The organism is Hoskinsella mucinilytica (assembly GCF_045223415.1).
Taxonomy (GTDB): Bacteria; Bacillota_I; Bacilli_A; order Erysipelotrichales; family Erysipelotrichaceae; genus Hoskinsella; species Hoskinsella mucinilytica.
In genome coordinates this window covers 57,672-115,342 of sequence record NZ_JBEQZJ010000002.1, presented here as the reverse complement: position 1 = coordinate 115,342, position 57,671 = coordinate 57,672, and the positions used below count along the sequence as shown (strand labels likewise).

General features: G+C 35.2%; 49 protein-coding genes and 1 tRNA gene (2 of these 50 cut by a window edge). 35 read left to right on the top strand and 15 right to left on the bottom strand.

The genetic code is table 11. The features are described 5' to 3' along the window. Positions 1–488, bottom strand: partial view of a S1C family serine protease gene (locus tag UGRO018_RS01260; protein ID WP_416324628.1) — the beginning only. 928 nt of this gene lie to the left of the window's left edge; 488 of the gene's 1,416 nt are visible here — the first part of the coding sequence; it begins with the start codon at positions 486–488; its stop codon lies beyond the left edge, outside the window. Positions 489–763: 275 nt separating this feature from the next. On the opposite strand from UGRO018_RS01260, the gene UGRO018_RS01255 reads away from it, so the two are divergent. Continuing rightward, positions 764–2,110, top strand: coding sequence for a neurofilament protein (locus UGRO018_RS01255; RefSeq protein ID WP_416324627.1), 1,347 nt, complete (start codon positions 764–766; stop codon positions 2,108–2,110). Positions 2,111–2,202: 92 nt separating this feature from the next. Continuing rightward, positions 2,203–3,414: a CapA family protein gene (locus UGRO018_RS01250; protein ID WP_416324626.1), complete on the top strand. Its 1,212-nt coding sequence runs from the start codon at positions 2,203–2,205 to the stop codon at positions 3,412–3,414. Between the two features lie 182 nt (positions 3,415–3,596). On the opposite strand, the gene UGRO018_RS01245 is transcribed toward UGRO018_RS01250, so the two are convergent. From UGRO018_RS01245 to UGRO018_RS01235, 3 genes are all read right to left on the bottom strand, one after another. Next, entirely contained in the window at positions 3,597–4,799 is a 1,203-nt protein-coding gene (locus UGRO018_RS01245) for a class I SAM-dependent rRNA methyltransferase (RefSeq protein WP_416324625.1), read from the bottom strand. 35 nt (positions 4,800–4,834) lie between these two features. After that, positions 4,835–5,323 carry a GNAT family N-acetyltransferase gene (locus tag UGRO018_RS01240; protein WP_416324624.1) on the bottom strand — a complete coding sequence of 163 codons (489 nt, stop codon included), beginning with the start codon at positions 5,321–5,323 and terminating at the stop codon, positions 4,835–4,837. 141 nt (positions 5,324–5,464) lie between these two features. After that, positions 5,465–5,540, bottom strand: a tRNA-Glu gene (locus tag UGRO018_RS01235). Positions 5,541–5,680: 140 nt separating this feature from the next. Between UGRO018_RS01235 and UGRO018_RS01230 the strand changes: the two genes are divergently transcribed. The 4 genes from UGRO018_RS01230 to UGRO018_RS01215 are packed head-to-tail and all read left to right on the top strand — an operon-like array spanning position 5,681 to position 8,612. Then, on the top strand, positions 5,681–6,010 hold the full coding sequence (locus tag UGRO018_RS01230; protein WP_416324623.1) for a PadR family transcriptional regulator: 330 nt from the start codon (positions 5,681–5,683) through the stop codon (positions 6,008–6,010). Further along, on the top strand, positions 5,994–6,632 hold the full coding sequence (locus UGRO018_RS01225; RefSeq protein ID WP_416324622.1) for a DUF1700 domain-containing protein: 639 nt from the start codon (positions 5,994–5,996) through the stop codon (positions 6,630–6,632). The genes UGRO018_RS01230 and UGRO018_RS01225 overlap by 17 nt, the downstream gene beginning before the upstream one ends. After that, positions 6,629–7,480: a DUF4097 family beta strand repeat-containing protein gene (locus tag UGRO018_RS01220; RefSeq protein ID WP_416324621.1), complete on the top strand. Its 852-nt coding sequence runs from the start codon at positions 6,629–6,631 to the stop codon at positions 7,478–7,480. The genes UGRO018_RS01225 and UGRO018_RS01220 overlap by 4 nt, the downstream gene beginning before the upstream one ends. A 4-nt stretch (positions 7,481–7,484) precedes the next feature. After that, positions 7,485–8,612 carry a hypothetical protein gene (locus UGRO018_RS01215; RefSeq protein WP_416324620.1) on the top strand — a complete coding sequence of 376 codons (1,128 nt, stop codon included), beginning with the start codon at positions 7,485–7,487 and terminating at the stop codon, positions 8,610–8,612. A 34-nt stretch (positions 8,613–8,646) separates the two neighbouring features. Here UGRO018_RS01215 and UGRO018_RS01210 read toward each other — a convergent pair whose 3' ends face one another. Continuing rightward, positions 8,647–10,302, bottom strand: a complete 1,656-nt coding sequence (locus UGRO018_RS01210; RefSeq protein ID WP_416324619.1) for a DUF1653 domain-containing protein — start codon at positions 10,300–10,302, stop codon at positions 8,647–8,649. A 220-nt stretch (positions 10,303–10,522) separates the two neighbouring features. Between UGRO018_RS01210 and UGRO018_RS01205 the strand changes: the two genes are divergently transcribed. From UGRO018_RS01205 to UGRO018_RS01195, 3 genes are all read left to right on the top strand, one after another. Beyond that, the gene (locus tag UGRO018_RS01205) at positions 10,523–11,530 is read left to right on the top strand and encodes an AAA family ATPase (RefSeq protein WP_416324618.1); all 1,008 of its coding nucleotides are present in this window, start codon (positions 10,523–10,525) and stop codon (positions 11,528–11,530) included. A gap of 174 nt (positions 11,531–11,704) precedes the next feature. Continuing rightward, complete coding sequence (locus UGRO018_RS01200) at positions 11,705–11,860, top strand: hypothetical protein (RefSeq protein ID WP_416324617.1); 156 nt, start codon at positions 11,705–11,707, stop codon at positions 11,858–11,860. Between the two features lie 540 nt (positions 11,861–12,400). Continuing rightward, positions 12,401–12,817 carry a YjdF family protein gene (locus UGRO018_RS01195; RefSeq protein WP_416324616.1) on the top strand — a complete coding sequence of 139 codons (417 nt, stop codon included), beginning with the start codon at positions 12,401–12,403 and terminating at the stop codon, positions 12,815–12,817. Positions 12,818–12,915: 98 nt separating this feature from the next. On the opposite strand, the gene UGRO018_RS01190 is transcribed toward UGRO018_RS01195, so the two are convergent. The 4 genes from UGRO018_RS01190 to UGRO018_RS01175 all read right to left on the bottom strand — a co-directional run bounded on the left by UGRO018_RS01190 (position 12,916) and on the right by UGRO018_RS01175 (position 18,351). Beyond that, the gene (locus UGRO018_RS01190) at positions 12,916–13,326 is read right to left on the bottom strand and encodes an Hsp20/alpha crystallin family protein (RefSeq protein ID WP_416324615.1); all 411 of its coding nucleotides are present in this window, start codon (positions 13,324–13,326) and stop codon (positions 12,916–12,918) included. 52 nt (positions 13,327–13,378) lie between these two features. Next, positions 13,379–13,771, bottom strand: coding sequence for an Hsp20/alpha crystallin family protein (locus tag UGRO018_RS01185; protein WP_463667541.1), 393 nt, complete (start codon positions 13,769–13,771; stop codon positions 13,379–13,381). A gap of 174 nt (positions 13,772–13,945) precedes the next feature. Continuing rightward, complete coding sequence (locus UGRO018_RS01180; protein ID WP_416324613.1) at positions 13,946–16,912, bottom strand: bifunctional diguanylate cyclase/phosphodiesterase; 2,967 nt, start codon at positions 16,910–16,912, stop codon at positions 13,946–13,948. Positions 16,913–16,914: 2 nt separating this feature from the next. After that, positions 16,915–18,351 carry an ABC transporter substrate-binding protein gene (locus UGRO018_RS01175; protein WP_416324612.1) on the bottom strand — a complete coding sequence of 479 codons (1,437 nt, stop codon included), beginning with the start codon at positions 18,349–18,351 and terminating at the stop codon, positions 16,915–16,917. A gap of 396 nt (positions 18,352–18,747) precedes the next feature. Between UGRO018_RS01175 and UGRO018_RS01170 the strand changes: the two genes are divergently transcribed. Together UGRO018_RS01170 and UGRO018_RS01165 are read left to right on the top strand one after the other, a co-directional pair. Then, on the top strand, positions 18,748–19,440 hold the full coding sequence (locus tag UGRO018_RS01170) for a response regulator transcription factor (protein ID WP_416324611.1): 693 nt from the start codon (positions 18,748–18,750) through the stop codon (positions 19,438–19,440). After that, the gene (locus UGRO018_RS01165) at positions 19,427–21,412 is read left to right on the top strand and encodes a sensor histidine kinase (protein WP_416324610.1); all 1,986 of its coding nucleotides are present in this window, start codon (positions 19,427–19,429) and stop codon (positions 21,410–21,412) included. Before UGRO018_RS01170 ends, UGRO018_RS01165 begins: the two co-directional genes overlap by 14 nt. Position 21,413: 1 nt before the next feature. Here UGRO018_RS01165 and UGRO018_RS01160 read toward each other — a convergent pair whose 3' ends face one another. From UGRO018_RS01160 to UGRO018_RS01145, 4 genes are all read right to left on the bottom strand, one after another. Beyond that, positions 21,414–23,024, bottom strand: coding sequence for a hypothetical protein (locus UGRO018_RS01160; protein WP_416324609.1), 1,611 nt, complete (start codon positions 23,022–23,024; stop codon positions 21,414–21,416). 159 nt (positions 23,025–23,183) lie between these two features. Further along, the gene (locus UGRO018_RS01155) at positions 23,184–23,843 is read right to left on the bottom strand and encodes a hypothetical protein (RefSeq protein WP_416324608.1); all 660 of its coding nucleotides are present in this window, start codon (positions 23,841–23,843) and stop codon (positions 23,184–23,186) included. A gap of 82 nt (positions 23,844–23,925) precedes the next feature. Beyond that, positions 23,926–24,318 carry an SRPBCC family protein gene (locus tag UGRO018_RS01150; protein WP_416324607.1) on the bottom strand — a complete coding sequence of 131 codons (393 nt, stop codon included), beginning with the start codon at positions 24,316–24,318 and terminating at the stop codon, positions 23,926–23,928. After that, the gene (locus UGRO018_RS01145; protein ID WP_416324606.1) at positions 24,305–25,177 is read right to left on the bottom strand and encodes an AraC family transcriptional regulator; all 873 of its coding nucleotides are present in this window, start codon (positions 25,175–25,177) and stop codon (positions 24,305–24,307) included. The genes UGRO018_RS01150 and UGRO018_RS01145 overlap by 14 nt, the downstream gene beginning before the upstream one ends. Before the next feature lie 399 nt (positions 25,178–25,576). On the opposite strand from UGRO018_RS01145, the gene UGRO018_RS01140 reads away from it, so the two are divergent. Genes UGRO018_RS01140 through UGRO018_RS01125 form a run of 4 tightly spaced genes read left to right on the top strand, consistent with a single transcriptional unit; the run spans position 25,577 to position 29,232 of the window. After that, complete coding sequence (locus UGRO018_RS01140; RefSeq protein WP_416324605.1) at positions 25,577–26,197, top strand: GDSL-type esterase/lipase family protein; 621 nt, start codon at positions 25,577–25,579, stop codon at positions 26,195–26,197. A 9-nt stretch (positions 26,198–26,206) separates the two neighbouring features. After that, entirely contained in the window at positions 26,207–26,668 is a 462-nt protein-coding gene (locus UGRO018_RS01135) for a DUF4358 domain-containing protein (protein ID WP_416324604.1), read from the top strand. Between the two features lie 14 nt (positions 26,669–26,682). Beyond that, on the top strand, positions 26,683–28,071 hold the full coding sequence (locus tag UGRO018_RS01130; protein ID WP_416324603.1) for an MBOAT family O-acyltransferase: 1,389 nt from the start codon (positions 26,683–26,685) through the stop codon (positions 28,069–28,071). Positions 28,072–28,086: 15 nt separating this feature from the next. After that, entirely contained in the window at positions 28,087–29,232 is a 1,146-nt protein-coding gene (locus tag UGRO018_RS01125; RefSeq protein WP_416324602.1) for a DHHW family protein, read from the top strand. A gap of 87 nt (positions 29,233–29,319) precedes the next feature. Here the strand turns inward: UGRO018_RS01125 and UGRO018_RS01120 are convergent, their stop codons facing one another. After that, positions 29,320–29,757, bottom strand: a complete 438-nt coding sequence (locus tag UGRO018_RS01120; RefSeq protein WP_416324601.1) for a potassium channel family protein — start codon at positions 29,755–29,757, stop codon at positions 29,320–29,322. Between the two features lie 298 nt (positions 29,758–30,055). On the opposite strand from UGRO018_RS01120, the gene UGRO018_RS01115 reads away from it, so the two are divergent. The 6 genes from UGRO018_RS01115 (at position 30,056) to UGRO018_RS01090 (ending at position 37,328) form a co-directional block, all read left to right on the top strand. Then, complete coding sequence (locus UGRO018_RS01115) at positions 30,056–30,505, top strand: potassium channel family protein (protein WP_416324600.1); 450 nt, start codon at positions 30,056–30,058, stop codon at positions 30,503–30,505. Beyond that, on the top strand, positions 30,502–31,170 hold the full coding sequence (locus UGRO018_RS01110; RefSeq protein ID WP_416324599.1) for a potassium channel family protein: 669 nt from the start codon (positions 30,502–30,504) through the stop codon (positions 31,168–31,170). Before UGRO018_RS01115 ends, UGRO018_RS01110 begins: the two co-directional genes overlap by 4 nt. Then, entirely contained in the window at positions 31,170–32,672 is a 1,503-nt protein-coding gene (locus UGRO018_RS01105; RefSeq protein ID WP_416324598.1) for a TrkH family potassium uptake protein, read from the top strand. Before UGRO018_RS01110 ends, UGRO018_RS01105 begins: the two co-directional genes overlap by 1 nt. Before the next feature lie 35 nt (positions 32,673–32,707). Beyond that, positions 32,708–34,216, top strand: a complete 1,509-nt coding sequence (locus UGRO018_RS01100; RefSeq protein ID WP_416324597.1) for a DUF4118 domain-containing protein — start codon at positions 32,708–32,710, stop codon at positions 34,214–34,216. Further along, on the top strand, positions 34,209–34,892 hold the full coding sequence (locus tag UGRO018_RS01095) for a response regulator (protein WP_416324596.1): 684 nt from the start codon (positions 34,209–34,211) through the stop codon (positions 34,890–34,892). Before UGRO018_RS01100 ends, UGRO018_RS01095 begins: the two co-directional genes overlap by 8 nt. A gap of 519 nt (positions 34,893–35,411) precedes the next feature. Continuing rightward, on the top strand, positions 35,412–37,328 hold the full coding sequence (locus UGRO018_RS01090; RefSeq protein WP_416324595.1) for a DUF4118 domain-containing protein: 1,917 nt from the start codon (positions 35,412–35,414) through the stop codon (positions 37,326–37,328). Between the two features lie 121 nt (positions 37,329–37,449). Here UGRO018_RS01090 and UGRO018_RS01085 read toward each other — a convergent pair whose 3' ends face one another. Then, positions 37,450–38,223 carry a hypothetical protein gene (locus UGRO018_RS01085; protein WP_416324594.1) on the bottom strand — a complete coding sequence of 258 codons (774 nt, stop codon included), beginning with the start codon at positions 38,221–38,223 and terminating at the stop codon, positions 37,450–37,452. 375 nt (positions 38,224–38,598) lie between these two features. Here UGRO018_RS01085 and kdpF point away from each other — a divergent pair, with 375 nt between their 5' ends. The 14 genes from kdpF to UGRO018_RS01015 all read left to right on the top strand — a co-directional run. Then, a complete protein-coding gene (gene kdpF, locus UGRO018_RS01080) occupies positions 38,599–38,676 on the top strand; it encodes a K(+)-transporting ATPase subunit F (RefSeq protein ID WP_416324642.1) in 78 nt (25 codons plus the stop codon). A gap of 33 nt (positions 38,677–38,709) precedes the next feature. After that, positions 38,710–40,422: a potassium-transporting ATPase subunit KdpA gene (gene kdpA, locus UGRO018_RS01075; protein WP_416324593.1), complete on the top strand. Its 1,713-nt coding sequence runs from the start codon at positions 38,710–38,712 to the stop codon at positions 40,420–40,422. A 19-nt stretch (positions 40,423–40,441) separates the two neighbouring features. Then, positions 40,442–42,505: a potassium-transporting ATPase subunit KdpB gene (gene kdpB, locus UGRO018_RS01070; RefSeq protein ID WP_416324592.1), complete on the top strand. Its 2,064-nt coding sequence runs from the start codon at positions 40,442–40,444 to the stop codon at positions 42,503–42,505. A 9-nt stretch (positions 42,506–42,514) separates the two neighbouring features. Next, on the top strand, positions 42,515–43,138 hold the full coding sequence (locus UGRO018_RS01065) for a K(+)-transporting ATPase subunit C (RefSeq protein WP_416324591.1): 624 nt from the start codon (positions 42,515–42,517) through the stop codon (positions 43,136–43,138). 356 nt (positions 43,139–43,494) lie between these two features. Then, on the top strand, positions 43,495–44,367 hold the full coding sequence (locus tag UGRO018_RS01060; protein ID WP_416324590.1) for a tyrosine-type recombinase/integrase: 873 nt from the start codon (positions 43,495–43,497) through the stop codon (positions 44,365–44,367). A gap of 458 nt (positions 44,368–44,825) precedes the next feature. After that, positions 44,826–45,635, top strand: coding sequence for a LytR/AlgR family response regulator transcription factor (locus UGRO018_RS01055; RefSeq protein ID WP_416324589.1), 810 nt, complete (start codon positions 44,826–44,828; stop codon positions 45,633–45,635). 15 nt (positions 45,636–45,650) lie between these two features. Beyond that, a complete protein-coding gene (locus UGRO018_RS01050) occupies positions 45,651–45,839 on the top strand; it encodes a hypothetical protein (RefSeq protein ID WP_416324588.1) in 189 nt (62 codons plus the stop codon). A gap of 34 nt (positions 45,840–45,873) precedes the next feature. Then, on the top strand, positions 45,874–47,661 hold the full coding sequence (locus tag UGRO018_RS01045) for an EAL domain-containing protein (RefSeq protein ID WP_416324587.1): 1,788 nt from the start codon (positions 45,874–45,876) through the stop codon (positions 47,659–47,661). A gap of 21 nt (positions 47,662–47,682) precedes the next feature. Further along, positions 47,683–48,312 (top strand): signal peptidase I, encoded by a 630-nt coding sequence (locus UGRO018_RS01040; protein ID WP_416324586.1) that lies wholly within the window; start codon positions 47,683–47,685, stop codon positions 48,310–48,312. 89 nt (positions 48,313–48,401) lie between these two features. After that, positions 48,402–49,052, top strand: coding sequence for a hypothetical protein (locus UGRO018_RS01035; RefSeq protein ID WP_416324585.1), 651 nt, complete (start codon positions 48,402–48,404; stop codon positions 49,050–49,052). 134 nt (positions 49,053–49,186) lie between these two features. Next, positions 49,187–50,668, top strand: coding sequence for a carboxypeptidase-like regulatory domain-containing protein (locus UGRO018_RS01030; protein ID WP_416324584.1), 1,482 nt, complete (start codon positions 49,187–49,189; stop codon positions 50,666–50,668). A gap of 44 nt (positions 50,669–50,712) precedes the next feature. Then, entirely contained in the window at positions 50,713–51,237 is a 525-nt protein-coding gene (locus tag UGRO018_RS01025; protein ID WP_416324583.1) for a hypothetical protein, read from the top strand. 15 nt (positions 51,238–51,252) lie between these two features. Further along, positions 51,253–52,083: a hypothetical protein gene (locus UGRO018_RS01020; protein WP_416324582.1), complete on the top strand. Its 831-nt coding sequence runs from the start codon at positions 51,253–51,255 to the stop codon at positions 52,081–52,083. 18 nt (positions 52,084–52,101) lie between these two features. After that, positions 52,102–57,671: the 5' portion of a leucine-rich repeat protein gene (locus tag UGRO018_RS01015; protein ID WP_416324581.1), read on the top strand. 2,062 nt of this gene lie beyond the right edge of the window; only the first 5,570 of its 7,632 coding nucleotides appear in the window; the start codon lies at positions 52,102–52,104; its stop codon lies off the right edge, out of view.

Genomic DNA, 57,671 nt, shown 5'->3' with positions numbered 1-57,671 from the left:
TCTACCACACTATCCATGGTTTGATTTGCGATATCCTTAACAGACATGGTAGATGTATTCGCACTATTGTTATCAGAATTAGATGAATTCTTATTCACAGATTGATACATGACCACTTTACCATTACCACTGAATTGATTAGCTGCCAATGTTCCCCCAAAACCACCGATCCCAGCTAATAGGAAACAACTTGTGATGGTTACTCCGGTTTTATGTTGTTTGATAAAGGAACCATGAACCTTTTTTTGTTTCTTCTTAGTTTTTGGTTGCTCCGTTTGTTCTTGTTTTGCATCCTCACTCATTTGTTTTGATTGAATCAACGCTTCTTCATCTTCCAAATGCTGATCTTTCATCTCAATAGATTCTGTAGCATCATGGGTATCCTTTTGTTCTTCTTGAGAAACCTGTTGTACTTCTTGCTCCTCGACCTTTGCTTCCTGTGGGGTTTCATTTGTATCTTCTAGGTGATTGTTTTCAAATTCCTGCATCATAGGACCTCCTTTAGATTACTCTTTTTACGATATTAGTATAAGAAAAAAATATAGCAAAATAATTAAGATAATGTGTGAAAATATTTTCTTTTACGACAAAAATTCATAAAAATATGTGAAAAAATTGCAGAAAATCATGAAAATAGTATAAAATCAAACAAATTTATGGTGATAAGTATTAATTATAAGTATGCATCGTGCTATAATAAAAGAGTATATAGAAAACGACGAGCATATTCTAACGAAATCGAAAGAATGCGGAGGATGATAACATGGCAAAGACAACAAAGAAAATGAAATTAACGGCAAAAGCCGATCAAACAATCAAAAAGAGTACAGCAAAAAAAGCTGTAGAAACTAAGAAAATTACAGTTGCGAAAGAACCGGAAAAGATCACTGCAGCAAAGGAACCTGAAAAAATAACTGCAGCAAAAGAACCTGAAAAAATTAGTGCAGCGAAGGAGCCTGAAAAAATCGAAGAAAAGAAAGTAGAAAAACTTGCGATGAAAGAGGCAAGTACTGTAGAAAAAACAGAAGAAAAGAAACCGCTAGCAAAAAAAGCAACAGCGAAAAAAGCTCCTGCGAAAAAAACTGCAGAAAAGAAAGAACCTGCGAAGAAAGCTACAACGAAAAAGAGCGTTGCTGCAGATAAGAAAGCAGAACCAGTTGTTGTTGAAGAAGTAAAAGAAGAAAAGAAACCGGTAGCAAAGAAAACAACAGCGAAAAAAGCTCCAACAAAAAAAGCAACGGAAAAGAAAGAACCAGCAAAGAAGGCTTCAGCAAAAAAAGCAACGAAGGCTGCATATATCAAAGAATATGAAGCATATAGTTTAGAAGAATGTATTGCTAAAATGCAAGCAATGGGTGTTCAATATGGTTATGATGATTATACTAGAATCTTATTGAATGAGGCAGATGATAAGGTTCTTATCAAAAACATTATAGAAGGTAATCAAATCAAAGAAAAAGGCTTTACCTTTGAAAAAGATGGATTTGATGAGGAATTAATTCCTGTTACCTTAAAGAAGGTGAAAGAAACAATGGATATCAAAGCAGCAGATTTTAAAGATATCAAAAAAGATGTCAACGCTTCTATGAAGACAAAATTAGGTGAAGATGCAGAAGAAAATGCAGCAGAATATTTGAAGGAATTCAAAATCTGTGAAAAATTATTGATGATCGGTCAGCGTAAAAATATTACAACAGGTGAAGAGATCAATCAATTACTAGATATTGATTTTGATGCATTCCTTGCACACTTCCTTGATGTAGCATATCAGATTCTACCAAGCTGGCAATATGATGATGTGAAATTCTATGAGGATTTCATTTATGCGGTATTATCTCAATTCTCTGATTTATATGAAAAATATCAATTAAGAGTATTGATTGATGTTGCGGACTTATATATCAAACATGGTGATTTCTATCATGGTGATGTATGCTATGGCTATATTTTAAGAGATAATCAAATCAAAGATTATATCTATTATCGCTTTGCACATGTTTATGAAGATATCGACTTCAATAAGGCAAAAGCACTTGCTTATGAGTCTTTACAGTTCGTTGATGGAAGATATACCTATTATCAAAACATCATGGATATCATCAATAAATAAGTGATGGGTATAGACTGTATGATGTTTCATCATGCAGTCTTTTATTACGTATAAATATAAATATGAGGATCAATGAAATATGAGGGAGTAGTATGAAGAAAAAGAAAATACATAGGATAGGGAACCAATGGATGATCTGTGGATTATTAGTTTTATTAACTGCTTGCGTAGGGAAAGAACCTGAAAATAAAATCATACAGGAATCTAAAGAACTAATGGAAAAGCGCTCTGCGACTTTAGCATTTACCGGGGATATCTTATTAGAAGAAGGAATTCTAACATGGATGAGTGATTTTTATACGAATGATGAATACCGGTTCAAACATTATTTTGATGAGATCAAGCCCTTATTACAGGCAGATCTTCTGATTGGAAATCAAGAGGTACCGATTGCAGGTCGATCTTATGGTATAACTGGCATTAATTTTCGCTTTAATGCTCCTGAAGAAGTGGCTCCTCAACTTGCGGATTTAGGTTTTGATGTTTTGACATTTGCCAATAACCATAGTTATGATCAAGGAAAGACTGGTTTGGATGCGACCATTCAGGCTTTAAATCAGGAAAAGATTGCTACAACAGGTGCATTTCGTCAAAAAGAGGATCGAGGTCCTTTGATCATAGAAAAGAACGGTATACGCTTTGCAATCCTTGCATATACCTATGATACCAATCAACCAATAGAGGATCAAAATGATTTTTCAGTGAATCGATTTTTGAATGCTACACATGAATTCGATGATGAACATAAGGAAGCATTGAAACAAGATGTGATGGAGGCAAAAGATCAAAGTGATGTTGTGATTGCAGCAATGCATTGGGGAACGGAATTTACTTATGACATTTCACAGACGCAAAAGGAAGTGGCAAAGTTTTTGAATGAATGTGGGGTTCATATCGTGATAGGCAATCATCCACATACTCTTCAGACTGTGGAAACCATGGTAAATACAAAAGGTGAGGAAACCTTCGTTATCTATTCTTTAGGTAATTTTGTTTCTTCCGCAGCTGCAGTATCTCGAGCAAGTGAACAATTCACGAATATGTATGAATTAGGAGGAATTGTACATTGTGATGTTACCTATGATCCTAACACAAAGAAAGTGGAGCTTTCACATCAAAAGATGGATGTTATCGTAAATCATTTCACCTATGGTTATGATAACTTTCAATTATTACCCTTTGAAACTTATACAGATGAACTTGCTTCTCAACATTATCAAAGGTGGATGTCTTTAAATTTTCATAAAGAATATTTAAATGAAAATCTCAAAGCACTATTTGATAATAAAATTGAATGGAAATAAAAAAAGAGTCAATCATAATTGGCTCTTTTTCATGGAAAAGGTGATTTGAAAAGCAAATAGAGAAATATCAAAGTAGTTTCTAATCATTATGTAAATATCTTAATCAAAAAAGAAGGTCATTCTCATTTCGAATGTACCTTCTATCATTGAGCTATGATGTATATGATCGATCTGCATGATGATTAGATAATTTGAAAAATATAAAATTTTAGATAAGAAGTTTCTTCCATGGTCCAAAGAATAGGATGATCATGGTTTTGTTGAGTAACAGATACCTGTTTTAAGGTAACACCTGTTTCTTTTGCACTTTCTCTTAACATTTTTTCAAAAAGGTCGATTTCCATGAAACGAGAGCAACTACAAGTGATCAAATAGCCACCACGCCCCAACAACTCCATCGCTCTTTTATTGATTTTTTTATATCCATGATATGCATGATCGACCGTTCTTCTTGATTTTGTAAAAGCAGGTGGATCTAGTACGATAATGTCAAACTGTCCTTGTTTACATTCATCTAGATATTTAAATACATCCGCCTTTACAAATGATATGCGATCTTCTAAATGATTCAATTTGGCATTTTCGTAACCCTGTTGTAATGCAGTTTGAGATACATCTACTGCTACGACCTGTTTGGCATGACCATAAGCAGCATTTAATGCAAATCCTCCAGTATGAGAAAAGCAATCCATCACTCTTTTATCATGAGCCATTTGACGTAATAGCCTACGATTCTCTTTTTGATCTAAGAAATATCCTGTTTTCTGTCCGTTTTCTATATCAACGTGTAGTTTAATACCATTTTCATTGATAATGGTTGTGGTTGGCAGTTTTGCCTGTTTCCAAAACCCTTTTTCTAAAGGTAAGCCTTCTTTTTCTCTAACCTTGATGTCATTTCTTTCGTAGATTCCTTTGACATCCTGTCCGTCCTCTTGTAATACCTCCAACAAAAGCTCATACAGCATATCCTTGATTTGTTCCATTCCAAAGGAACTGATCTGGCAGACCAATACATCTTCATAACGATCTACAGTTAATCCGGGAAGCTCATCTGCTTCGCCAAAAATAAGCCGACAATTTGTGATGTTGTCTATTTCTAATGTTTTTCTAAATTCATATGCAAATAAAATTCTTTGTTTGAAAAAAGAACGATCAAAGACATCACTTTTATCTTTAGATAAAATTCTGACCGTGATGTGGCTCTGTTTCGATAAAAAGCCTGTACCTAAATAAGTACCTTTGGTTGTAACGATATCAACCAAAGAGCCGTTTGGAATGGTCTCATCTAACGCAACAACATTATTTTTATACATCCACATTTGTCCACGTTGTAACCACTTTTCTCCTTCTTCGCAGATGGTAACACTAGGGTGATTTCTTTTCATATTACTTTACCTCATATAACTTTCTTTATGGTATATCATAAGCATTTGACCATGACATCATAACATAGAACATCTTTATTAGATGTTATGATGGTATGATACTCTATTTCTTTATAACCTAAATGCAAATAAATGCCTTTAGCTGATAAGGATGCGTCTAGTCTACATTCTGTATAGGTTTGAGCAATCTGTTTTTCAGCAAAATCCATCAATATTCTTCCTAAGCCTAGTCCTTGATATTGAGGCAATACAAACAAACGATTGATGTTATTGTCTTTTATCGTAATGGTACCAAGGGCTTGGTGTTCATGATTGTATATCAAATAGACGATTCCTAGTTGTATATCTGATGATATATGATCATCATCATGATGGGAAAGAAAAAAATCAACAGCACCTTTTGGATAGTAGTGTGGATAAATTTCATTGATCGTTAAAGTAGTAATATCCTTCACTAAGGAAAAGTCGCTTAATTCAGCCCGATGAATGATATATTCTTCGATATCTTTATTTTTAGTTTCCATAATCATACCCCTTCATTCTAAATTCCACATCATTATAGCATAAGCGAAAATATTTTACATAACCTTTCAGACTGAAAGAGCTATAAAAGTTAAATAAACATAAAAAAAGCCTTTATTTCAAAGGCTTTATCACTTTTATCATGGTGACGCGTACGGGATTCGAACCCGTGAATGCTTGCGTGAAAGGCAAGTGAGTTAACCGTTTCTCCAACGCGCCATTTGCTTTGACTGCTATGATAGTATAACAAAAAGTTAATCTAGCGTCAAGGATAAAATATTAAAAATTGTAAAATTTCTCTATTTGCATTGATTTATAATATTATATATCATATAATATTGTTGAAGAAAGGTGATAATATGGTATTTCAACTAGGCTCTGCATTATTAGATGCCTGTGTACTGGCAATCCTCCATAAAGAAGATACTTATGGATATAAGCTAACACAGGAAGTCAAAGAAATCGTAACAGTAAGTGAATCAACATTGTATCCTGTATTGAGAAGATTAACAAAAGATGGTTATCTATGTACATATGATAAAGAATATATGGGCAGGAATCGCAGGTATTATCAATTAACATCAGAGGGTAAAGCAAAGTATATGGAGTATGTAAGTGAATGGAAAGATTTTTCTGAGAAAATAGATGGAATTTTGCAGGGAGGATATGAAGATGAATCAAATGGATAAGGAAACGTATTTACGAATTCTTAGTCGTAAATTAAATGGTATTGATGAAGAGGAAAAAGAAGATGCTTTATGTTATGTTAGGGAATATTTTGAGGAAGCAGGGGTAGAGAATGAAAAAACGGTAATTGAAGAGCTTGGATCTCCTTCTAAATTTGCGGCAACAATCAAAGCGAATACCGCATCTAAAGATTTAAAGGAAGATCATGAAAAGATAAGTAGATATCCTCATTCCAATATGAAAAAAATCATAACTGTCTTTTTAGGAATCTGTGCGATGCCTATTGCATTACCGCTATTGATGGCATTGATTCTTGTTGGATTCGCCTTTTTCCTTGTGATATTTGCATTTGGACTTGTTGTATTAAGTGGTATAGGTGCACTCTTTATAGCAGGAATACCAATGTTGATCAAAGGCTTTACTACATTTGAAACTCCGGCCAATGCATTGATCAGTGCAGGTGGAGGTTTGATTGTTATCGGATTAGGTATTTTTCTTGCTATGGGAGGATATCAGCTTATTCGTGTCAGCATTCCATTCGCTGCCGGACTTGTAACAAAGCTATATGAAAAAATCAAACCAAATCGAGGGATGCAAAACAATAAGGAGGAAAGGGAAGTATGAAAAAGAAAAGAATTGGCAAAGTACTTGTTGTAATTGCTTCTATTTGTGTTATCATTGGCGCAATGCTTGTAGGTGCGGGATTTGCACGAGGTGGGAATATTGATGCTCTTCATGTTGGAAAAGATAACACAGAATGGTGGCCTTTCTCCGCTAATGTAGGATTATATTATCGAGGTAGTGCTGGTATGATCATGATAGATGATGAAAATATCAATCCTTCCAAAGGTAATCACATATGGGAACAAGAATTAGACGCAAATGATAAATGGGATATCAAAGTTGATATGGGAGATATTGTTGTGAAAAAAGGCTCTAAGACTTCAATTAAGGTTCAAAGTATTGATAAATCATATGTTTCCTTAAAAAAAGATGATGGGGCACAAGTGATTCAAGTAAAACATCCAAACAATAAGCTTCATAATAAGGAAGCGAAGATTGAATTGACTCTACCTGATAATGAATACACCATAGAAATTGAAAACAAATTAGGGGATATCACAATATCGAATCTAACCTTTCGTAAGATGGAAATAGAAGATGATCTTGGTGATATTCAATTATCAAATATTGAAAGCAAAGCGACAGAGATTGATGAGAAATCAGGAGATATTTCTTTGAAGGGAAGTTTTACAGGAAAAACCTCCATAGAAAATAATTTAGGCGATATTCATATTGAAATGACGGGTAAGCGTGATGAGTATTATTTAAAGATTTCAAACGATTTAGGTGATACTACCATCAATGAGGATGTTTATGAGCTTCATTGTAAATTAAAACAAAACCAGGGAGGGAAACATTTATTGGAAGTGGATAATAACCTGGGAGATATCAACATTCAGTTTAGGTGATTCTATGAGAAGAAAAAAGCAAGCAATTCAACAGTGCAAACAAAGCTATGAACAAATTGTACCAAAAGAAATTGTCTTTTCTCCAGTAGATACCTCTCAACGTCAAAAAAATCAAGAATATATTGATCATCTACGCCAAAGTGATAAAACTGAAGTCATCAAACAATTACAAAAGAAAAATCCGGTTTTTGATCTATCTTGGATGAAGGAAGAAGAACAGGAAATCTTTCAAAACTTCAGTGAACGTTTTGTATCAGATGCAAAATCTTTTGATGCTGATTTAAAGGATGAAGATATATTTCAAGCAATGCGAAATATGTGGATCATCTGGATGTTAGAATTACTATTTAACAAAGAATTGGTCTATCATGAAGCGATGTTTGGCTATAGTATGCTTTATCCATATTCAGATAATTTTCTAGATGATGTCACCATTACCAAAAAGGAAAAACAAGAATTCAATGATTGGTTCACAAAAAGATTACATGGGAAAGAAGTTATTTGTGAAACAGCGTTACAGAAAAAGATCGATGCTTTGGTAGGTTTTATCGAGCATCATTATCCTCGTGAACAATACGCTAGTGTGTATGATGGGCTATATATGATACAAGATGCACAAATTTTATCATTATCACAAAGTCAAGAACAGTGCAAAGATATTCTCTATGACATCTCTGTTGAAAAGGGAGGAACCTCTGTTATCGCAGATGGATATTTGATCGATGGCACATTAAAGGATGATGAGTATCAGTTCTGTGTTGATTTTGGATTTGCTCTTCAGATCGTAGATGATATTCAAGACCAGATAGAAGATAAACGAATGTCTCATAATACGTTGGCAACCATCTGTCAAACAAAGAAAGAACGATATGCGCTCTTTCTGAAAAATTGGTGTTTCTTTGATGAGATTTTAAATCATCATAAATGTAAAAGAAAAGAAATCAAACAGTTTGTGATAGAAAGCTGTCATGAATTATTAGCGCAAAGTGTTTTGGAATCTCAAGATCTCTATCCTAAATCCTTTTGTCAAAAACTAAAACAAGCGATGCCTCTAGAAGAAAATTACATGCAAGAAGTAATGGAAGAAACCAAAAAGAAAATGGATTCTTCTTCTATTCCTCAACCTATATAAAATAACGACCATCCATGTGGTCGTTTTCAATATCTTATCTTCCTAGATAGCGAAATCGTGGAACTTCTTTACCATCAACAATCACAGATTCTTGGAACATGGATAGTGGACGGATCCACACATCGCCTTTACCATATAATTGTCTGTATACAACATATTTTTCAAGTGTTTCACTATGCGTAGCAACATATAAAACTGCATAATGCCTTCCTTTATAATGTTCATAACGTCCAGGTTTAAGCTCCATATCAATGATTGGAATCAATGGTTCATCCGTCTTGGGAATTGGTTTGATCTCTTCTTCATCTTCTTTTATGAGCTTCTTTGGCTTTCTTTTAACCAAAGTCTTAATGTCAGATTGAGATGGTATCAATATATAGGATGTCTTCGGAGCCATTTCTAATTCGATTTTCCCATTTTCTGCGATATATAGAACGTTTTCCAAAGCATCCTTCATCGCTTCATATTGACATGATAATTCCATGGTATAAGGTTCCTCGCTGACATTGAACGCTACCAAAACCTCATGTTCCTGATAAACACGTCGAAATGCGTATTGTTCATTGCGAATGATAACTTGCTCATAATTTCCTCTTCTTAATGCAACCTGTTGTTCATAAACACTTCCCAATAAAGTCAAATGCTCATTTAAAGCTTCATCACGATTATTTTCATCAAGGGAAAGGCAAGGGCGAATATCGGCATCACTTCCATCGTGTTTTTTACCTTGGATTGCCCACTCACTTCCATAGTAAATGCTGGGAATCCCGGGCATGGTATACAATAATGTATAAACGTTTTTTAAATCCAATGGATTTTTCAATGTACTTGCCAAACGATTGACATCATGATTATCCACAAAGTTGTATAAAACGAGGTCTTTATATATGCCTCCATTGCCAAATTGACGATTCAAAGAATAGGCGATTTCAAAATAATTCTTTTCATTATGAGAAGAGTACAATCCTTTGTAGCATTCATAATTGGTCACACTATCTAACATTTCTTCATTTGCCCATCGAGTATAATCACCATGAATAATTTCACCCATCAACCAAAAATCAGGGTTTTTCTGAGCACAAAAACATTTTAAACGCTTAAAGAAATCTTGATCGATACAATCTGCCGCATCTAAGCGTAGCCCATCGATTCCAAAGGTATCCATCCACATAGCGATGCTTTCCAAGAGGTAATGAACTACCTCTTCGTTTTTCAAATTCAGCTTAACCAGATTGTAATGTCCTTCCCAAGCTTCATAAGTAAAAGGATCTTGATAGGGGCTTTGTCCATAGAAATTCAGGTTATGGAACCACCCACAATAAGGGGATTGTTGGTGATGATCAATGATATCCTTAAAAGCCCAAAATTCACGGCCTACATGATTAAATACACCATCCAGGACGATACGAATACCGGCCTCATGTAACGCATCACAAACCTCTTTGAAATCTTCATTATCACCCAGTCTATGATCTATCATACGATAATCACTTGTATCATATCCATGTTCATAACTTTCAAATACAGGTCCCAAGTATACCGCATTGATATGAAGCTCTTTTAAGTGTGGAATCCAATCCTTGATCTTGCTTATTCGATGATGAATGCTGTCTTGATGAAATTGTTCACAACCACAAAAACCCAGTGGATAAATATGATAAAAAACAGCATCTTTTGTCCATTCTTTCATTTGTTTCACCTCGATATTAGTATACCATATTTTTGCGTGTTACTGCTTTCAATAGACAAATTTTATGTTTCCTTTTTTCGAAGAGGAAATACTTCTTTCATCTTAGATATGATGAACATTTCTATGTAAAAAAACAAAGATAATAGATCAATCTTTTGTGTTATCCTAGATGATTTATGGCCATGGTAATGGTATAATGTAAAAACAGGAGGTATTGTTTATGGGAAACTATCTAAATCCAGATCATAGAGCATTTAAACAAATATTAAAAAACAAGATTTATGTTGATAAATCTTTATTAATTGAAAAAACAAATGAAATTGTGGGTAGTAATGAATCTAAATTATGTGTTTCTAGACCTAGACGCTTCGGAAAGTCCACAGATGCAAACATGTTAGTGGCATATTATTCCAAAGGTGCAGATTCATCTGATTTATTCGATTCTTTAAAAATCGGTTCAGTTAATTCTTATCACAAGCATCTAAATAAACATAATGTGATTTATTTAAACATACAAGAATTTTTAAGTGAATCAAAGGATGTTGCATCTCTTATTCATGATGTAACTGATGCAGTTTTGTTTGAAATTTTAAAAGTATATAATAATATTGATTATCAAAGAAAAGATATCCTTTCTAGAGTATTAAAAACAATATTTACTGAGTGTAACGAATCATTTGTTTTTATCATTGATGAATGGGATTGTATTTTGCGAAACACCATTAAAGGAGATTATGAAACGTATTTAGATTTTTTAAGAACCTTGTTAAAAGATCAGCCATATGTGGATTTAGTTTATATGACCGGTATCCTTCCGATAAAAAAATATGGTACACATAGTGCATTAAATATGTTTGATGAAATATCAATGATACTTCCTACACCTTATGAGCAATTTATGGGATTTACAGAAGAAGAAGTTAGAACATTATGTAATAAACATGGTATGGAATTTGGTGAAATGCAAAGATGGTATAATGGATATCATTTTAAAAATAATATCTCTATTTATTCTCCTCGCTCTGTTATCTTGGCACTGAATAAAAAAGAATATAGTAATTATTGGACGAATAGTGAAACTTATGAATCATTGGCTAAATATATAGCAATGAATTTTGATGGTTTAAAAGAGGCAATCATCCGATTATTATCAGGTGAATATATCGATGTCAATGTGAATAAGTTCCAAAATGATATGACAACGTTTAAATCTAAAGATGATTTTTGACATTACTTGTGCACCTAGGATACTTAGGTTATTCCTTTAAAGATGGAAAAGTTTATATACCGAATTATGATGTAGAATCTACTTTTATTACGTCGATTGAATAAGAGAGCTACCGTCAGGAAGAGGATTTGCGGATATTGCATTCATACCTTTTGCGATAAACCAGCAATTCTTGTGGAGTTAGAATGGAATAAAGATGCTGATAGTGCTATAAATCAAATAAAGGATAAAAAATATCCTACTTCTTTAGAAATATATAAAGAAGATTTGATTATGGTCGGTATCAATTACGATAAAGAAACGAAGAAACATACATGTAAGATTGAATAGGTAGTCAATTAGTTTAGCTAAGTTATTGATTGCTTATCTATTTTGGATATATGGAATTGTCATTTATTAGAATAGTAGAGAAGCATTGAGATGAGATATGATATTTTGTCTGAATTTAAAATAGTAAATTTTATGATGCCTTTCAAAAAGAAAATGTTTCTTTTGTTATGTAAGAATTATCAGGTAAATGGTTTACAGCACATGGGATAGGGAGCAATTTGGGGTGGTTTTACAAGATAGAGATTGTTTGTATTGCTGATAAGATGAAAATTTTATTTGCAGAGGTGATAAACATACTTGTATCTTACAGATTGAGCTAACAGAATGTAACAATGTACCATATTGATTTAGAAGAATATTAAAAATTGGAAATCATGCCATATGGCTTGATGATAAATGCAAAGATAAAAACGCAATGTGCATCTACCATGATGTACTAGAGCCGGTAGGTAGCCCGGCCGTCATAGGATCCTATGGTAAGTAACCTGCCCCTCCGGGTTGTCCATTCTTTGTTTAGCAATAAACTAAGGAGGGTTCATTATGAACAAAGTAAATGGAAAACTTACAGTATTTTTTGAAGACCCATTTTGGGTAGGTGTTTTTGAGAACATAGAAAATGAAACATTATCTGTTGCGAAAGTAACATTTGGCGCAGAGCCTAAAGAGCATGAAATAATGGAGTTTATGCTGAAACATTATGATCGTCTGCAATTTAGTCCGACTGTGGTAACGGTTTTGAAGGAGTCAAAAAGAAATCCGAAAAGTTTACAACGCAAGGTAAGAAAGCAGATGCAGAAGGTTGGAATCGCTACAAAGTCTCAACAAGCTTTGAAATTGCAACAGGAACAAAACCAATTAGAACGTGTACAAAGATATCAAAAGAAGAAAAAGGAAGATCAAATGCGTATGTTTGAATTAAAACAGCAAAAGAAAAGAAAAAAACACAAGGGGCATTAGGAATCGATATCATGATAAAATCATCTAACATTATCGATAAAATCAAGGTAATATCGTTGAAAAAGATAAAAGGTGCTTTCGCACCTTTTTGATTTGTTTTATTCGATTGGAATAAATTTTTTCTCTTCAACTTCTTTATGATCAATTTTCGGAATTACAACTTTTAATTCACCGTTTTCAAAACTAGCTTTGATATCAGCTTGTGTTACACCTTCACCAACATAGAAGTTACGAGAACAGCTTCCACTGAAACGTTCTTGGTGAATGATATTTCCTTTTTCATCTTTTTCCTCTTTGTTGGTGTTTCTAACAGCTCGGATATTCAGATAGCCGTTTTTTAACTCCATCTGAATATCTTCTTTTTGATAACCAGGTAATTCCATATCTAATAAATAGTTTCCGTCTTTCTCTTTGATATCAGTTTTCATATAGCTGCTTGTCTTAGAGAAGAATGGATCATAGAATAGATCCTCCATGTTATCATTAAAAATATCTGGTAGAAATTTCATATCCATCGCCTCCATTTTCTATATGTGTGAAAACCTACCTTGAATCTTAATACTAATCGATTGGGATAAAACGCTTTTCTTCTACTTTTTTAGGCGCTTCTTTTGGTACAATGATCTTTAATTCACCATTGCCGAAACTTGCCTTGATATCCTCGTGTGTGATATCTTCACCTACGTAGAAGCTTCTTGAACAACTACCGGAAAAACGCTCTTGACGAATGATGTTACCATCTTGATCTTTTTCTTCATTGTTGGATTGACGGCTTGCATTGATTGTCAAATAGCCTTCTTTCAATTCCATTTGAATGTCTTCTTTCTTGAATCCAGGCAACTCCATATCTAAGATGAAGTTTCCATCCTTTTCACGAATGTCTGTTTTCATCATACTGTGATCATGCATCATATCATCGAATGCGTCGTTAAATAAACCAGGAAATAATCTCATCATAATTGCCTCCTTTTATCAGATTGGATCTTATCCAATGAGTATCTTGAATCTACTTGGTAAGTCCTATTTCAACTTACATCTATATTATAACTCACTTTTTAGCACTGTCAATAGGAGAGTGCTAAAAAGTTGAAAAATTTATGATAGAAAAAAGAACCGAGGATGTCATCCTCAGTTCTCGTGATAAGTGTGATAGATTTCCTGAATTTCTTGTTTGATTTTTGAATCAATGTCTTTGATGATGAAATCAGGTTTTCCAGTATAATAGCCTTGTAAATAATCAACATGGAAGCTAATTAAGGTTTCCATTTCTTCTTTTGTTTCCACACCTTCTGCTATGACATAGGTATGCTTTTGGTGTGCAAAGCCTATGATATTCTTAACCATGAGCTGCCTATCATCATCATGATCAATATTATGAATCAATTCGATATCGATCTTGATGTAGTCTGCATTGATATTTAACAGAGTGGTATCGGAATTATAGCCACTACCAAAGTCATCAATTGCCATTTTACCGTTCCATCGTGCCATAAAATCTTGTTTTACTTGTAAATACTTATGTTCAATTTCATCCGTTTCGATTAATTCCACTACAAGATGAGGTAATTGTTTTGCATAGTTTGATTCTAATTCTTTGATCAGATCATCAAGCATCGGAATACTAGGAATAGAGTTGATAAATAGTTTTGCTTCCGAGAAAGGATGTTGTAGTGCTAAGTATTGCTTAATGGATTGTGTCCATGTCATATATTCCACACGATATAGTTGTGATTGAGCACGTGCTAATAACATCACATCCTGAGGTGAGGTTAGAATGTCACTTTGAGGTCGCATAAGTGCTTCAAAACCTAAGATACTACCGTCTTTTGCGCTGATGATCGGTTGAAATGCATAACGAACAAGGTTATCATCTAAAATGGTATTCAATTCCATACGACCACTCATCAGCATTTTATTATGCTGATACATTTCTTCATTGAAACAGCGTACGCTTCCTTTTTGGAAGTTTTTAGCATCATACATCGCAAAGTCCGCAAAATGTAGAAGATCATCATATGTCGAAGCATCTTTAGGATAATAAGCAATACCAACGGAAACTTTGATGTTACCTGTATCATGATTTGTAAACTTGATTTGTGTAGACATCATCTTTTTGTGGAGATTTTGTATGCTAGATAATAAAGCATCTTCATTTTTGAAATGATGATAGAATACAAGGAATTCATCACCTGCCATTCTAGCAGGAATACAATACTTTGTGTCTACTTGTTTCAATTGACTGGCAATGGCTTTGATCAATAAATCTCCACCATCATGTCCATAGGTATCATTCACGAATTTCAAGTTATCCAAATCCCATAAGACCATTCCACAAGTGCCAAGATTTTTTTGCGTAAGCAAATCATTGACTTCTTCACTGAAAGCACGACGATTTAACAATCCTGTTAAACTATCATGATTTCGTTCATATGTCAGGCGTTCTTTTTCCTCAAATTCTTTTGTGACATCCATAACGATGATAATTTGACTTTTCGCTTGAATCGTACGTGTGAAACGAAGCCATTTTCGATCATTTACGCCAGCATCGATATAACAAACATAAACTTGAATACGTTTTCCGTCTATGACTTCTTCATGTTCTTCATAAAGGGAAGCGTGTTGCTTAAATATTTCAAATTGTTCATCAAATACCTGCTTTTCAAAATTAGTTATCGTTTGATAACGTTGTTCAAATGCTAATAATTCCACAAGTTTCTCCGTACAATACACATCACCGTTTTCTACAATTTCCATTGCGGCAATGGGAATATCAAGAGAGTAAATAATCTGAGAAAGTCTGGATTCAGCACCAATGAGTCCTTGAGAAAAGATTTCGATAGAGGTACTTAGTTCATCGATTTCATCAATATTCACACGAGGCAAATGGACACTTTGTTTTGGTTTGCTTTTCTTCAATTGTTGCACCAAAGCATAGATCGGATTGGTAAATTTATAGGAAATCAAAATAGCGGCACCAATACCTACGATCAATGCAATGACAATAGAAATGCGGGCATTTCTTGCTAAAGCGTGAGAGCTTCTTAGCAATTCCGATTCATTGCTGATTCCAATTAGATACCATCCTTCCTCTTGAAAAGGGGAGTTCCTTCCATAAAGATTTAATTCAATGGCATGTCCTAATACACGATCATCTAAAGTATTGATCTCCATGCGATATGTTTCATCTTTTTCTTTATCCTCTAATCGAATAGGGGTGTGATGTTTAAATACATATTCATACGCAGGTCCACTGCTTAAAATACTTTGATATGTGTGATCTTCTTTTGTTGTCAACACATAAGTGTTACGTTCTTCATTATTGATTTCTTTATAAGGCAACAATGTCTTAAAATAATCGGTAGAAATATCCACACCAAGTACACCATACACAGTCCCATCTTGTGCAATCAATGGTATAGAATATGTAAAGACATCGATAAGATCATGATTCAAAGAGATGGGCTCTCCCCAATATCCTAATTCCATGCTTGATAAATCAGGATGATCTTTTGCTGTCTGTAGTGTTTTAAAATAAAATTCATAGGTAGGATCATTCTCGTCTAGCCGAATGGACGGCATCCATGTGCTTTCCAGGGAAAGGTTATGTTGTTTCAACAATTCAGCATTTCCATATTTTCCACTTATATCGCTGTTATCGGTATAAGAAGCATTTGGGGCAGAGTCTCTTAGATAGATCGTTGGATAATAATCGGTTTGAAATACTTCACGATCCAGGATCAAATAAGTTCCTGTAATAGATCGATAATGTAGAAATGTAATCATATCCTCTAATATCACATCATCAAATACCAAATCGTCTGTTTTCTTTGATTGATGTGCCGTATAATACGACTCACTGTGTTGAAATAGCTGTTCATAGTTTTTTTCATCATAAAGGTCATTGACAAGTGTCTTACGTAAATTTTCAGCACGATAATTGATTCTTTGTTCAAATAGGGAAATAGAATTCTCTTTGATTTGATCAAAAGAACCACTGAAGTATAAAGAACTTACGAAGACAACGCCATCCAGCAGAGTAGCAAAAAATAGAATCAAAAGAACTTTCCTAAATAAAGATTTAGAGCTCTTTTTCATTACTATCCCTCCTGTAAAAGTTGGTCGATATCTTTCTGCATAGCGTTATACCATGCTTCAAAGTATGCATCACTTGTATATTTTGCCAAAGCTTCTTTTTTGCTTGTGCCCTTTGAAATTGCATCATTCACTGCTTTTTGATCAGAAACTGCAACATTTAAGAATGCTTCCTCCAACTTATTTCGTACAAGATAGCTGTTATTGAAATTTTCTTGTGTTGATAGAGTACTTTCATTGATTTGTTTCATGCTAACTTGAATACAATCACTGACAATATCCCTCATTTCTATGCCTTCTTGTTGTGTCTTTTCTTTCCACATATCGATATCGGTAGCTTCTTTTGTAACCGGTAAATAGGAACTTGCAGCCGTAAAAGCAATGTTTTGATCAGGCTCGCTTAGCCATTTCAAGAAAACGATACTGGCATATTCCTTTTGTTCCGTAGATTTAGAAATCGCCATTCCAGCTCCCTGTGATACTGCATAAGGCTTACATCCTTCAAAGTTAGGAATAGGCAATACCAAATAATCAATTTCTTTTGTCTTGTTACCTTCTAATGCAATTTCTTTTGGAAAGAAGGTAGCTCCTGCACTACTTGAAACGCTGGCGATGATGTCGTTTGTTTTGATGTCATCACTGGCAAACTTACCGATCTTGGTATAATATCCACTAACATATGGAATATAGTAATTGTCCCAAAGCTTTTTGAATACAGCTTTATCTGGTGTAAACTTGGCATTTTTTGTTTTCGCATCTACCTCAAACATAGCACTACCTAACTGTGTACTACCAGTATTTAGATAATTCATCAAGGCATCTCTACCGAAAAAGGCCTTACCACTATAGTCATAATATTTTTTCGCAACTTGATTCAAACCTTCCCATGTTGAGAGTTCATCAATCTTTGTATTGGTTGCTTTCGCAAAGGCTTCCCAATCTACCTTATTAAGGACAAGAACTTCACTTGCTTTCGCAATAGGGAAAATCTTGATATCTTCATCGGAATAGATCCTTCCTTCCTCTAAATAAGAAGGTACAAAAGTATCTAATTCTTCCTCGCTCATATAATCTTTTATGGATACCAGCATATCTGCTTCATTCATTTCCTGTGCGGTATCGGCATATGTAGAGAAAATATCCGGCATTTCCTCAGCATTTACTTTTTTCTGTAAAATGTCACTCAATGAGGATTGAATATTGCTGATACTTCCTTTTGCGGAAGCTTCTACGATAATTCCTTTTTCTTTTCCTTTGGTTTCATTGAAAGTTTCTACAAGCTTATCAAAAGAGACTTTTTGTGCTCCGCTGTAGTAATTCCATAAATGAATCGTGATGGGCTTATCAGGATCCAAACCATGCTCATTGTTGTTGCTACATCCTTGCATACTGAAACCTGTGGCTAACAGCATGGTAATAGCCAGTAATTTTAAACGTTTCATAAATTGCCTCCCTCATAATACTTGTTTCTCTCATTATACTCCAATCTTAAGTATTCGTCAGTTAATCTGCGAAAAAAATTACATAATTTGTAAGTTTTAAGAAGTCTATGAAGCTTTTTAACAACTTCATCCATTTTGTTACCATATCCAACTAAGATTGAATGCTTCACTATATCATTTTAAATACAAAAAGTTTCTTGAAATTTCTTGAACATTTTTTTATTTATCACTAACATAAGAAATCAACAACTTCATGTATAATAAATAACGAAAAATGTTGCTATATCACTTTTTGATTCATCTTTTTTAAGACAACTTGCTTATTATCATGACTTGAGTGATAATGAACTTAAGGTTTTGTATTGGTGATATCTGCATTTTAATTAGGAGGAAGCCATGAATACAATTTTGATGATAGATGATGATGTAAAATATATGAAGGTGATTTATGATTTTTTAACAAAACGTAATTTTATCGTTTATTGTGCAACCAGCTTTGCGAATGCATTTCCATATAGGAAAGAAGTGATTGATTGCGTTATATTGGATATTAAAATTTCTGAAGATGAGAATGGATATGATATTTGTAAAAAAATCAAAAGTGAATTAAATATTCCTATCATATTTCTTTCCAACTATGATGAAGATGATGATCGTATCCAAGGATTTTTATCAGGTGCAGATGACTTTATTGGGAAACCTTGTAATCTAGAAGAGCTGAACATGAGAATTTTAAAAAGGATGAACCCTACCATAAGAGCAAAAAATGGTAAGAACATCCGATCTGGTAAGTTGTTGATCGATATGTTTCAACATAGAGCATATTATCAAGATGAAGTAATTCCCTTAACGGATGCGGAGTTTAATATCTTATATTTTCTAGCTGCACATGAACATCTTGTGTTTTCACAATATGAGATTTTCGATCAGATATGGAAGGAACCTATTGTCAATAGTGCACATACCGTACAAGTGCATATCAGTAGTACAAGGAAGAAATTGAATACCATATGTCCAGACCATGAATATATCCAAACAGTGTGGGGCAAAGGATATCAATTTGTTGGAATCAAAGATGAAACAGTATAAAGCGATAGGCATCATCTTAGTTGTACTTTTCCTATCCTATCTATCCATGCAGATACTTTTTCGATATGATAATAAGTATTACCATTCACAAGCACCTATACAACAAGGCGTTTTAGATATCGATACTTTACAACTTGATAAAGATCAGCTTTATTCGCTTGTGGATGATTGGGATTTCTATCCCCATGCATATCTTCAAAAGGAACAAGAGGACGTCGATAAAACATCCATTTATTTAGGTCAATTTCCTGATTACTCTATGCGTGATAAACTTCTATCTCCTTATGGTATTTCCACCTATCATATAAAATTAACGAGCACAAAACAAACAACGATTGCTATCTTTATTCCTGAAGTCGATAGCGCATATGAGCTATGGGTCGATCAAGATCTGGTGTTGATGCGTGGAGATATTCATACCGATCCAATCGAAGATTATGTAAAAAACAGTACCATCACACTAGAAGTTCAGGGAAGCTGTGATTTATATATTAACATAGGAAATGACACCCATTATTATAGTGGATTATATTTTCCACCTATCATATCTAGTATAGATGGTATCCAATCTATGATATTGAAAAAGGTGATCTTCTATTCGTTTTTATGTTTTTCTACTTTATCTATCGCATGCTTTTCCATGGGGTTATGGTTAAAAAATAAAAGGAATGCCATTCATTTGACATATGGTATTGCTGCAATGAGCTTTGCTTGTTATATCTCAATGGAACTATGGCGATTTCTTGGCTTTTCCCATATCCGCTTTGCCTATGCATGGAATGATTTTTTCTATTTTCTTATGTTAGCTTGTATCGTATCTATCAATGCCAATCTCTCTAAGGTACAAAAAAAGCGATGGTATCGTTTGGGAATGCTTCCCTTAGCCATCCTTATTTGCTTTATTACATTATTGGTGCCAATATGTTTTCCTCATATGGATGCAACTTCATTATATTGGTATGGAATGTTGATAGATGGTTATAAATATATCTCGGTTGTATTTATTCTTTATACAAGTGTGCTAGGTTTTCAGATACAATCATCTATTTACTTATGGATATTGGCCGCAAATTGTTTTGATGTGCTTGGTATCCTGTATACCTTATATCATAGAAATGCCTTTGAACCAATGGTCTATGGATGGCCAAACGAATATGTTTCTTTTATGATCATCTTACTATTTACGTTGTTTATGATTCGTAAAAATCATCATATGATGATAGAAAATGAAACTTTAACGCTACATTTACAGGAAACGGTAGCAAAACGCACTCTGCAATTAGAAACCTTGTTGAATGAGCGAAAGGCCCTTCTTTGTGAATTGACACATGATGTAAAGGCTCCTTTATCAAGTATACATTCTTTGGTAGAAGTCATTCAAAAAGGCGATATTCAAATTGATCAAGAGGTACAGAATTATCTGAATATCATCAAACAGAAATCAGACGAGGTTCATGTAAGAATGAAAGAACTTCAGCATTTTTCAAAAGCAGATATGATCGTCATACAACGGGATCGTTTTTGTATACAAGATTTTTTACAACGCTTTTATGAATGGAATAAACCGGATTGTGATGCCTGCGCTATTCATTTTATATTAGATATGGAAGCTACACCATGGTATCTTTATGGAAATGAAGAACAGCTACAACGTGTATTTGAAAACCTACTCTTCAATGCCTTAGATTTTACACCACCCAATGGTCATATATGGGTGCAACAGACTAGTAAAGAAGATGAAATTGAAATCAAGTTTATAGATGATGGTTTAGGTATATCACAAGAGCATATAGATGATATTTTCGAACAAGGAATTAGCTTTTGTAGAAATCAAAAGGAAGAACATGGCTTAGGTTTATATATCGCAAGATCCATTATTTTTCAACATGGTGGGCAGATTCATGTTGAGAGTGAGAAAGGAAAGGGGACTTGTTTTATCATTCATTTACCAAAGCAAAAACGAAAGGAATAATTTAGTTTTTCTTTTTACGTAGGAAAATGCCAAATAACATGATGGGAATTGCTAATATCCATAAAGCATCCGCTTGTTTTCCGGTATCGGTAATGATAGGCTGTCTTTGAACTTGATTATGATCATTCTCTTGTTGATTTTGATCTTTATGTGCAGTGTTTGATGGTTGCTCCTGTTGGATGATCGGAGGTGTATAATGCCCCTCTTCTCTACCACCACCTTGTCCGTGATTACCACCTTGATCACCATCATCTAAATCTGGTAGATCTGTATCCGTCGAGGTTGGAGGAGTGATAGAACCTTCCTCATCTATGATTTCTTTAATTTGAAATTGTAGCGTTTGTTGATGATAATAACCACCATCTACTTCAAGTTTAAGATAATGCATATCCTCAGGGACAGATACGATTGCAGTGATTGCGGAAGACATACCATTCCCATTTGACATTGCACCGATGCCATCTTTTAAATACACCCAGTGTTGATCATCTACACTACCATAGATATTTAGATGCTTTGCTTGAAAAGGCCTAGGAAAAGTGATCATATAATGATCCTCACTTATTTTTTGATAAGTACCATAAAGCTTTGGAATATCACCAAATTCTATTTGTATTGCGAAATCTTCTTTTTTTAGATGGATCAATGAGGAATTGATACTATCTAAGGAAGCATATAAGGTGAATGCTTTACCTAAAGCTAGACCTTTATGATAGGCATCTTCATCATAATGAAGCGTAATAGAAATATCATGTAATACTTCTTCATCACGTATCAGATCCACAAGAACATTCTTTTGGATGGGAAGATCTTCAAATGCTGTATTTGCTTGTATTATGATTTTATTTGATGCTGTATCTGAATGAATCTCCCATTTTTTTAATGTTGTACTTTGATCATCCATGATGGTTCCTTCACTTATGACATTAGCTGAGTCTATGTTATGAAATAGTTTGGCATTTTCACCAGAAACCTTTAACATACTATAATTACAAGTTAGTGAAAACATGGAATCATAGCTGTTTCTCGATAAAACAGCTGCATTTGATCCGCTTGCTAGTAAGATCATATCACACATATAGCCATACGATATGTGATTACGATATTGTAAAGCAATCGCATGATCACCAATAGAAGAGATATGAGAAGGAGCATATTCATGAGCAGTTAAATAAACATCATTCTCAAGAATTTCTACAGCGACTCCATCGATTGCTTCGATAGAAACAGCGATCCATGAAACAATTGCCCCTTCTTCACATGCCAATCGAACCAAAGGTCTTTTTGCGCCACTGCCTTTGATTATGAGGGAGGGGATTGAAGAAACGGTATCAAAAGCATCTTCTCCATTTGATATCGTTAGACCATCCATCGTAATTTGATAGCCATTTGTAAGAATGCTATAGGTTTGTTTATTCGTATAAATTCCATCATCTTTGCTTTGCGCTTCTGACATATACATATCCTGATTCATTGTAAAGGTTCCACCCTTTGGATGTTGTTCCATAAATACTAAAAATCTTTCAAATTCAGTTTCATCTTTTGCTTTGATCTTGAGATTAAAACAGCTGAAACAGAAACATAGTGCTAACAATACTTTTATTTTTTTCACAATTATGACCCCTTTTTCTTTTATTGTAATCTAATCTATGAAACCTGTAAATATCAAGAAAATTCAAAAATATTCAAGAATGTTCAAGAGTAACGATAAGAATGAACTTTCTGGTATCACATCTTTTCATTCATGAAGCATAGAGAAAAAGGCTGTGTTTCACAGCCTCCTTTTACTTTCTTTTTCATAGCAATATGTACATGTTTCTTTATCATTACATCTTTCAAAGTATTTTAACTTCATGACTTTTTCGTTTTTCAATTGTAACCAACATTTTGATTCACTTAATGATCCACTGCTTCTTTTGGGAACATAGGTCGTTCGATAACAAATAGCCTCTTCCTTATTTAAATAGTGATAATTTTCAGTCGTAATGCTAGAGGGTGTTAATTCAGAATACTCAATGATCTTGTCTGATTCATCATAATATGCAACATAGACATAAGAAGGATATTCATCTTTACTTCGACCTATGAAAGGTGCAATGATAACACTATCTTCGGTTCGTAAAAAGTAAGTCGTGAAGCTACAGCCGAATTCATTATAGCTTTCAAAATAGATACAATTACCTTCTTTGTCATAGAAGCATTGATGGTATCGATTTGTTTTAGGTTTATTTTTTAATAGCCGTCCCTTTTTATAACCACCGGTTATGATATCAACGATGAGTCTAGGAGAAGACAATCCTAAAAAGTCAAAGGCAGTTGCATATCGATAGTGTACAGCACTTTCTCTTAGCTGTTCGATATGCTGTCTGACTTGATCAATGATCTCATTTCTTTTAGATAGCGTATATTTCATTTTCTGAAGATCGTACATCTGCTTTCCTCCATTCATATACGTATCTATTATACCGAAAAGAGGGCTTGTTTGAAACCTTTATCGAAATGTGAAACAAGTATTATCTCAATGCTTTTTCCAAATCGCTTATATAAGTCTGTTGTTGCTTCTTCAAATAACCTTTCACAAATGGTTTCATCATCATCTTTTTTACATCAACACACTCGGTGAAATCTAGTGTCGTCTCTGTTTCATTACCATGAAATAAGCCGATCCAATGGCCATGCATGTTTTCATTATCCATATCAAATTCGTAGCGTTTCATTGGTTCTATGGTCGTGATGGTAAAGGTAGTCGCAAAATGATCTTTGGTATACTCGATGAACGTATGGGAATCTATGATTTCGATATGATCAAGATCACTTCGCCAAGTTGCATTTTTTAAATCTGTCACAATATTCCATACTATGTTAATAGGATAGGGTAATGTGATTTTTAAGTTAACATTTGTCATCATTTTTCTCCTTTGTTTGAATAACGGGTAGCCAATATTCATATATCATATCCGATGGGTCGGCTTTTAAATAAACCTCAATATCTGGAATATCGGCGTAACGAAAACCAGAGGTAGGTAACCATTGTGTAATTACACTTCGTTCTAGTTCTTGAAGCGATTGGTTGGTTCCTCTTCCTTGAAATACGGCCCAATCAGCTTTTGGAATGATAAGCTGAGTCATGTGATCATAAGTAAGATTCTCTTTTATGGACACCGCAATCATATAATTCCAATCATCTTTGTGATGAATACTGACTCCTAATAATGCTTTGGGTGAGGATGGATGTAGTTGCCATAATTGATGTAATGTGCCATCTTGTACGGATCGATTCCAATAATTGGGAACATTTTTAAAGTTTTCTTCCAAATTTCTACTCAAAGGAAATAAAATACCCGTCAAAGAAAAGGAATCCTTGTGTTGCATATGATATGACAAAGGTGTGGTTCCTTGTATATCCATAGAGAAATGGAAGGGAGGATATGCTTGTACCATACTATTTTGCTTACGAATCATAGAAGGAGCTAATCCATGTACGCTTTGAAATGCACGATTGAATGCGGTAGGGGATTGATATCCATACTTCAAAGCAAGATCTAAAACCTTAATATCACTATGAATGAGCTCTACTGCAGCATAGGACATGCGTCTACGTTTGATATATTCTTGTAAAGATATGCCTGTCAGATAAGAAAACATCTTCAGAAAATAGTATGCAGGACATCCGGCAATCATTGCGATATATTCATAATCTATTTCATCAGTGAGATGCTGCTCAATATATTCCATTGCTTTGTTTAGCTTTGTGTACCATTCCATCTATCTTCCTCCACTTTAGTATAATGTTTTTTGTTTAAGCAATCCTCTCTTTTCTTTATAATGAAATGAGCGCTTTAATTGATTTGTTTTTATTATAACATATGATAATAGTTTAAAAACCTGTGAAGATCGTCCATTTTGTATCAAAAGTATGCTATTCAATAAAGCAATCTTAATATATCTTAAATCAGTGATAAAAAAATAGAACGAGGGTAAAATATGATATAATCCTATATAGAATTCATGAGGGTGATATGAAGTAGAAAGGAATTATAACAAGTGAAACATAAAAATATGATAGGTATCGGTATAGCATTTTTATGTATTGGCGGACTGATAAGGGTTTGCCCTTTTTCTTTAAAGGTTTCAAGCAGGGATATTGATAAAGGGATGATGGTTATGACAGAACTTGAAAAACGAGATTATAAGAACATTGATACAAAGATCCAAGAAATAAATGAAACATTCAAAGAAGAAAGTTTGAATACAAAACCTTACTCCGTGCGTTTTAAAGATGCTATGATCATGGGGGATTCAATGGCTGAGGGAATTATAGAATATGGCTTGGTTTCAGAGAAAAACGTTGTTGCTGAAAGAGGGAAAAGAACCGATAATATTGATGATGAAATCCGACAAGTTATTCGTTATGAACCAAAGATCATATTTATGGTATATGGTCTCAATGATCTTGAATATTGCAGAGGAAATGCACAGCGATTTGTTAATCAGTACAAGATACAAATAGAAAAAATACAAAAAGCATTACCTCATACACGCATTTATATCAATTCTATTACACCGATCGATCAGGTAGCTCAAAGTAAGAATAAAGCATATACCAAGGTTTCAAGTTTTAATACAGCGTTAATGAAGCTGTGTAAAGAAATGAATATTGTTTATATAGATACGACCAAATTAATTGACTTTTCAAAAGATGTGTATGAAAAAGATGGTATTCATCCATTATATCCTTATTATCCTGTATGGCTTACTCACATGTTGGAAGTCGCAGGGCTATAGAGGCATGGTATGAGAAAAATAATATATATCATTGTGATAGTAATACTTATGATTGCCTGCTATTTACCATTTAAAAATATAGATAAAAAAGTGGATGTTCATATCATGAAAAACAAAGTGAGTGAATTAGTAAAGAATAGGGAATTCAAAGAAGAAGATACCAAATTTATTAGACGGCAATATAGGTTGAGTAAAAGCGATTATCAGGATATGATCTGTTTTGGACCTCCGTCTGCGATGGAAGTGAATGAGTTAACGGTAGTAAAGGTAGTAGACGATAAGCAAAAAAACCATATTTATGAACAACTACAAAAGCGTCTAGACCAACAATTAGAAAATTTTCAAGGATATGCGCCTAGACAAGCAGATCTATTGAAACGAGGTCTTTTATATAAAAAAGGTGATTATGTAATACTGATCGTTCATGAAGATGCACAACAACTAAAACAAAAAATCAATGCTTTATTTTGAAAGGAAGGATGGCAATGTCTTTTAGCAGTATGAGCTTTATCTTCGCATTTTTGCCAATTGTTTTGATTCTCTATAGAATAACCCCTCATAAATATAAGAATGCGTTACTGCTCATTGCTAGTTTATTTTTTTATGCTTGGGGAAATATATGGCATGCATTGCTATTGATCATGTTAATATTAATTAACTTCTTTCTGGGGATCTATATTGATCATGGTTTTGAAAATGAAAGAAAGCGGAGATTGATCGAGAGTGTGATCCTAAATGTTGTCATATTAGCTTATTTTAAATATTATGGTTTTTTTCTAAATACAATTGGCTCTATCGTAGCATTGCCTAATTATCAATTGTTTACTGTACCTTTAGGTATCTCCTTTTTTACCTTCTCTATCCTATCTTATCTCATTGATGTTGGTAGAAAAAAAATCTCGGCAGAGTATCAATTACTTCCATTTGCTTTATTCGTATCTTTTTTTCCAAAACTTGTAATGGGGCCTATTGAACATTATGAAAATATGAGAAAACAATTTGATGATCATCCTTTGACTTCTGAACTGTTTGAACAAGGATGTAGTCGTTTTTTAACAGGTCTAGCAATGAAAGTGATTCTTGCTAATACCATGGGGTCATTATGGAGTCAAGTGAATACGTTGCAGCTATCGGCTTTGACAGCCTGGTTGGGAATACTTGCCTATACTTTACAGATTTATTTTGATTTTAAAGGCTATATGTTGATGGCAAGAGGACTTGCCAATATGTTTGGCTTTCATATTTCACGAAATTTTTATTATCCCTATATGGCTTTCAGTATTACCGACTTCTGGCGACGTTGGCATATTACGTTAAGTACATGGTTTAAAGACTATGTGTATATTCCTTTAGGGGGAAATCGTAAAACGATCCGAATAACTATAAGAAATCTGATGATCGTATGGTTTCTGACTGGTATTTGGCATGGATCAAGTTGGAATTTTATCTTATGGGGATCATATTATGGGATATTATTGATCATAGAAAAATTTGTACTACAAGATTTTATCAAAAAGTTGCCTAAGGTGGTTCGTTGGTTTTATACGATTTTAGCAGTCATGGTTGGATGGGTCTTATTCGTTTCCAAAGATATGACCATCGCTATTGATTATTTAAAATCTATGATGATGTTGAAAGAAAATGTTGTTATGGATCAAAGTTTTTTGTTTCTGTTAAAAGAATATGGAATATACCTATTGATCGGTATACTTTGCTGCACTCCATTCTTTACTCATTTAGCACAGCAAGTGGCTAAAAAATTCTATGGACAGCTTTGGTTTTTAAAACCGGTCATTACGATAAGTGTGTGGATCATTTTGATATCTTATTTGTTATCGAATACTTATCAATCATTTCTCTATTTTCAGTTCTAAGGAGGTAACTATGAAATGAGTACTGTAAAAAAGCAGTGTACAAAGTGTGGAGTCTCAATCACTTTTATCGTATTGTTAATGATTTCAGCGATGATGGGAATCTTTGTAAAAGATGAATCTCAATCAGATACGGAAAATCGTTCATTACAGAAATTTCCAGAGTGGAATATAGCCTCAATAGAAAATGGCGAATATCAAAAATCAATAGAAGCGTATCTTAGTGATCAATTTCCATTGCGTTTTCAATGGGTAAGGATGCATTCTAATTTAGAGTATGATTTAGGAAAAAAAGAAATGAATGGAATCTACATAGGTAAAGATGATGAATTATTTCAAAAAAGTGTGATACCTGATACTGATATGCTAAATCAGAAACGATCAACGATCAATTCCTTTGTAAAAAAATATGAAAATCTAAATTATAGTATGTTATTAGTTCCTAATAAAGCTACTATTTATCAGGATAAGCTTCCGGTCAATATTGAATCACAGGATCAAATGAAGATCATCAAAGAATTTGCAACAGGTCTAGAATCTTCTATAAAGTTTGTAGATGGCTATGAATCATTGAAAAAAAATAAAAAGGAACGATTATATTATCGAAGTGATCATCATTGGACGCAAGCTGGGGCATACACGGTCTTTATGGAATGGAAAACAAGCGTGTTACCCGATGAATCAACCTATCGTTATGATAGATATGCAGTGAATACATCATTCTTTGGAACATTAGCTAATGCAAGTGGTTATTATCGAGGTAAAGGAGATACGATAGAAATCTCTATTTCAAAAAGTGATCCTTTATACTATGTACGTTTTCTTCAAACAAAGACAATATCCACTTCTTTGTTTGATAAAGCCAAGAATGAAGGGAATCATCCATATGATGTGTTTTTATCCGGAAATCACCCTTCCATTGAAATCGATACCACTGTGGAAAACCAAAAACATTTGTTGCTGATAAAAGATAGCTATGCTAATTCTTTTGTATCCTATCTACTACCTTATTATCATACAATTACAGTCATAGATCCAAGATACTATTTTGAAGACTTTTATCAACTGCTACAAGATCATGAAATAACGGATGTACTGTTTCTTTATAACGCCAATACTTTTTTTTCAGATAATTCATTACAGAATATGTTGGTTGAAGAGTAGTGAATTGACATGAATATTCCATGAGATGAGATATTTTAATTCATATGGACTTTTCTAATATTTTTTGAAGTCAACGAAAAAGTTCTTCTATATATTTAGCTTCTTAGAACGTGAAAAATGCTCTTGCTCAAATTCATGAAGTAACAGTTCTGAAAAGCAAAGGATATGAATGCTAGGCTGATTTAAAATCGTTCTAAGAGAACTATCATCAATTCTAGCATAGATATTCTTACATTTATATAAAGCTGCTATCTGTGCAAGCATTGCATTCAAATTATCATTTCCTGTAGCAGCAAAGAAACAATCAGCATGTTCGATTCCCGCATAAAGAAGTACATCTTTATCACAAGCATCTGCTGTTATTTTTTCAATTAGCAAATTGTAGGGAAGTCTTTGAAAATGATTCTCTGCAATATCTATGATGATTACCTTATATGCATTTTGCTGTAAGGCAATGGCGATGCGTGCACCTAGTTTTCCACAACCAGCAATCACAGCTTGCTTTTTTTTTAGTTTTTCAAACATATGTTAGCCTCCTAGCTTTTTTATTTACTCACAGTATAGCAGAATCAATATAAAAGCAGGATATATAAAAATCGTTAGTCTATTATCTTTGTATAAAGATAATTGTATCAAAAATCTATGGGAAAGTTTACGATCTTTATATTATGACAGCATAATCTTTATATTCTTAATATGATTTCTTGTTTTCTTTATACCATCTTAACACATTCTTAACATACGTAGGTATATGATTATACTTTCTTTATATTTTATCTGCTAGTATATAGGGGGGCAGGAAGACAGATTAGAGGTGTATGTTATGTTTACAAAAAATCATTTAAGAAATCAAAAAGTGTTGGTAGCAGGATGTGGTAGATTTGGTGCATGTTTAGCATCTGCATTAAGTGAATCCGGATATGATGTTATCGTCATAGACAAACAGGAATGTGCGTTTAAACGACTTTGTGATAGCTTTGGGGGATTTGAAATTGTGGGAGATGCTTCCGATTTGTCTGTGCTGGAATCCAGTGATATTCAACATTGCAATCTTGTTTTAGTATCTACGGATAATGATAATGTGAACTGTATGATTGCGCAGATTGCTCATACGATCTATCATATCAATCAAGTATTTATTCGTCTGAATGATCCATATAAAGAAAAGCTTCTGGAACAGACCACCATCAAAGCCATTTATCCTGCACGGCTTTCCGTGCGTGAATTTGAGCATATCAGTCATATTACATTGAAGGAGGAGCCACTTATATGAGAATCATTGTCGCAGGAGGTCGTAATAAAGCGGATTTTCTGATTGGTTCACTATTAGAGAAAAAACATGAGGTAACTGTAGTGAATGATGAAGAGGCTTATTGCAGTTATTTGTCTGAAAAATATAACATTCCGGTTATCGTTGGAAACCCTTGTAAACAATATGTGCTAGAGGAAGCAGAGATTGAACATGCTGATATTTTGATTGCTTTACGTCCAAGTGATCCAGATAATCTAGCCATTTGTCAGACTGCAAAAAAAATATTTCATGTGAAAAAGGTAGTAGCAACGGTAACAAATCCAAAGAATGTTTCTATTTTCAAAAAGTTGGGAGTTAATACTGCCATATCAGCCACATATACCATAGCAAAAATCATTGAACAGGCAAGCACTATAGAAAATTTAGTGAATTCATTGTCCATCGAACATGAGAATATCGTTATGACGGAACTATTATTGACAGAAGAGTGTGCTGTATTAAATAAAAAGTTAAAGGAATTGGTCATGCCGTCAAATGTTATTGTATGCTGTATCTTACGTAATGTAGAAATGATCGTTCCTAATGGTGAAACGATGTTAAAGGAACATGACAAGCTTTTGATTCTTTCCCATCCGAATATGCAAGATCAAGTACTGGATTTGTTTTCTAGTAAAAGGGTAGCATAATGAATACACAATCGACTTTATCAACAAAAGAGGTTGTGGGATTTCCGTTAATCATCGGATATATCGGTGTTCTGTTAATGATCATCGGGGGTATTGTACTTTTACCATTGCTTACATTGTTATTTTATCCCACCGAAGTTCAAGAGGCAAAGTTTTTCATCTTACCTGGAATCGTAAGTATGATAACAGGCTATCTTCTTTTTTTCAATATTCGTGGAAAGGAAAAGGGACGGTTGCAGCGTAATCAGGATGCAGTGATCGTTGTAATCTGCTGGATCTTGGCAATCATTGTTTGTGCAATTCCCTTTATGCTCAGTGGAAAATACAATTTTACACAGGCAGTATTTGAGATGACGAGTGCATGGAGTACTACGGGACTTAGCGTAGTTGATGTGGAACATATCTCTCATTTGTTTTTGATGCATCGAAGTACGGTCTTGTTTTTTGGAGGCATCGGATTAGTGTTGATCATGTTATCCGTTCTTTCCGATACTTATGGAATGCGCCTATATGCGGCTGAGGGGCATAGTGATCGTCTGTTACCTAATTTGCTGAAATCAGCACGTATCATTATAACGATTTATATGTGTTATATTCTTTCGGGGATCGTCTTATATATATTATTTGGTATGTCTCCATTTGATGCAGTCATTCATTCCATTGGTGCTTTATCAACCGGTGGTTTTTCATCTAGAGCGCAAAGCATTGGTTATTATGACAGTGTGCCGATCGAGTTGATAACCATTGTATTAATGATTCTAGGAAATATTAATTTTCTGGCACATTTGTTTTTGATTCGTGGAAAACTTCGTAATTTCTTTCAATATTGTGAAATTCGCTTTTCTTTTGTGCTGATTGCTTTGATAACACCACTCATGGGTGTATTGTTAGCTTCCACTCTTAATATGGCAATGCCAGAAGCATTTCGTATTGCCTTGTTTCAGGTAGTATCCGCACTTACTACAACGGGGTTTCAGACCGTGAATACTTTTATATCCCTGCCATCTTCGATCTTACTGCTGATGATCATCTTGCAACTGATCGGAGGGGGAATAGGCTCTACTGCCGGAGGTATCAAACAATATCGAGTGTATGTTTTATGCAAAGGTATCTATTGGAATTTACAACGCTTGTTACTATCCAAAAACGTAATCCGATCTCATAAAATCGTTAAAGTGGATAAAAAAGAGTCCATCGGTAACGCTGAAATTGCACAAACAGGTCTATATGTGCTTCTATATCTGTTGATTTTTGTTTTAGGAAGCTTGATTCTATGCTGTTATGGACATCCATTAGAATATAGCATGTTTGAATTTTCCAGTGCATTGGGAACCGTTGGCTTATCCGCCGGTATCATGACTTATGATGCTCCTTCTCTTGTCCTATGGACCGGAACCATCGGTATGTTTATTGGGCGACTTGAAATTTATGTCGTTTTACTTGCTGTAGTAAGAATTGAAAAAGATGTACGCTCCGGTTGGAAGCGTAGAAAATCGGTATGAAATCTGCTATAATCTGGTAAGAAAAGAGGATTTTAATGAAAATCAATCATATGTGGAAAAACTTATGCATTACAGTAGTGATCTTATTTCTTTGTACTCTTGTATCCTTTGTATTTGATGATATAGAAATTCGTACGGAAAATATCATGTTGATTTATTTGATTGCTGTTTTGTTGATCGTTGTGGAAACGAAAAGCTTTTTATGGGGGATCACTTCCAGTTTTCTTAGTATTTTGACATTTAATTATTTGTTTACCAATCCAACTTATTCTCTTCAAATTGATGATTTCAATTATATTATCACCATCATTGTGTTTTTGATCGTATCCTTTGTAACAGGTTCTTTGGTCAATAAATTACAACAACATGTGCAGCAGGCAAGACGGGTTGCCAAACAAACCAATGCTTTATATGAAATTACAAAGGCTTATTTGACCTTAAATGATGCGGATACAATTATCAGCTATACTATGCGCTCTCTATATGCCGTTCATCAAACCGTTTGTATAACTTATTATAAAGGAGAAAATGGGTTGCAGCGAATTTTTGAGCATTTGGAAACGACAGTTAAACCAGATGATAATATGGCAGTGTGGTGTATGGAAAAAGAATGTGAATGTGGACAAGGCACATCTTTTTATGAAAATCAACCTTGGACATATCATCCTATGTATTGCAATAACCAGCTTATGGGTGTATATGCACTTTATGAGGAAATAAAGTTAGATAAAGAGCAACAGATGTTTATTCATACATTAATTTCACAAATGGTGATTGCTGTAGAAAGGGAACAACTATATAAGAAACAGGAACAAAGTAAAATAGAAATCGAAAAGGAAAAACTACGTAATAATTTGCTAAGAAGCATCTCTCATGATTTGCGTACTCCGTTAACAGGCATTGCCGGAAGTAGTACGTTGATCTGTGAAAATTATGCAGATCTTGACGATGAGACAATATATAATCTCGTAAAGTCGATTAGTAATGATGCACTATGGTTAAATCAGTTAGTGGAAAATCTATTGAATATGACAAGAATACAAGATGGAAAGTTGTTATTGAAACAGAATAAAGAAGTTGTTGACGATATCTTATTAGAGGCAGTATCTCGCTGTGAAAGCAGAAAGGGAAACCATACGCTGAAGGTACAACTGCCTAAAGATGTTTTACTTGTGGAAATGGATGGTCGTTTGATGATACAAGTACTTGTCAATATGATCGACAATGCTATTAAGCATACACCGGATGAATCTGAAATTGATATTCGATGTTATAAGGAACAAGGCAATGCAGTTTTTGAAGTATTGGATCAAGGAAATGGAATTGATGAAAGTATACAAGATCATCTGTTTGAAAGCTTTGTGACAACAAAAAGTGAGCGCAGTGATTCCAAACGAGGAATCGGTCTGGGATTGACTATTTGTAAAAGTATCGTAGAAGCACATCATGGCGAAATATTCGCCCATAATCGAAAAGATACATCCGGTGCTGTATTTGGATTTAAACTGAAGCTAGCTGAAGAAAGGAACGATGTATATGAATGATAAAATATTATTAATTGAGGATGATGCAAGTATTATCCGATTTCTTAGCCTATCACTAGAGAGGAATGGATATAAAGTATTGGAAGCACGCAATGGCATTGAAGGAATCTCTCTTTTTATGACAGATAACCCGGACTTGATATTACTAGATCTTGGTTTACCGGATATTGATGGCAGTGAAGTGTTGTCTCAAATACGAGCACAAAGCGAAGTACCGATTCTGGTGGTATCTGCTCGTGGACAAGAAAAGGAAAAGGTGGAGGCATTGGATCTTGGTGCTGATGACTATGTCACAAAGCCATTTCATATCAATGAACTGCTTGCCAGAGTGCGTGTGGCGTTACGCAAAAGAACACCACAAGTCGTAAAAGAAAAGATTTTTATATTGGATGGTTTGCGTGTGGATTTTGAAAAATATAAGGTATATGTTGATGAAAATGAAATTCATTTGACACCGATTGAATTTAAATTGCTTGTGCTTTTGATTGAAAATGCCGGGAAAGTACTGACACATAGTTTTATAATACGTAACATATGGGGATATAGCACCTGTGAAGATTCACAATCTTTACGTGTATTCATGGCAAATATACGAAGAAAAATCGAAAAAGATAGCTCACATCCTCGTTATATTCTGACGGAAGTTGGCGTCGGATATCGTTTTGTAGATGAATAGCAATAAGACCATTTGGTAGTAAAGAGCTCTTTGCAACATCTTAACACCAAAGGAAATCTACTAACAGCACCTTTACTCAAGCACTGGTAAACTATAAGTGTAAGGAAGGTGATGGATATGTTAAATACCTTTGATATTGTCATAAGTATAATAGGAATCCTTTTCGCAATAGGTTTACTTTGTGAAGCATATCGTCTTTTGAAATCAGCTATAAATACAAAGCAGTGTCACATGCACTAATGTTATACATATAAAATATAAAAACAGTCATGATAGAGAAATAGTTTGTATTCTCTTAATTGACTGTTTTTATATGTATTGATTGAAATTTGATATTTTATATGATAGGTACTATATACATGATTTTTATCGATACAGATAAAGTCAAAAGTATGTCCTCTTCTTTATTTATTCACAGATGTTTAGATTCTATAAAGATCTATGTGTTTCCTATGAATATGATGTGGATAATGATAAAGTGCTGTTGTAATTCTGTTATACTGAAATAAGGTGATCATGATGAAACAGGGACATTTGAAAATATTTTTCGGGTATTGTGCAGGTGTAGGAAAAACTTATGCTATGCTAGAGGCAGCTCATGAGCGGGAGCGAGAAGGAATCGATGTAGTGATTGGTTATATTGAAAAGCATGATCGTATTGATACGATAGCACAGATGAAGGGATTGAAGAGCATACCCTTAAAAACTGTTACGTATCATGGAATCACGCTTGAAGAATTTGATCTGGATCAGGCATTACAGCGGCATCCGCAATTGATTTTAGTGGATGAACTTGCACATACCAATGCACGTGGGTCAAGACATCTTAAGCGCTATAGTGATATACAGGAACTGCTACATGCCGGAATTGATGTATATACAACTGTAAATGTACAGCATTTAGAAAGTCTACAAGATGTTGTTGCAGGAATTACCAGAGTGCAAGTTCAAGAGCGTATTCCTGATACTGTATTTGATGATGCAGATCAAGTGGAGCTTGTAGATATCGAACCAGATGAATTGATAGAACGACTAAAAAAAGGGAAAATATATCAAAAGATGGCTGCACAGAAAGCATTGCATAATTTTTTTGTGAGAGATAATCTAATTGCATTACGTGAAATTGCATTGCGTCGTTGTGCGGATAGGGTAAATAAGCGGGTCAGTCTAAAAGATCGTAAGTCTACCAGAGAGCATATTCTTCTATGTTTGAGCCCATCTCAAAGCAATGCTAAGGTCATTCGTACAGCAGCACGCATGGCAAGTGCTTTCTTTGCGGAATTTACAGCACTTTATGTAGAGAGTGGAAATGAGGAAATGCTTAGTCGAGAAGATATGGAACAGCTAGAACAAAACCGTCGTCTTGCACAGCGATTTCATGCGAATATCGTTTCAGTGGTTGGTGATGATGTTGCACAGCAAATAAGTGAATATGCTAAAATCAGTGGTGTCTCAAAAATTGTGATCGGACGCTCCTCTCCAAGGCCACATTCCCGTGCGAAAACAATCATTGACCAGCTTGCTTTGTTGGCACCAGATCTTGAAATCTATATCATTCCAGACACACATGTCGAGTCTATGAAAAAGAAAAAGCTAAATTGGAAGCTTTGTAGTACGTTTGATCATCGTGATCTTTATATTACGGTATTCCTGTTTTTTACAGCAACCGGAATTAATTTGCTCATGTTTTATTTTCAGCTGCCTGAATCAAATATCATCATGGTGTATCTTTTGGCAATCGTTCTCATATCTTATAGCACTAGCTCTCGTGTTTATGGGTTGAGTGTATCTTTATTGATCGTTGTCTTATTTAATTTCTTTTTTACAGTACCTCGTTTTTCATTAGAGGCATATGATCCTGCATATGCGATGACCTTTGCAGTGTTATTCATTGTTTCTTTTATCATTAGTACCTTGACTAGAACAATGCGTATGCAGCTTAGAGTAAATGCTATGCAAGCACATCGCATGGAGCTTTTATTGGAAACTTCACAACAACTACAATTGGCTGAAAATATGGTTCAGTTAGCAGAAGAGGCAATTCGTCAATTGTATAAACTGTTAAAACGTACCATCATCATTTATAGTGTGAAAAACGGAAAGCTTCAAGATCCGGTGATCTATCACGAGCAATTATGTGAAGAAGAGGAGCAAAGATTCCTTTCTGAAAATGAGCGTGCGGTTGCCCAATGGGTTTTGAAAAACAATCGCAAAGCCGGTGTATCAACTAGTACCTTGCCATATGCAAATGCTGTGTATTATTCCATTCGAAAGAAGGAACAGGTTTATGCTGTTGTCGGAATCGCTTTGAAGCAAAAAGAAGTTTTATCACCATTTGAACGTAGCATGTTAGCAACGATGTTGAACGAAATCGCACTTGCAATGGATTCCATGCGTAAGCAAAATCACAGAAAACAATACAATAATAAGTTGTAACATGACGCTGTTTCATAAACATTTAAAGTCCTGTAATCAAAAAAGGTAGAATAACTCTAAAAAGTTAGAATTATGCTACCTTAATTTATTTTTTATTGATATAAAATTACTTCTATTTTTTTCAACAATGTTTGCTTTGCATTGTATTTATTTTAATACAGGATATGGAAGTATCTTGATCATAATATTTAGTAGAAACTAAATAGAAGGGAAAAAGAGCACTAAATTGTCCGATAAAGGTGAAAAAATAAATCAATGTGATCGTTATTTGAATATGTACATCATTTACAGATAGTATGTTTTGTAACATCATGGAACCATTGTCCGTTTGTGATAATCGTTGAATCAATTGCATGAGGATCTCCTGTTGGAAGATGACCCATAGAATAAAAGGAATGCTATATTTTAAAAATACGATTGCATGGCGCTTCATCAGATCCAATGGAAGGGTCAAGATTTTGTATACAGATGATTCGCCATCTATTATAGAAAAAACCGCTAACATATTCCAAAGAAGAAATATGACCGTAATCAAAGAACTTATGATAGTATACAAGAAAGGAACATAGATAGTAAATGTAAAAAGTGTATTGACGATGATTTGAATAACGCTAATGATAAAACCTGTAACGATAAAATATAAGCTTTTTTTTAAAGCATTGTTTATCACAATAAAGTTATAATGATTCTTTCTTATAAAGCATAAAAGCCAAAGGAATGCGATATCCATAAAGATCATACCAATAAATGATATCAATATATTTATGATCTGATGAAGGAATGTAGATTCTAAATCAAGATAAAGTATTTCTTTTATAATGCTGATAGCAAATGATAATGTAGCAAATCCAATGATTGCCAATACGATAGAATTCATATTTTTTTTATTTATCATAGATTATTTTTCTCCTTTATGTTTTCCATTAAATTCACTAAGGTAGTATATCTTGCACACTGACCTATGTCTATTAAGGCAACATAAAGAAAATGATTATCATGTAAACATTTTGAAAGGATCGTTGAATGATAGAGGTACAAATAATTGCAATCATATAAAATCTAAATGTTAATACCATCTTAACAACTAAGTCATAACCTTAACACTGCGTTTCTTTTTCTCGTGCTAGAATGAGATAGCTTTACAGAAAAGGAGTTGATATGATGACACTTGATATTTTGATGATCATTATGCTGGTCGCAGGCTTTGGTCTTGTAAAGTTATTTGCTAATTGGTGTGAAAAACAAGTGAATCGTTAATGGAGGTAAGAGTATGGCACTATTATGCCTTTTGATCATTGCTATTATGATTTATTTAGTATATGCATTGATCAATCCCGAAAAATTTTAATCAGAGAAAGTATATGTAAAAGGAGAGTACGTTATGTTACAAATTGGGTTAACATTAGCATTGTTTGTGATTCTTGTTATTCCGATGGGGAAATATACCTATCATCTTGCTACGAATAACAAAACATTTGCTGATCCCGTATTTAATCATGTAGACAATTTTATTTATAAAATATTTAAAATTGATACTGAAGATATGGGTTGGAAAAAATATGCATTAACACTCTTGATGGTTAATGCTGTCATGGTTTTGGTTGGATACATTATTTTAAGAATACAATCAATTGGATTATTTAATCCAAATGGAATCGATGGAATGGAACAAACATTATCCTATAATACCATCATATCCTTTATGACAAATACAAATCTTCAACATTATTCTGGTGAATCTGGACTATCATACTTATCTCAAATGCTGGTTATTATATTCATGATGTTTACATCTGCAGCTACCGGTTATTCAGCTTGTATGGCGATGGTACGAGGATTATGTGGAAGAAAACTAGGAAATTATTATGTTGATATGGTTCGTTGTACGACTCGTATCCTAATTCCGGTATCCTTTCTTGTCGGACTGTTTCTTGTTTCTCAAGGTGTACCACAAACACTGTCTGGAAATCTAACGATTACAACATTAGAAGGTAAACTTCAGGATATTGCTCAAGGGCCTATTGCTGCCTTAGAATCTATCAAACATCTTGGTACGAATGGAGGCGGCTTCTTAGGTGCTAATTCTTCAACACCATTAGAAAATCCAACAATATTCTCCAACATTGCGGAATTGTTGTCTATGATGATACTTCCAGGTTCTTGTGTCATAGCCTTTGGACATATGGTATATGATCGCCATTTAGAAAGAAAAGGCGGAGAACGGAAAAAAATCATTTTCGGACACGAAGGAAGAACGATTTTCATCGCAATGGGAATCATCTTTCTGATTGGTTTGAGTGTATGTTTCTGGGCAGAGTCTCAAGGTAACCCTATTCTAGAAAAGCTGGGGATTTCCCAAACAATGGGCAGCATGGAAGGGAAAGAAGTACGCTTCGGTATTGCTCAATCATCTCTATTCACTACGGTAACGACATCATTTACTACAGGTACCGTTAATAATATGCATGATACGTTAACCCCACTTGGCGGTATGATTCCATTGCTTCATATGATGTTAAATGTGGTATTTGGTGGTATCGGCGTTGGTTTGATGAATATGCTAATTTATGCAATCTTAGCGGTATTCATTTGTGGATTGATGATAGGCAGAACACCCGAATATCTTGGAAAAAAGATCGAAGGAAAAGAAATGAAATTAGCAGCTCTTTGTATTATCATTCATCCACTATTGATTTTAGGATTTTCTGCATTAGCTGTATCCTGTCAACAAGGTATGGAAGGAATCACTAATCCAGGATTCCATGGTTTGACCCAAGTTCTATATGAGTATTCTTCCTCTGCTGCCAATAATGGATCAGGTTTTGAAGGACTAGCGGATAATTCCAGCTTTTGGAATATAACTACAGGACTTGCAATGTTCTTTGGTCGATATCTTTCTATTATCATACAATTAGCAATCGCAGGTTCATTACTCAAAAAACGTTATATGAATGAAACTGTTGGTACATTACGAACAGATACGATGTCATTCAGTGTTATTCTTGTATTTGTTGTTCTTATTATCGCTGCATTGACATTCTTGCCAGCACTGGCAATGGGTCCGATTGCAGAATATCTGACCTTGTGGTTCTAAGAAAGGGGAGCATATGTCTATGAAAAAACAAACAACAAAATTTGTAACAAAAGATATTTTAAAGTCTTCTCTAATAGGTGCGGTAACGAAGCTGAATCCTGCTTACATGATGAAGAATCCTGTAATGTTTGTCGTGGAAATCGGATTCTTTGTATCCTTACTTCTTGTCTTTTTTCCGAATTTATTTGGGGATGATGGGGAGAATCTGCGTGTATACAATCTGATAGTTTCCATTATTTTATTGATTACTGTGTTATTTGCGAATTTTGCAGAATCTGTTGCGGAAGGACGAGGTAAAGCTCAAGCGGAATCATTAAAGAAAACAAAAAAGGATACCAAAGCACATCTGTTATGTGAAGATGGAACAGAAAAAACGATAAGTGCGATCGAATTGAAAAAAGGCGATATCGTCATGGTAAGAATCGGAGAAATCATTCCTAATGATGGTGAAATCATTGAAGGAATCGCCTCTATTGATGAATCTGCGATTACAGGAGAATCCGCCCCTGTATTAAAAGAAAGTGGAGGAGATTTTAATAGTGTTACCGGAGGAACGACAGTTGTTTCTGATTGGATCAAGGTACGCATTACTTCAGAACCGGGTGATTCCTTTTTGGATAAAATGATTGCTCTTGTAGAAGGTGCAAGCAGAAAGAAAACACCTAATGAAATTGCACTTAATACTTTACTCGTATGTTTAACGATCATCTTCATGATTGTCATTGTATCCCTATATCCAATGGCGAAGTATACAGGAGCAAGTATTGCTATTTCTACTCTAATTGCGTTGACTGTATGTTTGATTCCAACAACCATAGGCGGACTTCTTTCCGCAATTGGGATAGCTGGAATGGATCGTGTTACTCGCTTTAATGTTATCGCAATGTCCGGTAAAGCAGTGGAAGCTTGTGGTGATGTTGATACGATGATTCTTGATAAGACAGGAACGATCACGTATGGCAATCGTCTTGCATCAGAATTTATCGCCGTAGAAGGAATAACCAAAGATGAATTGATTTATAATGCTGCATTATGCTCAATAAGTGATGATACACCAGAAGGAAAATCTGTGATTTCGCTTGCAGAACAAATGGGAATCAAAGTTGATCTTTCTTTTGAACAAAAGAAAGAAATTAAAATTATTGAATTTTCCGCCAATACTAGAATGAGTGGTATTGATATGAATAATGGAGCAACAATCATAAGAAAAGGTGCAGGTGATGCAATCGAAGGGTATGTAAAAAAACTTGGTGGAAATATTCCAAAGGATCTAAAAGAAAAAGTAGAGAGCATATCCAATCTTGGGGGAACTCCATTGGTTGTTTGTGTAAATGAGAAGATTCTTGGTGTGATCTATTTAAAAGATACAGTTAAGCCAGGATTAGTTGAAAGATTTCAAAGATTACGTGATATAGGTATTCGTACCATCATGTGTACCGGAGATAATCCTTTAACAGCGGCTACAATAGCTGCAGAAGCAGGTGTTGATGGATATATCGCTGAATGTAAACCCGAAGATAAAATTAAAGAAATAAAAAAAGAACAAGCAGAAGGAAAAATCGTTGCTATGACAGGTGATGGCACCAATGATGCACCAGCGTTAGCACAAGCTGATGTAGGAATGGCAATGAATAGCGGAACATCAGCCGCTAAAGAAGCAGCTAATATGGTAGATCTAGATAGTAATCCTACAAAGATCCTTGAAGTAGTGGAAATTGGTAAACAATTATTGATTACACGAGGCTCTTTAACAACATTCAGTATTGCAAATGATATCGCAAAATATTTTGCTATCATTCCTGCAATGTTTACGATCGCCATTCCTCAAATGCGGATATTGAATATCATGAATCTTTCAACACCATATAGCGCTATTTTATCCGCACTGATTTTTAATGCCATCATCATTCCATGTCTTATTCCATTAGCAATGAAAGGCGTTAAATACAAACCTATGTCTGCATCTCGTATGTTAGGACGCAACATGATGATATATGGTATCGGTGGTATCATATGTCCATTTATTGGTATAAAACTAATCGATATTATTATTACGCCTATATTGGCGATGTTAGGTTTTTAGGAGGATGCTATGAAAACATTTCTACATTATTTTAAAGGAGCGTTTATATTTTCGGTTGTAATGCTGGTCATGTGTGGTTTGCTTTATCCCTTGGCATTAACAGGTGTTTCTCAATTGGCTTTTCATGATAAAGCGAATGGATCACTCATAACAGTGAATGGTAAAGACATAGGATCAGAATTTGTTGGACAAGATTTTACAGATAAACGTCTCTTTAAATGTCGTCCAAGTGCTGTGAATTATAACACATATACTGAAGAAGATAAGAAAAACGGTGATTATGCAGGAATAGCCAGTGGTTCAAATAATTATGGAAATACAAATCCGGCTTTAAAAGAACGAGTTCAACAAGATATCGATGAATTTCTTGCAGCTAATCCTGGAGTAAAAGAAACCGATTTGCCCGGTGATTTATTAACTGCTTCCGGATCAGGTTTAGACCCACATATCTCAGTAGAATCAGCTACTATTCAGATTCCCGCAATAGCTAAGGCTAGTGGATTATCTGAAGAAAAATTATTAGAAATCGTGAATAGCAATACAGAAGAAAAATCATTTGGTGTGTTAGGAGAGCAGAAAGTCAATGTACTAAAATGTAATCTTGAAATTGCACAATTGATCGGTTTGATTTAAGGTTTAGGTCTTGTTCCATAAGAACAAGATCTTTTCTATTTATGAAAACACATGATTCTATAATTTTCTGTCAAAAACCGATAAAGATTTCATACCACTTCATTATGTATGACTGTTATGAAGAAGGACAGATAATCAGAATAATGTTACTAAGAGAGATGAATCAGCTCAGGTATGAACGCTATGTCTTCACATGATCCATTTATGAATTATTTTCATATTGTTCATTACACGTTGTTCACAAACCAAACGTTATTTATATATGCTTATAATTTGGTAAAATTTACCAGTAAACGAAATTCTGAAATATGGTAAAATTTGATAAAACCAGAATATGAAAGAGGATTTGATACAAGATGAAAATGAAAAAAATATGTTTGGGAACGATCAAAAAATATAAAAGCTATCTAACCGAAGAAGAACGTAGTCAGGCCACCATTGATAAATATATGAGAGATATCCATTGTTTTTATGACTATCTTCCTGAGGATAAAATCATCACAAAAGAAGTTGTGATTGCTTTTAAACAATCACTTGTAGAGTCTTATCAGCCTTCTAGTATCAACAGTATGCTTACCGCAATCAATGGTCTGCTTACCTATATGGGAATGAGCGAATGCAAAGTAAAATTACAGAAGATTCAAAGAAGGATCTTTCATGATGACAAATACAATCTTACAAAACAAGAATATCAACGATTGTTAGATACAGCACTGGCAGTTGGAAACATCCAGCTTTTCATGCTCATGCAAACCATCTGTGGAACCGGAATACGTGTTAGTGAGCATCAATACGTCACTGTAGAAGCATTGAAACATGGTTCAGCCTGTGTCCATAACAAAGGTAAGTTCAGAGAAATCATTTTTCCTAAAAAGTTAAAACAGGCCTTGCTTCAATATTGTAAGAAGCATCATATCCATTCCGGTCCTGTATTTATCACGAAGCATGGGAATCCCTTGGATCGCAGTAATATCTGGTCCATGATGAAAAGGCTATGTGAAAGAGCAGGAGTCAATAAGGAAAAAGTATATCCACATAATCTGCGTCATCTATTTGCATTTACGTTCTATGCTATCGAAAAAGACCTAGTCCGTCTTGCGGATATCCTAGGTCATTCCAGTATGGAAACTACACGTATTTATACAAAGACCTGCCTTAAGAAATGTCAGAATATCCTCGATCGTATGGGACTGTTCTTTCATGATTCTCGAGATCTTGCGATATCATAACGATACCACATAATGAGTATTATGTGGTATATGTTTTATGTATCAGTAAAAACCCTTTTAAATTACTGTTTTTTTTGTATATTTTCTTATCAAAAATATAGGTAACAATTTTATAAAAATGAAATTGTAACCGTTTTACATAAAATATCTTACCATTTTGTATCTTCCTCAACAATAGTTATTGGTAAACAATAAAATATTTTGGGGAAATCTTGTTTTTATCACTTTTTGTGTGATTTATATATGATGAAAGTAGAAAAAAAGGCGCAAAAAAGCCTTGAAAACGGTATTGTGAAAAAATCAGATACAGCTTTCTCTTGTCATCTTCTTTCTTATCATGATCGTTTTGGCATCCTTCAGGGTGCTTTTTTTATGTTTCATTTTTCCTATTTTTTTCATCTACCACATAATACTCATTATGTTGTGAAAGCGTTGTTCAAAGGGAGATAGAAAATAACATGAAAAAGGAAGAAATCAGTCATTGTATCGAACTGACCAAGGAGATCATGGTGCACCATTATCACAAGGATGATGATCTTGCGATCGATCATTTACATAAGAACTGTATCTGGATCGGTTCCTGTGCGGAAGAATATTACGAAGGAAAAAAGGTCATCGGTGATGTCCTGAAACAAGAATCCAAGGAACTACCGGATATCGAACTAACTGCGTTTGCTTATGTCTGTGTTTCCCATGATACCCATGAATGTGTCATTACCGGTAGACATACCGGTCAAACAACAAGTGCTTCAGGAGAGATCTATCGTGATATGCAACGCATCACCTTCGTTTGGAAGAAAATAAAGGATAAGCTCCTCATCATGCACATCCATGTATCCAATCCTATGAATAACCTGCAAGATGGTGAGATCTTCCCTCATCAGATAGGAAGATACACAAAAGGATATCTTGAGGTGCTCGTCAATCGTGATATCAAGAAAAATGGCTCCATCACCATCAAGGATCAAAAGAACCGTTATCATATCATCAATATCACGGATATCTTGTATTGTGAGGCTTTCGATATGAACTGCATGATCCATCTCGCAAAGAATGATGTATTCGGAAGGATCACCTTGCTTGATTTTGAACAAAAGCTGAATGAAAAAAACAAAGATATGTTCAAGCGGGTACATAAGAGCTACCTGGTCAATCGCTATCATACGATGTCCTTATCCCGCTATGAACTGATACTGAAGAATGAGATCAGGATACCGGTATCACAAGAGCGCTATAACGATGTAAGGGATTGGTTGAATCAATGCTAAGGGGAGGAAGACACAATGGAAAGAAAGATATTGGCAAGACTGCCGGATATGTTCACACATGAGCAATATCGAAGTGCCGGTGTCGCACATCTGGTCAATATAGATCAAGAGATCGAGTTTTATTATCGGGGAAAGCCGATCACGAAGGAACAAGCAGATGAAATGGTGATCGAACATTATAGAAAAAAGAACACGAGCAAATGAAGGACGCAAAGGAAAAAGGGTAGGAGTGATAGTGGTGTCGACAACGATAACGAATCAACTGGAAATATTGACCCAACGATTGGCAGAATTGTATTTCATCAAACGAGATTATACCGGGCTATCCGGTTTCTTATCAGAGGATATCAGCTGGATAGGTACAGGGATCAATGAGGTATGCAGCAATAAAGAAGAAGCAATGATGTTCTTCAAAGAAGAAAGCAAGATCTATGATGGATATTTTCTGATAGAGAACGCATGGTTTCATGGGATCGAGATCAGTGATGATCTGGGGATCGTCATGGTAACCCTGACCGCAAGGACCTCATCGGATGCCACTTGCCTGATGAAGATGCCTCTACGCTTTTCCGTGATCTGGCATAAGGACAGAAACTTATGGAAGGTCATCCATATCCATAATTCCATAGCAGATAGCGATCTGAAGGAACATAATTATTTTAATATCGAGGCCGCACAATCAGCCTACTCACAAATGAATGAAAAGTTGAATCATGCAGTAAATACCGATCCACTAACAGGCATCAGCAACATGACCGGTTTCATTCATGATACCGAAGAAATATTCAAGAAATACCCCAACGATTCCTATGCCATCATCAAGTTTGGGATCAAGAACTTTCGTTATATCAATCGGGTACATGGATATGGCACAGGGGACAAGGTATTACAAAACATAGCGAAGAATTTGAAAAAGACATGTCGAGAAGGAGAGACCTGTGCAAGGATAGAGAAAGATATCTTTGCGTTGACCTATCGATTCTTCACCAAGGATGAGATGACGTATCGAGAAGGAAAGGTACGCATGAAACTGATCGATAAGCGCATCAGCAAGAAGATCAACATGGATATCTGTTTCATAGCAGGGATCTATCTGCCACAGGATATCCATCATGAACATGTCATCGATATGTTGGATAAGGCATTGATCGCCCAACAAAGCGTACCAAGAAATATGGCAGGAAGTCAATCTGTCTATTATGATGATGCGATGATGAACAATATGATACAAAAGAATGAATTATTAGAAGCAGCGATACCAGCGATGCATAATGACGAATATAAATTATACATACAACCGCAATTTGATATCCGAACCCATCGCATCATCTCAGGAGAAGCGCTATGTCGATGGCAGAAGGCAGATGGTACGCTCATCCCACCGAACGACTTCATCCCGGTATTTGAGGAATATGGGATGATCATCAGCTTTGATTTCCATATGCTGGAGCTGTTGTGTCGACAGATGAAGGAATGGATGGATGAAGGATTGGAACTAAAGCCGGTATCCATCAATCAATCTCGCTTGCATATAGAACATGAAACATACCTGGAAGATTTCTGTTCGACGGTAGATCGATATGGGATACCACATGAAGATATCGCATTTGAACTAACAGAATCGGCATTCGTAGAACAACAAGATGAGATGTTGAAGCTGGCATCGAATCTACATAAACGAGGATTTCAATTAGCCATCGATGACTTTGGGACAGGATATGCTTCGCTCAACTTTTTAAGTGTCGTATCAGCAGATATCCTAAAGATCGATAAATGCTTGTTGGATGGTATCGAAAACAATAAACGATCCCGTTCGATCATAGAGAAGACGATCGAGCTGGCACATGAGATCGATATGACGGTGATATGTGAAGGAATCGAAACAGAAGAACAATTAGAATACCTAAGCAGGATCGGATGTGATATCGGACAAGGCTTTTTGATAGGAAGACCGATGGAATCCAAACAGTTCGAACAGATGTGGATGAAGGATAAGGAAAGACATCGCACGAGCATGACACATTAGGAAAGAAAGGAACTTATGAACATGAAGAAAATGAAGCTATCAAGCGTGATAGGGGTGATGGCATGTATCCTATTCATCCCGATCATCGTGGTAAACCTAGGGATCATCATCAATGGATTTCAAGACAATGAGAATATGCCGGGGTTCATGGGCTATCGACCGGCGATCGTTTTATCAGGATCCATGGAACCAACCTTTGATGCAGGAGATGTCATCGTCATAGAAAAAGCAGAAGATACAGGAAACCTACAGAAAGGCGATGTCATCACGTATCTGGTATCAGGAAAGGCAACGACACATAGGATCATCAGCGTAACGGAGCATGAAGGAAAGACAGCCTATGTGACAAAGGGAGACTACAACAATGTAGAGGATCGATTGGCAGTGTATCCGGAACAGATACAAGGAGTATATAAGGGATTTCGTATTCCCAATTTAGGAAATATCCTGATGTTCATGCAGAGCACACAAGGAATGTTGGTATGTCTGGGAATCCCATTTGCGCTCTATATCCTGTATGACATCTTCAAGCGAAGAAAAGACAGCAGAAAAGAGAATGAAGCATTACAAGATCAGCTGAAGGAAAAGGAAAGACTGGAAGCAGAGCTAGCGAAGCTGAAGGCAGAGAAAGACCAGATAGAGAATAGATGAAAAGAAATCGTTGTAATACACATCTGATAGGTTGGCACAGAACATTAGATGATGTTTACATATAAAGGAAAAATTGGAGGAAAAAAGAAATGAAGAGAAAGAAGAGCATAGCCGGAAGATTGGGCATGACGGCATTTGCGCTAACGTTAGTAACGACATGCATATCTAGTGGAACGCTTGCGAAGTATGCCAGTGAGGTAACAGGTACAGGAACTGCAATTACTGCTAAATGGGCCTTCAAGGCAGGAAGTTCAAGTGGTGCAGAATCAATTACAGAATTTAAATTAGGTGAAACAACCACTACTGCTACAGTGGCCAAAGAAAGAATTGCACCGGGGACATCTGGTACCGTTCCACTTTACTATGATCTGAGTGGAACTGAAGTAAAGACAAATCTTAAAATTAGTATCAAGGTAGATGATGCTAATAAACTACCAACAAACTTCAAAATCACATGTGATGGTGTAACTAAGGGAAAATCAGATTTCACAACTGCAAACGGTGCTTATATAGATTTTGTTTCTAAAGATATTTCTGTAGATACAACGTCAGGTACTCTAACTTCAGCAGATGCAACAGGTCAAAAAGATATCACATGGGCATGGGCATTTGAAACAGGCACTGATGATGGTTCAAAGGCAACTGGAAACACAGCTGATACGACAGATGGAAAAGCAGCAAATACAGCAACTTTTACAGTCAAGGTAGAAGCAACACAGTTGGCAGCATCAGCGTCATAAGTACAATCACTATCTTATATCAGATCAAGGCACAAAAACTAAGGAGCAGTGTCCTGTGCCAGCACTGCCCTTTAGCAAAACCCACAGAATGCTCTGTGAGCTTTGCTAAGGGAGAGAAGAACAGGAGAATGATTATGGATGATAAATTGAAAGATCAAACTACAGAACAGACCATTCAACAGGAAGAGAGAAAAAAGCATAAAAAGCTAGTTCTTTTATTACTGTTGCTTTTACTTTTTTCAAGCATCGGCGTTAGTCTGATCCTGAATCATCATACAGAAGAGCTTCCAGTTGTTGATACCATAACGATCGATCCTGTAGAGAAACGAAGCATTCATGTATCAGGCCAGGTCATCTATTCTGATGGAAGGGTATATGAAAACGGTCGTGTGCAGCTACATTCCGAAGTGAAGGAAACAAAGACAGATAAGAATGGATGGTTTCTATTCAAAGATGTCGATCCAACAGAACATACGCTTTCTGTTTTGGATGAAGAGGATCATGTCGTTGCGAAAGCATTGATATCAGTAGAACAGAAACAACAGGGAAAAGATTTCAATATCACAAAGAACAAGGATGGAGAATATGTGGTTCATTTATCTACGACCATTCGATATCTTGAACTGAAAGTAGAAGTTGATGGAGATAAGCTTCTGTTACTACCTGAAAACAGCTATGCAGTAACAGATAAAGGAAAGGTCTTTACACAGGATGGACAGCTAAAGGTAGATGATGGGCAGATCGTGCTACCATCAGGAACCGTTGTTTTGGAAAACAATAATATCGTGCATTATCCATACATGGTAAAGCCAGATAATACGATCATCAATATACCAAAGGATGGTGTCAAATTAGAAGATGGAGTAGTGATACAAGGGGATGGTACCATCGTATTCCCTAAGGATGATGTAGAAATCAATGATGAAAGAGATGAAGTCACAAATGGTGAAGATGGAACTACAAATGAGATACCAAAAGATAAACCATCAAATGTGAAGCCGGATGGTGATGTAGAAACGATCGTACCAAGTGAACCGGACACACCAACAGACCCTGATGATCCTAATCAACCAACAGATCCAGATGATACTGATCCAGAGGAACCGATCTCACCATCAGAAGGTTACATAGTACGAGGTAAAAACAAGGCAGGATGGACAAGTCCATGGGATATGACAACACCATTAACCGCATTGGATCTCTTTGATACAGGAAAGAGAAATAAAGAAGATATTCCAATAATACAACCGGGGTCAGAGGGAAGTTATATCTTCTGCTTGGAGAATCAACGCTCTACGGACCTAATCGTCAGCATACAGCTTCAAAAAGTATCAGAGATAGAATTTCCATTAGAATATAGACTGTCAGAGATACAAAGTATCGATAGTGTGGTAGATAAGAATGTGAAATGGCAAAGTTTGAAGAATGGAGCATTGACCATATATGACGAAGGTATCATAGGTCATAAGAGCACGAACAATCAAAAGCTATATCGATTGGAATGGAGATGGCCATTTGATCAGACAAATGAAACAGATACCGAGCTAGGAAGAAATCAATCCCAATTTGAGCTTAAATTGGGAGTACATGTAGAAGAAGCGGTAAAAGAGAAATAAGATCAGGTAGTATCTGAGAGAGGAAGAACTAGAGGTGCAATAGAATGAGAAAGAAAACAACAATACAGAAAACAGCAATCGGATTAGTGTTGATACTGTTGGTCATGGGTACCGTGACATTAGCACGCTATGCTTCCTCAGTGGAAGGACAAGGTACTGCAATTACTGCAAGATTTGTAAATGCGTCAACATTTCAAATTAACGATGTAGAAATGCCAACACAGCCAGGAACTTCTACGGAAATAGCATTTGATGTCGCTAATTATGATACGACAGGATCTGCTGAAGTCAAAATGACCTATACCTTTATTGCTGAATCAACAGGTAATATCCCATTGAAATTTACTTTTACTCCTGTTAATTCAAATCCTACAGAAGATACGACAAATATGATCAGTCAAACCATAGAAGCAAATACTGAAACAAAGGCAGGAACACTTAATTTAAATGATAGAAAACATTCTTATAAATTAAAAATAGAATGGCCATCGTCTGAGAATGCATCAGAACTTAGCACCGAAATAGACTATGTCAGAATCAGAATAATAACCAAACAGGCAATGAGTTAAGAAAGGGGTACAAGTATGAAAAAGCAGAATATAGGTAACAAACGAACAATGCTTATCTTAAAAATACTATCCCTTTGTGTAATTGTTATGATTATCTTAGGTGGTGTTTCATTCGCTAAATTTATAAGCGAGACTAAGTCAGATAAACATATGATCAGACCAGAAAATTTCTATTTTGCATCTGATTCCTTACAGGAAGGGACGGCCATGACACATGAAATGAATAATTGGAATATGAGTAAAGATTATACTGTGGTTCTTGATATTAGAAATTGGCAAGATAGCTTAAGAACATCAAGTATTGATATTGATTACACAATAACCGTAGATGATGCACAGTTAAATTTACAAGTAAATGAACAAAACATCAGTAATGGAGCTACCCTCAAGTTAAGTTCGGCAACTGAAACAACGGATAAAGTTATCATTACTGTTCCTGGTGGACATGTACCTACTAATCATACGTTCAAAGTAACTGCGGTTGCGAAACCAAGTTCTGAAAACACAGGTTTTACACAGACACTCTTAGGAGAATTTAAGTTGATTGAGAAAACGACGACCTTTGATGCTGAATTAGAAAAGCATAATAATTACATTGATATACGTATTGGTGTTGCAGGAGAAACCAATGTAGCAATCACATGGCCTTCATGGGTAACGATCGATACGACAGATCAGCTTCTTTCAAATGTAACAGGCAAGAACACAACATTTCATTTAGCGCAGGATTCCAGTCATATTGTCCGATTCTTTGTGACTGATACGATAAAGGAAAGTGAGTATTTTACAGTTACAGCAAACGGTAGAACAGCACGAATTGATGTGCTTGGACAGATATCCAATTAGGTAAGGGAGGCTAAAATTATGAACAGAAAGAAGAGTCACAACAAAAACTTAAAGCTTTTTATTGCTTCTCTTTTTCTTGTAGGAAGCTTATTAGGATTATTGTTAAATGATGATAAATATTTATTTGCTTTTCAAGAGGAAGAAATCATTGCTTCAATACCAATAGGTGTTAATGATGATAATGTAAAAGCGATACTAACAAAGGATGGAACACTTACATTAAGTGGTGAAGGAGACATCAGAAACTTTACAGCGGATACAACACCATTATTAGAATATCAAAGTCAGATCAGTCAAGTGGTCATAGAAGATGGTATCACTTCAATTGGAGATTATCTTTTCTATAACTGTGAAGGGTTGGATGACACATTGGAAATACCGGCTACCGTGATTCATATTGGTAATGGTGCATTTTATGGAAGTGATGAAAGGAATGCACCTCAGTTTATGAAGATCATTAATTATTTCAAATCAGCAGATATTTCTGTAAATGTTGAAAAAAAGGATATTGATAATGAAGGAAACGAACCCACGAGTGAGGAGGATAAGGGTATAGCGATAGACCCAGTCATGGAAGTGAAAACAATCACAGAACAACAAATGGGTAGTAATGTATTCTTTTCTACTCTTCATGGTGGTTTTGAGTGTGAAGATAGTAATGCATCCTTTATTCAAGTTATGAATGATGCCGGATATCAAAAAGCTGAAAGATTTGTTACGGTAAAGCTGGACGATGTTTTAACAAGAAATCTTCCTGTATTTGACAGTTCTGTTTTTGTCCCATTACAACCAGTAACAGGATTAACAAATCCAAGTATGGATGATGCTTTACATGAATCAAAATTTATTGGATGGACCTATCAAGGAAAAGAAGTCAATGAAGAGGAACGGTTGGTAATTGATGATACAATTGATACTATTTTATTGAATTCAAGATGGGAAACAAAAGCAACTCTTGAACCTGAAATCAGGCAATCAATAAAAGAAAATAAAACAACTTATTCTATCTTCAATAAGATAACTGATACCGAAATTGCTGATATACAGGGATATGTCATGTCCTATCAGTGGCAGATCAAGACCTTAGATAGTGATTGGAAAGATATTGAAGGAGAAACAAAATCTACACTTATTAGAGAATCAAATGAAAATGATCATACTTCTTTGTTTAGAGCAATCATCTCTGTATCAAAGCAAAGCAAGGCAAGAACGGTCGCTAATCCTACAACCTTTACAACAAATGAAATAACTGGAATTGATGCGGCGAAACCTATTACAGTTACTTATACAGAATCTTCAAATACAGATAAGAAATATTATGCAGAAGGTCAATTTGAGCCAGATAAAAATATGTTTACAGCACCTAATAACAAAGTATTCACAGGTTGGAAAGTAACATCTATTAATGGAATTACAGCTACATATCCTTCAGGAAAGGCTCTTGCAGTTAATGATATAGTGAAACCAGATACGATAAAATTTAATCTAGGGCTTTTATCAGCAAACACAACTGGAACTCTAGAATTAGAAGCACAATGGGCTGATTTTACGATTGTTTATGTTAATCAGACAAGTGGTAATGATGGTAACAACGGAACCCAAGTATCACCTTACAAAACACTAGAAAAGGCATTTTCGGTTTTACCACTTAATGGGACTGTAGAAACTAATATTATTGAGATACAATCCAATTATAATCAAACATCTGTTAGTTATTATGGATGGCCAGATACTACTTCTGAAGGAAGAAATGCAACACTTCAAGGTACGACAAAGGATGTAATATTATGTTTTTCTGGAAGTTTCCATTTAAAAGCTGATACTAGATTTAGAAATCTTGTTATTGATTCAACAAAAGATGGTTTAAACTGGGGAGCTAATGGAAATAATATTACTTTTGATGAAGGGACGAGCATTGGTGATCATATTAATCTTACACAATATTCACAAGCAGCTGGATTTCCAGCAGGTAGAAAAAATATCGATTGTGCAATGGGTAGATGGTCAGGATCTTTACAAGGGATGCCGTCAAATGCATCTTATAGACATGGGTTATCTCTAGATGATCCAGTTGTTTTTACATCTAATAGCGATGGTGTCGATTTTGCACGTTTGGCAGGCGATGGAAGAAATGCGACAAATACTTCAAGCAGCAGATATCTTAGTATTGTAATGAATATAAATAAGGGAAAATTTGGTGCAATTGGAATAGGCTCGTCAGCAAGTCAGACAACTTATGGTAATGCCATTGTGAATGTATCTGGTACTGCTGAAATATATTGCTTAGTTGGTGCAGGTCAAACAAGTACTGGTGACTATCATGTTGGACAAATTGTTCAGTTTAATGTGACAGGTGGAAGCATTGAAAAACTATATACAGCAGGAATGGGGAAAGATATGAATGTCAATGTGAATGTATATGGCAATGTGGAATCTAATATAAAAGGTGGTAAAATCAATCAACTTTATGGTGGTGGAGCGAGCTCCAAATTTTATGGTAGTACTACTGTTACCGTAGAGGGAGATGCTGTCATTGATACATTCTATGGAGGTGGTCATGGATTTTCTGAATTTATTTCATCAGGATGGTACTCAAATTATGGCTTAGTAGATGGAAATATAACTCTCAATATCTTAGGTGGAACAATCAATCATGATGTATATTGCGGCGGTATTGGTGCAAAGCAATCAGCTAATTCAGGCAGAACTACTGGAAATATTACTTTAAATATGAGTGGGGGTACTATCAAAGGCAATCTATTTGGTGCAGGTAAAGGTATTGCAGATAGTGGTTATGAATCTTATGGTAGAGTGGAAGGTTCTACTACTATGAATATAACGGGTGGAACTATTGAGGGAAATGTTTACGGCGGTGGAGAAGTAGGAACATTATTAGGAAGTTCTACTATCAATATATCTGGTGGAAGTATCAATGGTGATTTGTTTGGTGCAGGAAACAATATAGGAGTACCTTCATCTAAAATAAGTCTGTCAGGTTCTCCTACCATTGGTGCAAACATATACGGAGGAAGCAATAATAAAGGTAGCACGACTACTTCTGTAATTGATATTAAGGGGTCTGTTGCAAATAGTGTTTATGCAGGAGGTAAGGGAGAAAATACTTCTGTTACAAATGCAACATTAAATGTTGAAAGTGGTGCAGATATTGCTGGAAATGCATTCGGTGGTTCAGAAAAAGGTACTGTTACAAATTCCACTGTTAATTTGAATGGTGGATATGTAAAGAATGCTTTTGGTGGATCTGATCAAGCAAGTATCACTGGCGATGTTAAGATCACTTCTTTGGCTGGATCAAGTGCTGGCAATATTTATGCCGGATGTAATTCATCAGGTAGTGTTCATTCTCCTATATTAAATCTAGCAGGTAAAGCTGATAATGTGTTTGGTGGTGGAAATGCTACTGATAAGACACAGGCTGATGTTACTGGAGTATCAACGATAACAGTTACTTCTGATAGTGCTAATAAAATCAGTAATGTGTATGGTGGCGCAAATTCTTCCGGTCTTGTAAAAGCTCCAGTTATCAATATCAAAGGATATGCTGGTAATGTCTATGGCGGAGGATATGGAGCAGATACAACTACAGAATCTCCTACTATAACTACTCAAAATGCTTTTGTCGACAATGTTTATGGCGGAGGTAATAAAGGTCTGGTTACTGATACAAATGTACTCATTGATACAGGCTCTAATGTAACAAATGCTTTTGCCGGCGGAAATGAAGCCGGTGTTGATGGAACAGTTAAGATTCAGGCAACTTCTACAGCTACTGTTCAAAATATGTATGGTGGTTCCAATAATAATGGGACTGTGAAAAATCCACAGATACAGGTAGACGGTTCTGTAGGATCAATTCCTAAAGTAACCAATGTCTATGGTGGTGGATATGGTCAATCTACAGTAACGGAAAGCCCTGTGATCAAGATTGATGGCTATGCAACAATAGAGAATGTCTATGGTGGTGGAAATCTTGGTCAGACTTCAAATGCAAGCATTACAGTTGGTAATACAAATAACGGCACTGATACAGGAGTGATAGATAAGGTCTTTGCAGGAGGAGATCAGGCTGGTATCACCGGAAAGAGTGATGTAATCATCAATCCATCTATGAAGGTCACAAGTCTTTATGGTGGTTCTAATAATTCAGGTGATGTAGAAGACGTTGACTTAACGATCAATGGTACAGTAGGGACAGTGTACGGTGGTGGTCTTGGTAATGGTACGAAAACATATACTCCTGTTATTATCGTTAATAATGGTGCTAAGATAACCAATCTCTATGGTGGTGGAGATGAAGGAAGAACTTTTACATCATCTCATATCACATTGAAGGAAGGCTCTGTCGTTAATGAAAATGTCTATGGAGCAGGAAATCAGGTAGGTATCGAAGATAAACAGAATGCAGGGATTGGAAATGCGCCAGAGAGTGATAGCTACATCACGGTGGATGAAGGTGCCATTGTGCAGGGAAATATTTACGGAGGTAGTAATCAAAGAGGAACCGTAAAAGGAGTTTCAAACCTAACCATAAATGGAAAAGTAACAGGAAATGTATTTGGTGGTGGAAAAGGTGTCAATACACAGGTATTCAATACAAAAATCAATATGAGTGCTACTGCTACTGCGAAAAATGTCTATGGTGGTTCTGAAGAAGGTAGTATCGAGGATTCAACGTTGATTGAGATACAAGGTAGTAAGATTGCTGAAAGTGTCTACGGTGCCGGCTTTGGCGCTACATCGAATGTCAAGAAAGATGTCTATATCGTTATTGCAGATGCATCTATCAGTGGTAATGTCTTTGGTGGAGGAAGCCAAGGTACGGTTGGAAGAGATACACATGTAGATATTATCAGTGGAACAATAGGAACTGCTTCAAATAGAGATACAGGAAATGTCTTCGGTGGATCGGATAGTGCAATCGTGTCAGGGAATACCAAAGTGCATGTAGGTAAATTTGCAGCAGATGGAAATACGGTAGGTATTAAACCTATAAGTAACGAAATCACGATTATGCAGTCAATCTTTGGAGGTGGGAATAAAGCAGCTTCTGGAACTTCCTTTGATGCTTCTAACCCATATGTATTGGGCGATGCAGAAGTGAATGTAGATGCAGAGTCTTACACAACATTCAACGTTGGAGAAAGTTTGTTTGGAGATGGAAACAAATGTGTTGTATCAGGAAATCGTACTTTTATTCTTAAGAATTATGAAGCAGCACTCTTGTCTATTCAGCGAGCAGATACGCTAACGATTGAAAAAAGTAAGATAGAGATTAGCGGAACAACAGATAGTGCAAACTTGATTGCGACTTCTCAATATTCATTGAATAGAATTGGAAATCTGATATTAAAAGATGGAAGTGAAGTCAAACTGCAAACACCTGCGAACCTATTATTAGGTATTGAGAGTCAAGATGGTGCTGGGAATGTAACTACAGCATCCAATGCATTAACGATTAACAATACGATCTATATGCAGCAGGGAGAAGCACTGGAATTGCGTACCAATGAGGACGTATCTCGTCCGGGCTATGGTGATGTCAAAGGCTTTACCTTATTAGGACGTTA

What these genes read in the sequence shown, in the direction of transcription:
- UGRO018_RS01215 (WP_416324620.1), top strand. Translation starts at nt 7,485, where the DNA reads ATGAGAAGAAAAAAGCAAGCAATTCAACAGTGCAAACAAAGCTATGAA.
- UGRO018_RS01225 (WP_416324622.1), top strand. Translation starts at nt 5,994, where the DNA reads ATGAATCAAATGGATAAGGAAACGTATTTACGAATTCTTAGTCGTAAA.
- UGRO018_RS01050 (WP_416324588.1), top strand. Translation starts at nt 45,651, where the DNA reads ATGGAAAGAAAGATATTGGCAAGACTGCCGGATATGTTCACACATGAG.
- UGRO018_RS01040 (WP_416324586.1), top strand. Translation starts at nt 47,683, where the DNA reads ATGAAGAAAATGAAGCTATCAAGCGTGATAGGGGTGATGGCATGTATC.
- UGRO018_RS01220 (WP_416324621.1), top strand. Translation starts at nt 6,629, where the DNA reads ATGAAAAAGAAAAGAATTGGCAAAGTACTTGTTGTAATTGCTTCTATT.
- UGRO018_RS01175 (WP_416324612.1), bottom strand. Translation starts at nt 18,351, where the DNA reads ATGAAACGTTTAAAATTACTGGCTATTACCATGCTGTTAGCCACAGGT.
- UGRO018_RS01060 (WP_416324590.1), top strand. Translation starts at nt 43,495, where the DNA reads ATGAAAATGAAAAAAATATGTTTGGGAACGATCAAAAAATATAAAAGC.
- UGRO018_RS01185 (WP_463667541.1), bottom strand. Translation starts at nt 13,771, where the DNA reads ATGAGATTATTTCCTGGTTTATTTAACGACGCATTCGATGATATGATG.
- UGRO018_RS01090 (WP_416324595.1), top strand. Translation starts at nt 35,412, where the DNA reads ATGAAACAGGGACATTTGAAAATATTTTTCGGGTATTGTGCAGGTGTA.
- UGRO018_RS01085 (WP_416324594.1), bottom strand. Translation starts at nt 38,223, where the DNA reads ATGATAAATAAAAAAAATATGAATTCTATCGTATTGGCAATCATTGGA.
- UGRO018_RS01115 (WP_416324600.1), top strand. Translation starts at nt 30,056, where the DNA reads ATGTTTACAAAAAATCATTTAAGAAATCAAAAAGTGTTGGTAGCAGGA.
- UGRO018_RS01155 (WP_416324608.1), bottom strand. Translation starts at nt 23,843, where the DNA reads ATGTACGATCTTCAGAAAATGAAATATACGCTATCTAAAAGAAATGAG.
- UGRO018_RS01190 (WP_416324615.1), bottom strand. Translation starts at nt 13,326, where the DNA reads ATGAAATTTCTACCAGATATTTTTAATGATAACATGGAGGATCTATTC.
- UGRO018_RS01255 (WP_416324627.1), top strand. Translation starts at nt 764, where the DNA reads ATGGCAAAGACAACAAAGAAAATGAAATTAACGGCAAAAGCCGATCAA.
- kdpA (WP_416324593.1), top strand. Translation starts at nt 38,710, where the DNA reads ATGTTACAAATTGGGTTAACATTAGCATTGTTTGTGATTCTTGTTATT.
- UGRO018_RS01105 (WP_416324598.1), top strand. Translation starts at nt 31,170, where the DNA reads ATGAATACACAATCGACTTTATCAACAAAAGAGGTTGTGGGATTTCCG.
- UGRO018_RS01030 (WP_416324584.1), top strand. Translation starts at nt 49,187, where the DNA reads ATGGATGATAAATTGAAAGATCAAACTACAGAACAGACCATTCAACAG.
- UGRO018_RS01230 (WP_416324623.1), top strand. Translation starts at nt 5,681, where the DNA reads ATGGTATTTCAACTAGGCTCTGCATTATTAGATGCCTGTGTACTGGCA.
- kdpF (WP_416324642.1), top strand. Translation starts at nt 38,599, where the DNA reads ATGGCACTATTATGCCTTTTGATCATTGCTATTATGATTTATTTAGTA.
- UGRO018_RS01110 (WP_416324599.1), top strand. Translation starts at nt 30,502, where the DNA reads ATGAGAATCATTGTCGCAGGAGGTCGTAATAAAGCGGATTTTCTGATT.
- UGRO018_RS01130 (WP_416324603.1), top strand. Translation starts at nt 26,683, where the DNA reads ATGTCTTTTAGCAGTATGAGCTTTATCTTCGCATTTTTGCCAATTGTT.
- UGRO018_RS01180 (WP_416324613.1), bottom strand. Translation starts at nt 16,912, where the DNA reads ATGAAAAAGAGCTCTAAATCTTTATTTAGGAAAGTTCTTTTGATTCTA.
- UGRO018_RS01250 (WP_416324626.1), top strand. Translation starts at nt 2,203, where the DNA reads ATGAAGAAAAAGAAAATACATAGGATAGGGAACCAATGGATGATCTGT.
- UGRO018_RS01100 (WP_416324597.1), top strand. Translation starts at nt 32,708, where the DNA reads ATGAAAATCAATCATATGTGGAAAAACTTATGCATTACAGTAGTGATC.
- UGRO018_RS01170 (WP_416324611.1), top strand. Translation starts at nt 18,748, where the DNA reads ATGAATACAATTTTGATGATAGATGATGATGTAAAATATATGAAGGTG.
- UGRO018_RS01245 (WP_416324625.1), bottom strand. Translation starts at nt 4,799, where the DNA reads ATGAAAAGAAATCACCCTAGTGTTACCATCTGCGAAGAAGGAGAAAAG.
- UGRO018_RS01120 (WP_416324601.1), bottom strand. Translation starts at nt 29,757, where the DNA reads ATGTTTGAAAAACTAAAAAAAAAGCAAGCTGTGATTGCTGGTTGTGGA.
- UGRO018_RS01145 (WP_416324606.1), bottom strand. Translation starts at nt 25,177, where the DNA reads ATGGAATGGTACACAAAGCTAAACAAAGCAATGGAATATATTGAGCAG.
- UGRO018_RS01125 (WP_416324602.1), top strand. Translation starts at nt 28,087, where the DNA reads ATGAGTACTGTAAAAAAGCAGTGTACAAAGTGTGGAGTCTCAATCACT.
- UGRO018_RS01240 (WP_416324624.1), bottom strand. Translation starts at nt 5,323, where the DNA reads ATGGAAACTAAAAATAAAGATATCGAAGAATATATCATTCATCGGGCT.
- UGRO018_RS01025 (WP_416324583.1), top strand. Translation starts at nt 50,713, where the DNA reads ATGAGAAAGAAAACAACAATACAGAAAACAGCAATCGGATTAGTGTTG.
- UGRO018_RS01210 (WP_416324619.1), bottom strand. Translation starts at nt 10,302, where the DNA reads ATGAAAGAATGGACAAAAGATGCTGTTTTTTATCATATTTATCCACTG.
- UGRO018_RS01135 (WP_416324604.1), top strand. Translation starts at nt 26,207, where the DNA reads ATGAGAAAAATAATATATATCATTGTGATAGTAATACTTATGATTGCC.
- UGRO018_RS01035 (WP_416324585.1), top strand. Translation starts at nt 48,402, where the DNA reads ATGAAGAGAAAGAAGAGCATAGCCGGAAGATTGGGCATGACGGCATTT.
- UGRO018_RS01065 (WP_416324591.1), top strand. Translation starts at nt 42,515, where the DNA reads ATGAAAACATTTCTACATTATTTTAAAGGAGCGTTTATATTTTCGGTT.
- UGRO018_RS01055 (WP_416324589.1), top strand. Translation starts at nt 44,826, where the DNA reads ATGAAAAAGGAAGAAATCAGTCATTGTATCGAACTGACCAAGGAGATC.
- UGRO018_RS01095 (WP_416324596.1), top strand. Translation starts at nt 34,209, where the DNA reads ATGAATGATAAAATATTATTAATTGAGGATGATGCAAGTATTATCCGA.
- UGRO018_RS01165 (WP_416324610.1), top strand. Translation starts at nt 19,427, where the DNA reads ATGAAACAGTATAAAGCGATAGGCATCATCTTAGTTGTACTTTTCCTA.
- UGRO018_RS01150 (WP_416324607.1), bottom strand. Translation starts at nt 24,318, where the DNA reads ATGACAAATGTTAACTTAAAAATCACATTACCCTATCCTATTAACATA.
- UGRO018_RS01195 (WP_416324616.1), top strand. Translation starts at nt 12,401, where the DNA reads ATGAACAAAGTAAATGGAAAACTTACAGTATTTTTTGAAGACCCATTT.
- kdpB (WP_416324592.1), top strand. Translation starts at nt 40,442, where the DNA reads ATGAAAAAACAAACAACAAAATTTGTAACAAAAGATATTTTAAAGTCT.
- UGRO018_RS01020 (WP_416324582.1), top strand. Translation starts at nt 51,253, where the DNA reads ATGAAAAAGCAGAATATAGGTAACAAACGAACAATGCTTATCTTAAAA.
- UGRO018_RS01140 (WP_416324605.1), top strand. Translation starts at nt 25,577, where the DNA reads ATGACAGAACTTGAAAAACGAGATTATAAGAACATTGATACAAAGATC.
- UGRO018_RS01205 (WP_416324618.1), top strand. Translation starts at nt 10,523, where the DNA reads ATGGGAAACTATCTAAATCCAGATCATAGAGCATTTAAACAAATATTA.